Annotated in this window: 44 protein-coding genes and 1 pseudogene (2 of these 45 only partly in view); 14 read left to right on the top strand and 31 right to left on the bottom strand. The window is 70.6% G+C overall.

Annotation, left to right across the window (positions count from 1 at the left end; translation table 11 throughout):
- The 19 genes from AC5DRG_RS43085 to AC5DRG_RS42995 form a co-directional block, all read right to left on the bottom strand.
- Positions 1-336 carry the beginning of an alkaline phosphatase family protein gene (locus tag AC5DRG_RS43085; RefSeq protein ID WP_491805303.1) on the bottom strand. 1,074 nt of this gene lie to the left of the window's left edge, so only the first 336 of its 1,410 coding nucleotides appear in the window; it begins with the start codon at positions 334-336; its stop codon lies beyond the left edge, outside the window.
- Positions 333-1,631 (bottom strand): metabolite traffic protein EboE, encoded by a 1,299-nt coding sequence (gene eboE / locus AC5DRG_RS43080; RefSeq protein WP_491805302.1) that lies wholly within the window; start codon positions 1,629-1,631, stop codon positions 333-335. The genes AC5DRG_RS43085 and eboE overlap by 4 nt, the downstream gene beginning before the upstream one ends.
- Before the next feature lie 3 nt (positions 1,632-1,634).
- The gene (locus AC5DRG_RS43075; RefSeq protein WP_491805301.1) at positions 1,635-2,495 is read right to left on the bottom strand and encodes a TatD family hydrolase; all 861 of its coding nucleotides are present in this window, start codon (positions 2,493-2,495) and stop codon (positions 1,635-1,637) included.
- A complete protein-coding gene (locus AC5DRG_RS43070) occupies positions 2,495-3,193 on the bottom strand; it encodes an EboA domain-containing protein (protein ID WP_491805300.1) in 699 nt (232 codons plus the stop codon). The genes AC5DRG_RS43075 and AC5DRG_RS43070 overlap by 1 nt, the downstream gene beginning before the upstream one ends.
- Complete coding sequence (locus AC5DRG_RS43065; protein ID WP_491805299.1) at positions 3,190-4,164, bottom strand: sugar phosphate isomerase/epimerase family protein; 975 nt, start codon at positions 4,162-4,164, stop codon at positions 3,190-3,192. The genes AC5DRG_RS43070 and AC5DRG_RS43065 overlap by 4 nt, the downstream gene beginning before the upstream one ends.
- On the bottom strand, positions 4,161-5,240 hold the full coding sequence (locus tag AC5DRG_RS43060) for an SCO3242 family prenyltransferase (protein ID WP_491805298.1): 1,080 nt from the start codon (positions 5,238-5,240) through the stop codon (positions 4,161-4,163). Before AC5DRG_RS43060 ends, AC5DRG_RS43065 begins: the two co-directional genes overlap by 4 nt.
- Entirely contained in the window at positions 5,237-6,382 is a 1,146-nt protein-coding gene (locus tag AC5DRG_RS43055) for an inositol-3-phosphate synthase (protein ID WP_491805297.1), read from the bottom strand. Before AC5DRG_RS43055 ends, AC5DRG_RS43060 begins: the two co-directional genes overlap by 4 nt.
- Positions 6,383-6,489: 107 nt before the next feature.
- Positions 6,490-7,824 carry a ThuA domain-containing protein gene (locus AC5DRG_RS43050; protein WP_491805296.1) on the bottom strand — a complete coding sequence of 445 codons (1,335 nt, stop codon included), beginning with the start codon at positions 7,822-7,824 and terminating at the stop codon, positions 6,490-6,492.
- Between the two features lie 15 nt (positions 7,825-7,839).
- A complete protein-coding gene (locus AC5DRG_RS43045; RefSeq protein ID WP_491805295.1) occupies positions 7,840-10,341 on the bottom strand; it encodes a PQQ-dependent sugar dehydrogenase in 2,502 nt (833 codons plus the stop codon).
- Between the two features lie 96 nt (positions 10,342-10,437).
- Positions 10,438-11,436 carry a sugar phosphate isomerase/epimerase family protein gene (locus AC5DRG_RS43040; RefSeq protein WP_491805294.1) on the bottom strand — a complete coding sequence of 333 codons (999 nt, stop codon included), beginning with the start codon at positions 11,434-11,436 and terminating at the stop codon, positions 10,438-10,440.
- Between the two features lie 18 nt (positions 11,437-11,454).
- The gene (locus tag AC5DRG_RS43035) at positions 11,455-12,651 is read right to left on the bottom strand and encodes a Gfo/Idh/MocA family protein (RefSeq protein ID WP_491805293.1); all 1,197 of its coding nucleotides are present in this window, start codon (positions 12,649-12,651) and stop codon (positions 11,455-11,457) included.
- Positions 12,652-12,821: 170 nt separating this feature from the next.
- Positions 12,822-13,868: a substrate-binding domain-containing protein gene (locus tag AC5DRG_RS43030; protein ID WP_491805292.1), complete on the bottom strand. Its 1,047-nt coding sequence runs from the start codon at positions 13,866-13,868 to the stop codon at positions 12,822-12,824.
- A gap of 17 nt (positions 13,869-13,885) precedes the next feature.
- Positions 13,886-14,905 carry an ABC transporter permease gene (locus AC5DRG_RS43025; RefSeq protein WP_491805291.1) on the bottom strand — a complete coding sequence of 340 codons (1,020 nt, stop codon included), beginning with the start codon at positions 14,903-14,905 and terminating at the stop codon, positions 13,886-13,888.
- Entirely contained in the window at positions 14,902-16,473 is a 1,572-nt protein-coding gene (locus AC5DRG_RS43020) for a sugar ABC transporter ATP-binding protein (RefSeq protein ID WP_491805290.1), read from the bottom strand. Before AC5DRG_RS43020 ends, AC5DRG_RS43025 begins: the two co-directional genes overlap by 4 nt.
- Before the next feature lie 140 nt (positions 16,474-16,613).
- Positions 16,614-17,795: an ROK family transcriptional regulator gene (locus AC5DRG_RS43015; RefSeq protein ID WP_491805289.1), complete on the bottom strand. Its 1,182-nt coding sequence runs from the start codon at positions 17,793-17,795 to the stop codon at positions 16,614-16,616.
- Positions 17,796-17,944: 149 nt separating this feature from the next.
- A complete protein-coding gene (locus AC5DRG_RS43010) occupies positions 17,945-18,622 on the bottom strand; it encodes a GntR family transcriptional regulator (protein WP_491805288.1) in 678 nt (225 codons plus the stop codon).
- Between the two features lie 136 nt (positions 18,623-18,758).
- The gene (locus AC5DRG_RS43005) at positions 18,759-19,697 is read right to left on the bottom strand and encodes a beta-ketoacyl-ACP synthase III (protein ID WP_491805287.1); all 939 of its coding nucleotides are present in this window, start codon (positions 19,695-19,697) and stop codon (positions 18,759-18,761) included.
- 159 nt (positions 19,698-19,856) lie between these two features.
- Complete coding sequence (locus AC5DRG_RS43000; protein WP_491805286.1) at positions 19,857-19,991, bottom strand: MFS transporter small subunit; 135 nt, start codon at positions 19,989-19,991, stop codon at positions 19,857-19,859.
- Entirely contained in the window at positions 19,960-21,294 is a 1,335-nt protein-coding gene (locus tag AC5DRG_RS42995) for an OFA family MFS transporter (protein WP_491805285.1), read from the bottom strand. The genes AC5DRG_RS43000 and AC5DRG_RS42995 overlap by 32 nt, the downstream gene beginning before the upstream one ends.
- Before the next feature lie 264 nt (positions 21,295-21,558).
- On the opposite strand from AC5DRG_RS42995, the gene fdhD reads away from it, so the two are divergent.
- The 4 genes from fdhD to AC5DRG_RS42975 all read left to right on the top strand — a co-directional run bounded on the left by fdhD (position 21,559) and on the right by AC5DRG_RS42975 (position 24,940).
- Positions 21,559-22,407, top strand: coding sequence for a formate dehydrogenase accessory sulfurtransferase FdhD (fdhD, locus tag AC5DRG_RS42990; protein WP_491805284.1), 849 nt, complete (start codon positions 21,559-21,561; stop codon positions 22,405-22,407).
- 167 nt (positions 22,408-22,574) lie between these two features.
- Complete coding sequence (locus tag AC5DRG_RS42985) at positions 22,575-22,847, top strand: hypothetical protein (protein WP_491805283.1); 273 nt, start codon at positions 22,575-22,577, stop codon at positions 22,845-22,847.
- Complete coding sequence (locus tag AC5DRG_RS42980) at positions 22,844-23,632, top strand: collagen-like triple helix repeat-containing protein (protein WP_491805282.1); 789 nt, start codon at positions 22,844-22,846, stop codon at positions 23,630-23,632. The genes AC5DRG_RS42985 and AC5DRG_RS42980 overlap by 4 nt, the downstream gene beginning before the upstream one ends.
- Positions 23,633-23,710: 78 nt before the next feature.
- The gene (locus tag AC5DRG_RS42975) at positions 23,711-24,940 is read left to right on the top strand and encodes a DUF5005 domain-containing protein (RefSeq protein WP_491805281.1); all 1,230 of its coding nucleotides are present in this window, start codon (positions 23,711-23,713) and stop codon (positions 24,938-24,940) included.
- Here the strand turns inward: AC5DRG_RS42975 and AC5DRG_RS42970 are convergent.
- The gene (locus AC5DRG_RS42970; RefSeq protein ID WP_491813313.1) at positions 24,876-25,898 is read right to left on the bottom strand and encodes a bile acid:sodium symporter family protein; all 1,023 of its coding nucleotides are present in this window, start codon (positions 25,896-25,898) and stop codon (positions 24,876-24,878) included. The two genes, AC5DRG_RS42975 and AC5DRG_RS42970, sit on opposite strands and share 65 nt — an antisense overlap.
- 192 nt (positions 25,899-26,090) lie before the next feature.
- Between AC5DRG_RS42970 and AC5DRG_RS42965 the strand changes: the two genes are divergently transcribed.
- Positions 26,091-26,954, top strand: a complete 864-nt coding sequence (locus tag AC5DRG_RS42965; RefSeq protein ID WP_491805280.1) for a LysR substrate-binding domain-containing protein — start codon at positions 26,091-26,093, stop codon at positions 26,952-26,954.
- Here AC5DRG_RS42965 and AC5DRG_RS42960 read toward each other — a convergent pair.
- Complete coding sequence (locus AC5DRG_RS42960; protein ID WP_491805279.1) at positions 26,951-27,931, bottom strand: Lrp/AsnC family transcriptional regulator; 981 nt, start codon at positions 27,929-27,931, stop codon at positions 26,951-26,953. The genes AC5DRG_RS42965 and AC5DRG_RS42960 overlap by 4 nt on opposite strands.
- Here AC5DRG_RS42960 and AC5DRG_RS42955 point away from each other — a divergent pair.
- The 3 genes from AC5DRG_RS42955 to AC5DRG_RS42945 all read left to right on the top strand — a co-directional run bounded on the left by AC5DRG_RS42955 (position 27,930) and on the right by AC5DRG_RS42945 (position 32,597).
- Positions 27,930-29,570 (top strand): MFS transporter, encoded by a 1,641-nt coding sequence (locus tag AC5DRG_RS42955; protein WP_491813312.1) that lies wholly within the window; start codon positions 27,930-27,932, stop codon positions 29,568-29,570. The genes AC5DRG_RS42960 and AC5DRG_RS42955 overlap by 2 nt on opposite strands.
- 243 nt (positions 29,571-29,813) lie before the next feature.
- The gene (locus AC5DRG_RS42950) at positions 29,814-31,640 is read left to right on the top strand and encodes an AMP-dependent synthetase/ligase (protein WP_491805278.1); all 1,827 of its coding nucleotides are present in this window, start codon (positions 29,814-29,816) and stop codon (positions 31,638-31,640) included.
- A gap of 120 nt (positions 31,641-31,760) precedes the next feature.
- Positions 31,761-32,597, top strand: coding sequence for an aldo/keto reductase (locus tag AC5DRG_RS42945; RefSeq protein ID WP_491805277.1), 837 nt, complete (start codon positions 31,761-31,763; stop codon positions 32,595-32,597).
- Between the two features lie 4 nt (positions 32,598-32,601).
- On the opposite strand, the gene AC5DRG_RS42940 is transcribed toward AC5DRG_RS42945, so the two are convergent.
- The 3 genes from AC5DRG_RS42940 to AC5DRG_RS42930 all read right to left on the bottom strand — a co-directional run bounded on the left by AC5DRG_RS42940 (position 32,602) and on the right by AC5DRG_RS42930 (position 39,406).
- The gene (locus tag AC5DRG_RS42940) at positions 32,602-35,058 is read right to left on the bottom strand and encodes a hypothetical protein (protein ID WP_491805276.1); all 2,457 of its coding nucleotides are present in this window, start codon (positions 35,056-35,058) and stop codon (positions 32,602-32,604) included.
- A gap of 113 nt (positions 35,059-35,171) precedes the next feature.
- Positions 35,172-35,873 (bottom strand): SDR family oxidoreductase, encoded by a 702-nt coding sequence (locus tag AC5DRG_RS42935; protein ID WP_491813311.1) that lies wholly within the window; start codon positions 35,871-35,873, stop codon positions 35,172-35,174.
- A 101-nt stretch (positions 35,874-35,974) separates the two neighbouring features.
- The gene (locus tag AC5DRG_RS42930) at positions 35,975-39,406 is read right to left on the bottom strand and encodes an nSTAND1 domain-containing NTPase (protein ID WP_491805275.1); all 3,432 of its coding nucleotides are present in this window, start codon (positions 39,404-39,406) and stop codon (positions 35,975-35,977) included.
- Between the two features lie 234 nt (positions 39,407-39,640).
- On the opposite strand from AC5DRG_RS42930, the gene AC5DRG_RS42925 reads away from it, so the two are divergent.
- A complete protein-coding gene (locus tag AC5DRG_RS42925; RefSeq protein ID WP_491805274.1) occupies positions 39,641-41,017 on the top strand; it encodes a glycosyltransferase family 39 protein in 1,377 nt (458 codons plus the stop codon).
- Here AC5DRG_RS42925 and AC5DRG_RS42920 read toward each other — a convergent pair.
- Positions 41,008-41,871 carry a class I SAM-dependent methyltransferase gene (locus tag AC5DRG_RS42920; RefSeq protein WP_491805273.1) on the bottom strand — a complete coding sequence of 288 codons (864 nt, stop codon included), beginning with the start codon at positions 41,869-41,871 and terminating at the stop codon, positions 41,008-41,010. The two genes, AC5DRG_RS42925 and AC5DRG_RS42920, sit on opposite strands and share 10 nt — an antisense overlap.
- Before the next feature lie 88 nt (positions 41,872-41,959).
- Here AC5DRG_RS42920 and AC5DRG_RS42915 point away from each other — a divergent pair, with 88 nt between their 5' ends.
- The gene (locus AC5DRG_RS42915; RefSeq protein ID WP_491805272.1) at positions 41,960-42,766 is read left to right on the top strand and encodes a phytanoyl-CoA dioxygenase family protein; all 807 of its coding nucleotides are present in this window, start codon (positions 41,960-41,962) and stop codon (positions 42,764-42,766) included.
- 110 nt (positions 42,767-42,876) lie between these two features.
- On the opposite strand, the gene AC5DRG_RS42910 is transcribed toward AC5DRG_RS42915, so the two are convergent.
- Positions 42,877-44,583: a glycoside hydrolase family 6 protein gene (locus AC5DRG_RS42910; RefSeq protein WP_491805271.1), complete on the bottom strand. Its 1,707-nt coding sequence runs from the start codon at positions 44,581-44,583 to the stop codon at positions 42,877-42,879.
- Between the two features lie 62 nt (positions 44,584-44,645).
- Positions 44,646-46,157 (bottom strand): cellulase family glycosylhydrolase, encoded by a 1,512-nt coding sequence (locus AC5DRG_RS42905; protein ID WP_491805270.1) that lies wholly within the window; start codon positions 46,155-46,157, stop codon positions 44,646-44,648.
- Between the two features lie 266 nt (positions 46,158-46,423).
- Between AC5DRG_RS42905 and AC5DRG_RS42900 the strand changes: the two genes are divergently transcribed.
- Complete coding sequence (locus tag AC5DRG_RS42900; protein ID WP_491805269.1) at positions 46,424-49,339, top strand: glycoside hydrolase family 48 protein; 2,916 nt, start codon at positions 46,424-46,426, stop codon at positions 49,337-49,339.
- 284 nt (positions 49,340-49,623) lie between these two features.
- Positions 49,624-52,281, top strand: a complete 2,658-nt coding sequence (locus AC5DRG_RS42895) for a cellulose binding domain-containing protein (protein WP_491805268.1) — start codon at positions 49,624-49,626, stop codon at positions 52,279-52,281.
- 59 nt (positions 52,282-52,340) lie between these two features.
- On the opposite strand, the gene AC5DRG_RS42890 is transcribed toward AC5DRG_RS42895, so the two are convergent.
- Both AC5DRG_RS42890 and AC5DRG_RS42885 read right to left on the bottom strand, forming a co-directional pair.
- Complete coding sequence (locus tag AC5DRG_RS42890) at positions 52,341-54,224, bottom strand: rhamnogalacturonan lyase (protein ID WP_491805267.1); 1,884 nt, start codon at positions 54,222-54,224, stop codon at positions 52,341-52,343.
- Positions 54,225-54,263: 39 nt separating this feature from the next.
- Entirely contained in the window at positions 54,264-55,232 is a 969-nt protein-coding gene (locus AC5DRG_RS42885; RefSeq protein WP_491805266.1) for a helix-turn-helix transcriptional regulator, read from the bottom strand.
- A 62-nt stretch (positions 55,233-55,294) separates the two neighbouring features.
- Here AC5DRG_RS42885 and AC5DRG_RS42880 point away from each other — a divergent pair, with 62 nt between their 5' ends.
- A complete protein-coding gene (locus AC5DRG_RS42880) occupies positions 55,295-55,771 on the top strand; it encodes a hypothetical protein (protein WP_491805265.1) in 477 nt (158 codons plus the stop codon).
- Positions 55,772-55,945: 174 nt separating this feature from the next.
- Here the strand turns inward: AC5DRG_RS42880 and AC5DRG_RS42875 are convergent, their stop codons facing one another.
- Positions 55,946-56,692, bottom strand: coding sequence for a class I SAM-dependent methyltransferase (locus tag AC5DRG_RS42875; RefSeq protein ID WP_491805264.1), 747 nt, complete (start codon positions 56,690-56,692; stop codon positions 55,946-55,948).
- A 54-nt stretch (positions 56,693-56,746) separates the two neighbouring features.
- A complete protein-coding gene (locus tag AC5DRG_RS42870) occupies positions 56,747-57,052 on the bottom strand; it encodes a 4a-hydroxytetrahydrobiopterin dehydratase (protein WP_491805263.1) in 306 nt (101 codons plus the stop codon).
- Positions 57,053-57,184: 132 nt separating this feature from the next.
- Here AC5DRG_RS42870 and AC5DRG_RS42865 point away from each other — a divergent pair.
- A pseudogene (locus AC5DRG_RS42865) lies at positions 57,185-57,671 on the top strand (helix-turn-helix domain-containing protein) (it continues 44 nt past the right edge of the window).

Here is a 57,671-nt window from a genome sequence, read left to right as displayed (position 1 = left end):
GCCGGGGTGTGCTCGACGGGCGGCGTCCCACAGCTTGTCTCCGGCGACGAGACCGTTGTGCTGCCGCCACAGGAGTACGTCGCCGAGCTCGCGGAAGTACCAGCCGTTGCCGACGATGCCGTGCTCCGACGGGTAGGTGCCGGTGAGGAAGGTCGACTGGGCGGCGCAGGTGACGGCGGGCAGGACGGTGCCGAGTGGTGCGCGGGAGCCGGAGTGGCCGAGGGCCTTGAGGTGGGGCATGTGGTCGAGGAGACGGGGGGTGAGGCCGACGACGTCCAGGACGAGGAGTGGGGTGGGACGGTCCCGCTGGGCCTGCGGTGCCGGGTGCTGGGTCATGGCAGCTCCTTGAGGCCGAGGTCCGTCAACAGGTCGCGGGCGAGGGTGAGTTCGGCGGCGATGCCGTCGGCGAGCTGAGCGCGGGCGCGGGGTCGCAGCTCGGGTGGGAGTGCCTGCCAGGTGTAGGTCTCGACTTCGAGGTGGCGGGTGAGCGGGTGCGGGCCGCCGACCAGCCGGGTCAGCGCGGCCTTCAGTACGGGGAGCGTGGAGGTGAGGGGTGCGGTCGGGGCCGCGTGGAGCGGGACGTGGAAGTGGGCTCGCCAGGGGGCGCCGTCGGGCAGGGTGTCGCCCTTGAGCGCCTCGCCGAGATCGTCGGTGCCGCGCAGGCCGGCGGCGGTCGCCGTGCGGGTCTGGTGCAGGAAGCGGGGTTCGTCGAAGGCGGCGAGGGCCGCGCGGACTTCGGGGAGATGGGGGTGTTCGGCGTGCAGGGCGGCTGAGAGCTGCGATTTGACGATGGGGACGCCGGCTTGGGCGAGCGCGTCCAGGGCGGTGTGCGGGTCTTCGAAGGAGGTGGCGAGGTGGCAGGTGTCCACGCAGATGCCGATGCGGTCCGGGCGGGTCCGCTGCGGGTCGTGGGCGTCGACGAGGACGTGGGCGGTCGAGCGCGGGGCGTCTTCCTGTCCGGCTTCGACGCGGTGGTCGGCGAGCGCGCCGCGATGGCGGGCGGTCGTGGCGCGGCGGTGGGCGATCTCGGTCAGCGGGGCGATGGTGTCGGCGGTGGTTTCGACCGTGCAGCCGGGTTCCGGTTCCAGGCCGACGTGGATGGAGCGGCCGGTCAACTCCTCCAGTGCGTCGAGGCGTTCGGCGAGGGTGAGCAGGGCGGTGAGGGCGGCCTCCGCGCGCTCCTTGTCGTGGGCGGTGCGCCAGGCGAGCGGGAGGGTGGAGATGCTGCCCTCGGTGACGTCGTCGGGGAGGAGGCCGGCGAGGACACGGGCCAGGGCGGTGGTGTGGGCGAGGCGCTCGGGGTCGGCCCAGTCCGGCTTGTAGACACGGTGTTTGACCTGCTCGGCGCCGAAGCCCTCGTACGGGAAGCCGTTCAGGGTGACGACTTCGAGGCCGCGGCGGTCGAGTTCGGTACGCAGACCGCGCAGGGCGGACGGGTCGGTGACCAGGGCGTGGGCGGCGTCCTTCGCGAGCCACAGGCCGATGCCCAGTCGGTCCCGGCCGAGGCGCCGGCGCACCGGTTCGCAGTGGTCACGGAGTTGGGCGAGGACGCCGTCGAGGGTTTCGGCGGGGTGGACGTTGGTGCAGTAGGCGAGGTGGACGGTGGAGCCGTCGGGGTGGCGGAAGCGCATCGCTCATGCCTCCGGGACGGGGGCGCCGCGCAGGACGGAGTTGCCCTCGTGGGTGGCGTCGGTTGCCGCGATGTCAAGGTTCAGGCGGCCGCTGAGCCCGTAGAAGGCGACGGGGTTGCGCCACAGCACCCGGTCGACCTCGTCCTCGGTGAAGCCCTCCGTCAGCATCAGGTCGCCGACCTTGCGGGTCTTGAGGGGGTCGCTGCGGCCCCAGTCGGCGGCCGAGTTCACCAGGACCTGCTCGGGGCCGTACTCGCGCAGGATCGCGACCATCCGCTCCTCGTCCATCTTGGTGTCCGGATAGACGGAGAAGCCCAGCCAGCAACCGCTGTCCCTGGCCTCCTTGACGGTGATCTCGTTGAGATGGTCGACCAGGACGTGTTCCGGGGGCAGTGCGGACTCCCGGACGACGTCGAGAGTGCGGCGCAGGCCGGCGAGCTTGTCGCGGTGGGGGGTGTGGACGAGTGCGGGCAGTGCGTGGTCGGCGGCCAGTTGGAGCTGGGTGGCGAGGGCGGTGTCCTCGGCGGGGGTCATCGAGTCGTAGCCGATCTCGCCGACGGCCACGACCTGGTCCTTGACGAGATAGCGGGGCAGTTCGTCGAGGACGGGGGCACAGCGCGGGTCGCCCGCCTCCTTGGGGTTGAGGGCGAGCGTGCAGTGGTGGGCGATGCCGTACTGGGCGGCGCGGAAGGGCTCCCAGCCCAGGAGGGAGTCGAAGTAGTCGAGGAAGGAGGCAGGAGAGGTGCGGGGCTGGCCGAGCCAGAAGGAGGGCTCGACGACGGCGCGGACGCCGGCGGCGTGCATGGCCTCGTAGTCGTCGGTGGTCCGTGACGTCATGTGGATGTGGGGGTCGAAGATGCGCATCAGGACTCCTTGCCGTGGGGGTCGACCGTTCCGTTCGGCGGGGGTGCGGACTCGGTCAGGGCCAGGACGCGGTGCAGGTCCTCCGGTACGGGACGGCCCGCTGCGGTGCGTTCGGCGGCGTAGTCGCCGAGCATGCGGGCGAGTTCCGCATCGGCGCGGGCACGCTCGGGCAGGCCGGCCACGTTGTCGACCGGGACGCCCGTGAACAGGCACTTCAGGACGGCGTGCCGCCAGTGGTGGGCGGCGAGGTGGTCGGCGGCGTAGGGGCCGACGGCAGCTGCGAGGAGCCGGGTGTCGTTGGTGCGCAGGGCGTCCTCGACGAGCGGGAGGGCTTCGGGGCCCGGTACGAGGTGCGGCAGGGCGTGCAGGACGGCGCGGCGTTCGGCGGCGGTGCCCTGACAGTAGACGCGGGTGAGGGCGTCCGTGTCGGCGTGGGCCGCGTGGAGGATGAGGACGCGGGCGGCGTCGGCGTGTTCGGGGCCGCAGCGGCGGCCGGCCTCGGCGAGGCGCAACTCCCAGACGGAGATGGGGCCGTGGAGTCCGGGCTGGGCGGCGGCATCGGAGAGGGCGTGGCCGAGCCAGGCACGGGCGGCCGGTCCGAGCCGGGAGTTGAGACGGGCGCGCAGGTCGTCCGGCGGGGTGCGGGCGAGGGTGGTGCCCACCGCCGGAGTGCCCGGGTCGGCCTGGAGGTGGGTCATGGGGTGCTGCTCCCTTCCGGGGTGGCGGAGGGATCGCCGTGGGGTGGGACCGGAGCGGACGGTGTCGTGGTCGTCGCCGCGGCCTCGCGGAGGAACGGGAGGGAGGTTTCGGCGTAGTGGGGTCCCGCGTGGGAGTGGCGGGGCAGCTCGACGACGGTCAGTCCGCGGTAGCCCGTGGCCGACAGGGCCGCGAGTACTGGAGGGAAGTCGATGTCGCCGTCTCCGAAAGGGAGGTGTTCGTGGATGCCGCGGCGCATGTCCTCGATCTGGACGTGGCGCAGCCAGGGGGCGGCGGCGCGGACACAGTCGGCGGGAGGAAGGGGTTCGAGGCACTGGCAGTGGCCGATGTCGAGGGTGAGGCCGAGTGGCTCCGGGTCGCCGAGGGTGCGGCGGAGCCGGCGGAAGTCGGCGAGGGTGGCGAGGAGGTGGCCGGGTTCGGGTTCGACGGCGAGCGGGATGCCGGCCGTGGTCGCGGCGTCCAGGACCGGGGTGAGTGTCTCGGCCAGGCGCTTCCACGCCGTGTCCTCGTCCGTGCCCGCCGGGGTGATCCCGCTGAAGCAGTGCACTGCGTGGGCGCCGAGGTCGGCGGCGACCTGGACGGCGCGGGTGAGCAGGCGGACGCGGAGGGCGCGGCCGTCCGGGTCCGGGTCGAGAAGAGAGGGGCCGTGTTTGCGGCGGGCGTCGAGTACATAGCGGGCGCCCGTCTCCACGGTGACGCCGAGACCGAGGGCGTCCAGCCGGTCGGCGACCCTGCGGGTGCGGGTGGCGAGGTCCGGGGCGAGCGGGTCGAGGTGCATGTGGTCGAGGGTCAGCCCGACACCGTCGTAGCCGAGGTCGGCGAGCAGGGCGAGGGCGTCGTCGAGGCGGAGGTCGGTGAGGCCGTTGGTGCCGTAGCCGAAGCGGAGGGGGCTGTCGCCGCCGGCCGGGTCGGGGGCGGGAGTGGCCTTCAGGAGAAGGGCCTCGGGGCTCATGTGACGCTCACCTTCCTCGCGAGGGTCCGCGCGATCGGGGCCAGGGCCGCGGTCAGCAGTGCGGTGACTCCGGCGCCGGATCGGGCTGCGAGCGCGGCCTGGAGCGGGATGGTGGCCCGGATGCCACCTCCGACGGCTCGTTGGGTGAGAGGGGGTGACGGGTTGAGCGCGGCATGGAAGTAGGGGCGGGCCGCGGTTGCGGAGTAGGCGGCGGCGAGGGCCGTGCGGAGGGCGTCCGTCGCGGTGAGGCGCGCGGGGGCGACGTGGGCTGGAGGGGCGACCAGCGGGCCCGGCCACCGCGGGGTTCCGAGCACCGTGGCTGTCTCTGCTCCGCCCGCCGGAACCTGGGAGGCAGCGTGGCTCGCCCCGGCAGCCGATTCGGCCGGGGTGTGCGCCGACACCCCCATGGAGGTGCGCGCAGTGCGCTCGACCGTCAGTAGTCGCGTCAGCGCGGCAGTCGTGGCCAGGGCTGCCAAGGGGCCCAGGGGTGAGCCGCCGCTCGTTTCGTGGCGGGAGACGGTGGTGACGGCCAGCGTGTGGGTGCTGAGGAGGGCTGCGGACGGGAGGGCTTCGCGGGTGTGGCCGGCGGTGGCCGCGGCACCCAGGAGCAGGTCGAGGCCGCGAGCCGCTGCCATGGCGGCGGGGCCTGCCGGGGTGTGCTTGAGGGTGAGGTCGTAGGCCCAGATCGTGGCGGCGAGGGGGGCCGCGACGGTGAGGGCGGGGCGGCCTGCGCGGGCGGCCAGGGCCAGGCCGCCGGCCGTGAACACGCAGGCAGCTGTGAGGGCGGTCGCCGGGTGGATGCGGCCGGAGGGGAGGGGGCGGTGGGGGCGTTCCAGGGCGTCCTCGTCGCGGTCCGCCCAGTCGTTGAGGGCCATGCCGGCCTCGTAGAGACAGAGGGAGGAGCCGATGGCGAGCAAGGTGCGGGCGTTGGGGCGTACGGCGGTGGCTGCCGCGCCCGCCAGGGCGTCGCCGGGGACTGTGAACAGGGCCGGGAGGCGGAGCAGTTCGGCCCAGGCACGTGCACGGGCAGAGGTGCGGTGCGAGATCGCCGGGCGGCCGGTTCCACCCGCGCTCATCGCCCCTCCCCCGGACACCCCGCCACCTCCCTCAACCGCTCCCCGAAGCCCACCAGTGCCGCGTACTGCTCGCCCAGAGCCGACGGGCCCTCCCCCACCGGGTCCTTGAAGTAGAAGGCGAGTTCAGTGAGTGGGCCGGAGAGGCCGGTTTCGTGGGCGCGGAGGAGGAGGCGGGCCAGGTCGAGGACGAGGGGGGCGGCCAGAGCGGAGTCACAGCCCTGCCAGATGGTCTGGAGGATCATGCGGGTGCCGAGGAAGCCGTCGAAGGCGATGTGGTCCCAGGCGGTCTTCCAGTCGCCGAGGGCGGGGACGTCGTCGATGTGGGTCTCGCCCTCGGGGGTGGTGCCGAGGGTGTCGGTGAGGACCCGCTCCTTGCCGGCGTTCTTCGCGGCTGCGGCGGCCGGGTCGGAGAGGGCGGCTCCGTCGCCGCCGCCGAGCAGGTTGGTGCCGGACCAGGCCCGGACCGCGAGGGCACGTTGGGTGAACATCGGGCCCAGGACGGAGCGGAGCAGGGTCTGGCCGGTCTTGCCGTCGCGGCCCGCGTAGGGCAGGCCGGACGCCGACGCCCGGGCGGCCAGCGCCGGGTGGTGCAGGCCCGCGGAGGGGGTGAAGTTGACGTAGGGGCAGCCGGCGCGCAGGGCCGCCGCCGCGTAGAGGGAGCTGGCGGGGAGGGCCTTGCCGGTGGGGGTGGGTTCGGTGGAGGCGACGTTCACCACGACCGCCCGCGCCAGCTCTCGGCGTCGTACGAAGTCCTGTATGTCCGCGGTGAAGGCGGCGATCAGCTGCTCCTCGTCGCGGGTGTCGCCGGGGGCGGGGCGGCCGGGCCTGATCTCCCTGTCCGCGGCGACGAGTTCGGCGGCGATCGCCGTGGGGAGGTCGGGTGGGAGCACGCCTCCTGCCGCAAGTGCCTCGGCCCGTTTGGGCAGGGGGCAGTCCACCGTGTCGTGACCGCCGAAGACGAGGGAGGAGAGGGGTGGCAGGCCGCTGTCCGTGAAGTCGGGGGTTTCGGTGACCATGCCCATGGGTGGGTGCAGTCCCGCGGTCACGGCTGCGCAGCCCGCGACGGTGGTCGTGGCGACGGAGCCGCGTGCTCCGATCAGCCACACCCCTGCGCGGGAAGGTCGGGAAGAGGACGCGGGCATGGACAGCCTCCTTGCTGTACGTGGGCCCCGGCCCAGGTCCTGTCGTGACGACAGGGCCTGGGCGGGAGACGGCGGGCGGGAGTCCGGCGTCCCCCGCCCGCCGCCGCTCAGTCGCCCTTGACGGGCAGTTCCTTGAGCCGGATGTCGCGGAAGGACACCTGGTCGTCGGCTCCGTGGTTCTGGATGCCGACATGTCCGTCGCTCAGGCTCCGGGCCGGATCGGTGTTGGTGAAATCGTTGATCTTCACGCCGTTGAGCCAGACGCGGAGGCGTTCGCCCTCCACGCGGATCTCGTACGTGTTCCACTCCCCCGGCGGGTTCAGCGCACGGTCGCGCCGGTCGAGGTCGGCGGACTGGAAGCCGTAGACCGAACCCGTGGTCTTCTCGGGTACGTCCGTGGCGTCGATCTGGATCTCATAGCCGTTGTTGACAGCCGACCACGGATCGCCCGAGGGCGGAAATCCCACGAATACACCGGAATTGTCGTCTCCGTCCACCCTCCAGTCGAGCTTCAGCGAGTACGCGCCGAAGCCCTGGTCGGCGTACCAGAGCAGACCCAGGCCGCCCGACGACGTCAGCGTGCCGTCGTCGCTCAGTGCGAACGAGCCGGGGCCCGCTTGCCGCCAGCCGTCGAGGGAGGCGGGGGTGCCGTCGAAGAGCGGGCGGTAGCCGTTCTCCGGGCGGCAGTCCGCCTGTGCTTCGCCCGTCGCCCAGCGGATTCCGCCCAACAGGTGCTGCCGGAAGGCGGGTTCGGCGTAGGACTCCTTGGTGTGGCCTGCGCCGGTGTAGAAGGCGCGTCCGCCCTGGTAGGTCTGGCACCAGGCGATCGGATGGTCGCCCGCCATGGTGCCGCCGGTGTACGACGACTCGTCGAGGGCGGCGAGGACGTGCACCCTCTCCCGGGGGTTGGAGCGGTAGTTGTACCACTCGTCCGTGCGGTCCCAGGTGGCGTTCAGACCCGAGGTCGCCGGGTGGGCACGGTCCTCGGCGTGCACCGTCGCGCGCTGGATCGCCGGGTGCGACTCGAAATACGCGCCGACGAGCCCGCCGTAGAACGCCCAGTCGTACTCGGTGTCGGCCGCGGCGTGGACGCCGATATAGCCGCCACCGTGCCGGATGTAGCCCTCGAAGGCGCGCTGTTGGGCGTCGTCGAGCACATCACCCGTCGTCGACAGGAAGACAACCGCGTCGTAGCGACGCAGGTTGCGGGCGGTGAACGCGCCCGCGTCCTCGGTGGCGTCGACCGTGAAGCCGCCCGTCTCGCCGAGTTGCTTCACCGCCGCGACGCCGTCGGGGATGGAGTCGTGCCGAAAGCCGGCCGTCTTGGAGAAGACCAGCACTCGGCCGGCGTCCGCCGGGTGCGAGGCGGCCGGCTCGGAAACGCAGCCGATGAGCAGAGCAGCACCCGCAACGACCGTACTGAGTCGCCCTGTTGAGCGCATCGTGACCACCGCCTCTCAGCCGGTCGTGAAGGTGAAGTCGTCCACGTCGTACAGGGCTCCGGAGCCGCTCCCCTTGAAGACGAGGTAGAGCGTGGTCGTGCCCCTCGGTGCGCGGGACAGGTCGGCGCTGACGTCCTGGAAGGTTTCCCAGCCGCCGGTCACCGGCACGGTCGCCTTGCCGAGCAGGGTGCCGGTCGAGGACCCCGCACGGACCTCGAGCGTGCCGCCCGCGCCGCCGGAGGAGATGCGCGCGGTGATCGACTTGGCATTGCTCAGGACGTACGGCGTGAACGAGATCCAGTCGCCGTTGTCGATGTCGCCGACCGTGTTGCCGCCGTGCGCGGTGTCCTTGGCGATGACCGAGACGCCGGAACTGTTGCCGAAGTGCTCGGCCTGGCGGTGCCGGGGCTGGAGGACGCTCTGGTCGTGGGTGGTCAGTGCGGCCTGGCCGCCGCCTCCGTTGTCGGTGTACTCGGCGTCCATGACGCCGAAGATGTTGGCGTCCTCGTCGTGGCCGCCGTCGGCGCTGGTCTGGATGGTGCCGGTGCAGCCGTTCGCGGAGGTCACGGGGTGGCCGTGGCTGTCGTGGCCGAGGACGAAGGTGACCGTGACCTTCGAGCAGTCGATGGTCCCGTCCTCGGGGTCGGTGACCTTGACCTTGAAGGGGATCGCGTCGCCGAAGCTGAACAGCTGGCCGTCGCGCGGGAGTTCAAGGGTCACCTTGGGCGCGGTGTTGCCGACCACGATCTGCACGCTCGCACTGCCCGTGCGGCCCGAGGCGTCCTTCGCGGTCAGGGTGGCGGTGTACGTGCCGTTCTTCTTGTACTTGTGCGTCGGGTTCGCCGCGGTGGACGTGCCGCCGTCGCCGAAGTCCCAGCTGTAGGTGAGGGCGTCGCCGTCCTGGTCACTGGTGCCCTCGGAGGAGAACTGCACCTTCAGCGGTGCCTGTCCGGACGTACGACTGGCCGCTGCCTGCGCGACGGGTGAGTGGCCGTCGGTGGCGTTCTCGATGCGGTACAGGGCCGAGTTCTCGTCGCCGCCGAACCAGGAGACGCCGTAGTCGAGGACGTACAGCGCGCCGTCCGGGCCGAAGGCCATGTCCATCACCTGGGTGCCGGTCCACGGAATGTCGTTGATCGACTGGACGGTGCCGTTGTCGTCGCTGGTGATGCGCTTGATCCAGCGGCGGCCGAACTCCCCGGCGAAGAAGTCGCCGTCGTAGGCCTCGGGGAACTTCACCGGCGAGTCGAGCGAGGCGTCGTAGTGGTAGACCGGGCCGCCCATCGGGGACTCGGAGCCGGTGCCGAACTCCGGGACGGACGGGCCGTCGTACGGAATCCAGGCGGCCTGCGCCGGGGGCAGGTCGGTGAGGCCGGTGTTGTGCGGCGAGGTGTTCTTCGGCGCGTCGCAGTCGAAGGACGCGCCCGAGGTGCCGGTGGCGAAGTCGTAGTCCACGTAGGCGTCGTTGGCGCCCGTGCAGTACGGCCATCCGAAGTTGCCGGGGGCGGTCAATCGCGCGAACTCGACCTGGCCGGCCGGTCCGCGCGCCGGGTCGGCGGCGCCCGCGTCGGGGCCGTAGTCGCCGACGTAGAGGATGCCGGTGGCCTTGTCGACGCTGAAGCGGAAGGGGTTGCGGAAGCCCATGGCGTAGATCTCGGGCCGCGTCTTGTCGGTGCCGGGGGCGAAGAGGTTGCCGTCGGGGATCGCGTACGAGCCGTCGGCGTTCACCTTGATGCGCAGGATCTTGCCGCGCAGGTCGTTGGTGTTGGCGGACGAACGCTGGGCGTCGAAGGCCGGGTTGCGGTCGGACCGTTCGTCGATGGGAGTGAAGCCGTCCGACTGGAACGGGTTGGAGTCGTCGCCCGTCGACAGGTACAGGTTGCCCGCCACGTCGAAGTCGATGTCGCCGCCGACGTGGCAGCAGATGCCGCGGGAGGCCGGGATGTCGAGGATCTTCGTCTCGCTGGCGTTGTCGAGGGTGCCGTCCGTGTTGAGCACGAACCTCGACAGCCGGTTGACGCCGTCGAAGGGTGCGAAGTCGGCCGCCGTACCGGTCTCCGGGGCATCGCCGGCCGGGGTGTTCAACGGGGGTGCGTAGTAGAGGTAGATGAAGCGGTTGGCGGCGAAGTCCGGGTCCACGCCGATGCCTTGGAGGCCTTCTTCGTCGTGGGAGTAGACGTCGAGCTTGCCGGAGAGCCGGGTGTTGCCCGCCGCGTCGGTGATGCGGAGTTCGCCGTCGCGCGAGGTGTGCAGGACCGAGCGGTCCGGGAGGACGGCGAGCGACATGGGTTCGCCGACCTCCGGCTCGCCCTTGGCCAGGGTGACCTGCTGGAAGTCCTCGGCCGCGGTCACCTGGACCGGGTCGGCGACGGCTGCGCCGGCCTGGGGAGCGGCGAGGGTGAGCGATGCGCCTGCCAGGAGTGCCCCGCTGAGCAGGGCGACTGCCTTACGGAAGGACGGGCGTCGTCTGTGGGTCTCGTTTCTGTCGGTGCTGGTGGTGCGGTCGTTCGCGTGCACGGATGCCTCCAGAATGGGGCTGGTTGTACATGCGGGTGCGTTGCGCCGGGGTGCGCCGTCACCCCGGAGAGTTCGGGAAAGTCCCTCGCGGGAACGTCAGTTGCCGAACGCCGCGTCGAACGAGGCCGACGGGGGCTCGAAGTCGTACGCCTTGAGGTGGGTCAGGGCCTCGGGTGCGCCCTGGAGCCGGTCCATGCCGGCGTCCTCCCACTCGACGGAGATGGGGCCCTGGTAGTCGATGGAGCGGAGCATGCGGAAGACGTCCTCCCAGGGGACGTCGCCGTGGCCGGCCGACACGAAGTCCCAGCCGCGGCGCGGGTCGCCCCAGGGCAGGTGGGAGCCGAGGCGGCCGTTGCGTCCGTCGAGCCGCTTGCGGGCCTCTTTGCAGTCGACGTGGTAGATGCGGTCGCGGAAGTCCCACAGGAAGCCGACCGGGTCGAGGTCCTGCCACACGAAGTGAGAGGGGTCGAAGTTCAGACCGAAGGCCGGCCGGTGGTCAACTGCCTCCAGTGCGCGGTGAGTTGTCCAGTAGTCGTAGGCGATCTCGCTCGGGTGGACCTCGTGCGCGAACCGCACGCCCTGCGCGTCGAAGACGTCGAGGATCGGGTTCCAACGCTCGGCGAAGTCCTCGTAGCCGCGGTCGATCATCGCCTCGGAGGCGGGCGGGAACATGGCGACCAGGTGCCAGATGGCGGAGCCGGTGAAGCCGATGACGGTGTCGACGCCGAAGGCGGCCGCGGCGCGTGCGGTGTCGGCGATCTCGGCGGCGGCCCGCCGCCGTACGCCCTCCGCGTCGCCGTCGCCCCAGATCCGGTCGGGCAGGATCGCCCGGTGGCGCTCGTCGATGATGGCGTCGCAGACCGCCTGGCCCACCAAGTGGTTGGAGATCGCCCAGCACTTGAGGCCGTACTTGTCGAGGAGCGCGTGCCGGGAGTCGATGTACGAGGGGTCCCTGAGCGCCTTGTCGACCTCGAAGTGGTCTCCCCAGCAGGCGAGTTCGAGGCCGTCGTAGCCGAAGTCGCGGGCCAGGGCGCAGACCTCTTCGAGGGGGAGGTCGGCCCACTGGCCGGTGAAGAGCGTGAAGGTGCGGGGCATGTCCGGGGCTCCTCGGGATCAGAGGGCGATCGGGGTGTAGACGGAGTTCTTCTCGGCGCTCTCCTCGACGGCCGCGAGGACGCGCTGCACCTGGAGGCCGTCCGCGAAGGAGGGGCGCGGCTGGCGGCCCTCGGCGATCGCGAGGACGAGGTCGCGGGCCTGGTGGACGAAGGTGTGCTCGTAGCCGAGACCGTGGCCGGGCGGCCACCAGGCGTCCAGGTAGGGGTGGTCGGGTTCGGTGACGAGGATGCGGCGGAAGCCGGCGTGGGCACCGGGCTCCGTACCGTCGTGGTAGGAGAGTTCGTTGAGGCGCTCCAGGTCGAAGGCCAACGAGCCGCGCTCGCCGTTGAGTTCGATGTGCAGGGCGTTCTTGCGGCCGGTCGCGTAGCGGGTGGCCTCGAAGGAGGCGAGGGCGCCCGAGGCGAAGCGGCCGGTGAACAGGGCGGCGTCGTCGACGGTGACCTGTCCGGTGCCGGCGGACGCGACGGCGCTGAGCCCGCCGGTCGCCGCGCCGGGCAGCGGGCGCTGTCGTACGAAGGTCTCGGTGAGCGCCGACACCCCGCTCAGCGGCTCGCCCGCCAGGTATTGGGCGAGGTCGACGATGTGCGCGCCCAGGTCGCCGAGGGAGCCCGAGCCGGCCAACTCCTTGCGCAGCCGCCAGGTCAGCGGGAACTCCGGGTCCACCAGCCAGTCCTGAAGGTACGTCACCCGCACGTGCCGCAGGGTGCCGAGCCGGCCGTCCGCCACCATGCCACGGGCCAGCGCCGTGGCGGGCACCCGGCGGTAGTTGAAGCCGACCATCGCCAACTGGCCGCGTTCCAAGGCCTGTTCGGCGGCGGCCGTCATGGCTTCCGCCTCTTCGACGGTGTTGGCGAGGGGCTTCTCGCACAGGACGTGCTTGCCGGCGGCGAGCGCCGCGACGGCGATCTCGGCGTGGCTGTCGCCGGGGGTGCAGATATCGACGAGGTCGACGTCGTCCCGTTCGATCAGGGCCCGCCAGTCGGTCTCGGCCGCCGCCCAGCCGTGCCTGTTCGCTGCCGCTCGGACGGCACCGGGGTCTCGGCCGCAGATCGCGGCGAGCACCGGGCGCCGGGGCAGGTCGAAGACGCGGCCCACTGTGCGCCAGCCCTGGGAGTGGGCGGCGCCCATGAACGCGTATCCGACCATGCCGACGCCCAGTGCCGGCTTGTCGGCGTCTGCCTGCGGCTGTGCCATGCGGAAGTCCTCCTCGTGGTGGGGGGGGTGATCCAGTGGGTCGGCTGCGGGTGCGTTGTGGCTGGTCGCGCCCACGCGGCGGAGCCGCATATAGACACAGCCCCGCGCCCCTGAAGGGCGCGGCAGAACCGCACGCCTGAGAACTCGCCCCAGCCTCCGGCCCGGTCCCTCTACTTGAAGCCGGTCGGCATGTACTGGTCGACGTTGTCCTTGTCGACGACGGCCGAGTAGAGCGTCAGCGAGGCCGGGATCTCGAACTCGGCGAGGCCGCCGACGCCCTTGCCCTGGCCGAGGGCGCGGGCGAGGTCGATCGCGGAGGCGGCCATGGTCGGCGGGTAGAGGACGGTCGCCTTCAGGACACCGTTGTCCTGCTTGATGGCCTGGAAGGCGGAGAGCGCGCCCGCCCCGCCGACCATCAGGAAGTCCTCGCGCCCGGCCTGTTCGATGGCCCGCAGCGCGCCCACACCCTGGTCGTCGTCGTGGTTCCACAGTGCGTCGAACTTCGGCTGGGCCTGGAGAAGTTGGGCCATCTTGGCCTGTCCGGTCTCCACGGTGAACTCGGCGGCCTGGCGTGCCACCTTCTTGATGTTGGGGTAGTTCTTCAGCGCGTCGTCGAAGCCCTGGGTGCGCTGCTTGGTCAACTCCAGGTTGTCGAGACCGGCGAGTTCGATGACCTTGGCGTCGTCGACGTCCTTGAGCTGCTCGCCGATGTAGTGACCGGCGTTGAGGCCCATGCCGTAGTTGTCGCCGCCTATCCAACAGCGGTACGCCTGCGGGGTGTTGAAGATCCGGTCCAGGTTGACGACCGGGATTCCGGCCCGCATCGCCTTCAGGCCGACCTGGGTGAGCGCCTTGCCGTCGGCGGGCAGTACCACCAGCACGTCGACCTTTTTGTTGATCAGCGTCTCGATCTGGCCGATCTGCGCGGCGGTGTCGTTGGAGCCCTCGGTGATCTCCAGCGTCACGTCCGAATACTTCTTGGCACGGCTCTTGGCGTTGTCGTTGATCGCGTTGAGCCAGCCGTGGTCGGCCTGCGGTCCGGCGAAGCCGATGGTGACGGCCTTGCCGGGGGTGTCGGCGGCGGCCGGCTGGTCGTTCGCCGCGGGCTCGTCGCTGGACTCGTTGCTGGTGCAACCGGCGAGGAGTACGCCGGCCCCCACGGCGGCGGTCCCGAAGAGCAGCCCTCGGCGGCTCGTGAAAGGCGTCGGCTCTGGCATGGCGGTGAACCCTTCCCTCAGGTCGTGCTTGCGGTACGGCGCTGGACGAGCACGGCGGCGACGATGATCGCGCCCTTGGCGATCTGCTGGACGTCGCTCTGCAGGTTGTTCAGGGCGAAGATATTGGTGATCGTGGTGAAGATCAGGACGCCCAGGACCGAGCCGACGATGGTGCCGCGACCCCCGCTGAGCAGGGTGCCGCCGATGATCGCGGCGGCGATCGCGTCCAGCTCGTACAGGTTGCCGTTGGTGTTCTGGCCCGAGCCGGACAGGATGATCAGCAGGAAGGCGGCTATCCCGCAGCACAGTCCGGAGAGCAGGTACAGATAGAGGCGCTGGCGGCGTACGTCGATGCCGGCCAGGCGGGCCGCCTCCGCGTTGCCTCCGACGGCGACCGTGCGGCGCCCGAAGGTGGTGCGGTTCAGGATCAGCCAACCGATGATCGTCACTACCGCGAAGACCATGACCAGGGGCGGTACGCCGAGGACGTACGCGTCGCGCTCGCCGAGGTCGAGGACGCTGTTGATCGTGACGATCTGCGTCTTGCCGTCGGTGATCTGGAGGGCGAGTCCGCGGGCCGAGGCGAGCATGGCGAGCGTCGCGATGAAGGGGACCATCCCGCCGTACGCGATGAGCAGTCCGTTGACCAGGCCGCAGCCCACTCCGACGAGTACCGCGGTGAAGAGGATGCCGGCGAAGCCGTACTCCTGGGTGGCGACGGTGGTCGCCCATACCGAGGCGAGGGCGACGATCGCGCCGACGGACAGGTCGATGCCGCCCGACATGATGACGAAGGTCATGCCGACCGTGACGACGCCGATCACCGAGGCCTGGGTGAGGACGAGTTGGAGGTTGCGGGTGTCGAGGAACTCGTCGGGTTTGGTGATGCCGCCGATCACGATCAGTGCGGCGAGCACGCCGAGGAGCGAGAGGGTGCGGACGTCGGCGCGGGCCACGAGGACGCGCCAGGTGGGGGGTTGGCTCACCGATGCCACCTTGTCGGTGCCGTTCCGGGGCGGGGACGCGTGCTGCGTCATGACGCCGGGCTCCCTTCGCCGGCCCCGGCCGAACCGGCCGCTGGGCTTCCACTGGCCACAGGGCTTCCTTCCATGACGAGGTCGAGTACGCGGTGTTCGTCGAGTTCGGGGGCGGGTGCCGTGTGGACGACGCGGCCCTCGCGCAGCACCAGGACGCGGTCGGCGAGGCCGAGCACCTCGGGGACCTCGCTGGAGACCAGCAGTACGGCGAGGCCCTCGTCGGCGAGCCTGCGGACCACCGCGTAGAGCTCGGCGCGGGCGCCGACGTCGACGCCGCGGGTCGGCTCGTCGAGCAGCAGGACCCGGCAGCCGCGCAGCAGCCAGCGGGCCAGTACGGCTTTCTGCTGGTTGCCGCCGGAGAGGGTACGGATCGGCGCGGAGGGGTTGTCGGGGCGCAGCGACAGCTCGCGGGTCGCGGCCCGGGCCGCGCCCGTTTCCGCGCCCCTGTCGATCCAACCCCCGTGTGCGAAGCGGGACATGGAGGAGACCGACACGTTGCGGGTGACGGACTCCAGCATCAGCAGGGCCTGCGCCTTGCGTTCCTCGGGGGCGAGGCCGAGCCCGGCGCGGACGGCGGCACGGACACTGCCGCCTCTCAACTGCCGTCCGTCGACAAGGACTTGACCGGCGGTGGGCCTGCGGGCTCCGTAGATCGTCTCCAGGATCTCGGAGCGTCCGGATCCGACGAGCCCGGCAAGCCCGACGATCTCGCCCGGGCGGACCTCCAGGTCGAAGGGCTCGAACTCGCCCTCCCGGGCCAGCCCTCGCACCTCAAGCACCGGCGTTCCGCCCGCCCTCGACGTGGGCCGCTCGGGGAAGACGTACTCGACGTTCCGCCCCGTCATCAGCGCGACGACCTCGCGGGTCGGCGTCGACTTCGCCGGGAGTCCGCCCGCCACCGCCCGCCCGTCCTTGAGCACGGTCACCCGGTCGCCGATGCGGCGGATCTCCTCCAGCCGGTGGGAGATGTAGACGACGGCGACGCCGTCGGCGGTCAGATCCCCCACGATCCGGAAGAGGTTGTCGACCTCGTCGGGGTCGAGCGCGGCGGACGGCTCGTCCATCACGATGAGCCGCACGTCGTGGGAGAGCGCCCGCGCCATGGACACGATCTGCTGCTGCGCCGCCGACAACTCCCCCACCAGGCGCGCCGGGTCGATCTCTGGATGCCCAAGTCGCTTCAACAGCTTGGCTGTTGACACTCGCGCCGCCTTACCCCGTACGACGAAGCCGACGGCCGTGGGTTCATGGCCGAGGTGGACGTTCTCGGCGACCGACAGGCCCTCCACCAGGTCGAGTTCCTGGTAGATGGTGGCGATGCCGAGGCGCATGGCGGCGATGGGCGAGCGGAGGGTGACCGGCTCGCCGCGCCAGTCGATCGTGCCGTCGTCGGGCTGGTGGGCGCCGGCCAGGACCTTGATGAGGGTGGACTTCCCGGCCCCGTTCTGGCCGAGCAGACAGTGCACTTCACCCGCTTGGACGTCGAGGTCGACGCCGTCGAGGGCCCGGACTCCGGGGAACGACTTGGTGATGCCGGACATGGTGAGCAGCGGTGGTTCGGGTGCCATGACGGTTCCCCTTGGCAGGCGTGCGGGCCGGTTTCAGGGCAGGGCAGAGCAGGGCGCTGTGCGGAGGAGGTGAGTAAGCGGCTCTGAAGGTGTCGTCGCGCGAGGTGTTGCTGTGCGAGGTGTTGCTGTGCGAGGTGTCGTTACGCGGGTGAGAACAGGTGGTCGCTGATGAGCCGGGCCGCGCCGGTGACGCCGGCGTTCTGGCCCAACTCGCCCAGGACGATGGGCAGGTTGCCGGTGGCGAGCGGCAGGGACTGGCGGTAGACCTGGGTGCGGATCGCGGCGAGCAGGGTGTGGCCGAGGCCGGTCACCCCGCCGCCGATCACCACCAGGCCGGGGTTGAAGAAGGAGACGAGTCCGGCGATGACCTGGCCGACACGGTCGCCGCCCTCGCGGATCAGGTCGAGAGAGGTGGCGTCGCCCGCGGCGGCCGCGGCGGCGACGTCGACGGCGCTGAGCGTGCCGTTCGCCTCCAGCCGGGTCGCGAGTTCCACCGAGAGACCCTGTCGGGCCGCGTCCAGCGCGTCGCGGGCGAGGGCCGCGCCGCTGAAGTGGGCTTCCAGGCAGCCCCGGTTGCCGCAGGCGCACGGGCGTCCGTCGGGTACGGCCTGGATGTGCCCGATGTCGCCCGCGCTGCCCGTCGTACCGCGGTAGACCTCACCGCCGACGACGATGCCGCAGCCGATACCGGTGCCGATCTTGACACAGAGGAAGTCGCCCACGGAGCGGGCGACGCCCGCGTGCTGCTCCCCCATCGCCATCAGGTTCACGTCGTTGTCGACCATGACCGGGCACCCGAGTTCCTGGCTGAGCGCCTCCCTGACCGGGAAGCCGTCCCAGCCCGGCATGATCGGGGGTGCGACCGGGACGCCCTCGGGGAAGCGGACCGGACCCGGGACGCCGATGCCGGCGCCGTCGAATCCCTCCGCGAGCCCGCCGGCTCTCAACTTCGCCGCCATGGACAGGACTTGCTCGAAGACCGCGACCGGGCCCTCGCGTACGTCCATGGGCTGGTTGAGGTGCCCCAATACCTCCAGCTCCGGGTTGGTGACGGCGACGTCGATCGAGGTCGCGCCGATGTCGACGCCGAGGAAGCGCAGGCCGGGCGCGAGCCGGATGTTGTGGGAGCGTCGGCCGCCGCGCGAGGCGGCGAGTCCGTCGGCCACGACGAGGCCCGTGTCCAGGAGCCGGTCCACCTCCACGGCCAGCTTGGAGCGGGAGAGGTCGATCTGATCGCCCAGCTGCGCCCGGGAGTTGGGACCCCCGTCGCGCAACAGCCTGAGCAGCCGGGCCTGGTGGGCGTTCGCGGGTCGTGCCGTCATACGTCTCACGAGCCCCTCCCCGCCTCAATCGGCCACCGGTTGCCGGTCTTTCGAGGGGAACGTAGCAGCGGGCGCCGAACCTGGGAAGAAGCTGTGCGCGAATTGCCGCGAACTTTCTCCACTCTCAGGACAAAGAAGGAACCCGACGCTCAGGAGGTCACCCGCTCGTGGTACGACCGCCGCGTGTGCTCGGTGTGCTCGCGCATCAGCCGCGTGGCCAGCGTCTCGTCCCGGTCCGCGATCGCCGCGATCAGACCGCGGTGTTCGATCCAGGACTGCTCTCCGCGCTGCCGGGCTATCGGGGTGTAGTACCAGCGCACCCGCCGGTCGACCTGCGCCGCGAGCTCGGCGAGCACGGCGTTGCCCGCGAGCTCCATGACCGTCGCGTGGAAGCGGGCGTTCATGGCGACGGCCCGGTCCACGTCGTCGGCGGCGACGGCCCGCTCCCCCTCCCCGCACAGCTCCTCCAGCGCGGCGATGCCGGCGCTGCCCGCGTTGGCGGCGGCGAGCCGGGCCGCCTCGGCCTCCAACAGCGTGCGTACGGTGAGGAGTTGGTCGGCCTCCGCCACGGTCGGCTCGTGCACGAACGCGCCCTGGGCGGGCCGCAGATCGACCCAGCCCTCGGTGTTGAGCCGCTGCAGCGCTTCGCGCACCGGCTGGCGCGACACACCGAGATGGCCGGCGAGTTCGCTCTCGACCAGGTGCTGGCCGGGCTGCAGCGCGCGCGTGGTGATGAGTTCGAGCAGCGCCTCGTAGACGCGGTCGCGCAGCGGGCCCGGGCGTTCCAGCCTGGGCACCGCCCCCTGCGGCAGTCCCGTCGACAACATCGCGGTCACCCTCCTCGGCAGGGCCGTGCACAGCAGCCGTAGAGCCAGTATCAATTGTCTTTCGTCTACAGTCTACGGCGCAACAGGGCCAGGGGGACGGGGAGTTGACCTCGTCACACCCACACCGCGTCGCAGCTCACGGGCACCGGACGACCTGACCCGCGTAGGAGAGGTTTCCGCCGAAGCCGAACAGCAGGACCGGGTCCCCGGTGGAGATCTCGCCCTGTTCGACGAGCTTGGAGAAGGCGAGCGGGATGCTGGCGGCGGAGGTGTTGCCGGATTCGGATACGTCCCGGGCCACGACCGCGTTCACCGCGCCGATCTTCTCGGCGAGGGGCTCGATGATGCGCAGGTTGGCCTGGTGGAGCACGACCGCGGCGAGGTCCGCGGGCGCGAGCCCGGCCTTCTCGCACGCCTTGCGGGCGATGGGCGGAAGCTGCGTGGTGGCCCAGCGGTAGACGCTCTGCCCTTCCTGCGCGAAGCGCGCGGGCTGGCCCTCGATGCGCACCGCGTTCCCCATCTCGGGCACCGAACCCCACAGCACGGGCGAGATCCCGGGCTCGTCCGAGGCCTCCACCACGGCGGCTCCGGCCCCGTCGCCGACGAGGACACAGGTGGTGCGGTCGGTCCAGTCCGCCACGTCGGACATCTTGTCGGCTCCGATGACCAGGGCCCGTACCGCCGCACCCGCCCGCACCGCGTGGTCGGCCGTGGCCAGCGCGTGGGTGAATCCGGCGCACACCACGTTGACGTCCATGGCGGCGGGCGAGGGGATGCCGAGCCTGGCCGCGACCCGCGCGGCCATGTTCGGTGAGCGGTCGACGGCGGTGGACGTGGCGACCAGCACCAGGTCGATGTCGCCAGGGCTCAGGCCGGCCGCCGCGAGCGCCTTGGCGGCGGCGTGCGCGGCGAGCTCGTCGACCGGCTCGTCGGGCCCTGCGATGTGGCGCGTCCGGATGCCCACCCGGGAGGTGATCCACTCGTCGCTGGTGTCGACCATGCCCGCCAGGTCCTCGTTGGTGAGTACCTTGGCGGGCTGGTAGTGGCCGACGGCGGCGATGCGCGAGCCGTTCATGGGTGGTCCCCTCGGTGCCTTGGGTAGCGGGATCCACCAGTCTCATCAGTGACTCGCGAGTACGACGGCAAGTGATGCCACAGGATTCGGCCGTCCGGGTTGTCGGCTTCTATCAGGAGCTCGGACGCCCGAACAGTCACTCCGTGAACACGCGAGCAGTCACCCTGTGAACAGCTGTGTCGCCTTCCGTACGAGCTCGTACAGCCCGTACGCGAGCGGCACCCCCACCCACAGCCAGGCGAAGGCGATCAACGGGCGCCGGTCAGGCGGACTCTGACTGCTGTCGTTCGACATCGACGGTCTCCTCCCTGGGGGCGGGGATGTGGTGGCGGGCGTCCACGGGCCGTACGAGTTCGTTGGCGACGAAGCCGACGACGAGGAGCCCGATCATGATGACGAAGGACATGACGTACAGGGAAGAGCCGTGCTTGCCGGCCTCCTCCTGCCGGTCGGCGATCCAGTTCACGATCAGCGGTCCGAGGACGCCGGCCGTGGACCAGGCGGTGAGCAGCCGCCCGTGGATCGCGCCGACCTGGTAGGTCCCGAAGAGGTCCTTCAGGTAGGCCGGGATCGTCGCGAAGCCGCCGCCGTAGAAGGACAGGATCACCAGCGCGCACAGGATGAACAGGGGTTTCGACGTGTCACCGAACATCGCGAGCGAGGCGTACATCAGTGCGCCGACGCCCAGGTAGACGCGGTAGATGTTCTTGCGGCCGATCAGGTCGGAGGTCGACGACCAGCCGATACGGCCCGCCATGTTGGCCGCGGAGAGCAGGGCGACGAATCCCGCCGCCGCCGTCACCGAGACGGTCGCGGAGGTCTCCGCGAAGAAGTCCGTGATCATCGGAGCGGCCTTCTCCAGGATGCCGATGCCGGCGGTCACGTTCATGCAGAGCACGACCCACAGGCACCAGAACTGCGGGGTCCGCACGGCGTTCCGCGCGGACACCTGCACGCCCTCGAAGGCGCTCGGCGCGCTCGCGACCGGCTTCTCGCTCCTCGGCACCCGCACCAGCAGCACACCGAGCGACATGAATACCGCATACGACAACCCGTGCACGAGGAAGGCGAGCGCGATCCCGGAGCTGTCGGAGCCGAACGACTCCAGCATCTGCGCCGACCACGGCGAGGCGATCAGCGCGCCGCCGCCGAAGCCCATGATCGCGATGCCGGTGGCCATGCCGGGCCTGTCCGGGAACCACTTGATCAGCGTCGACACGGGCGAGATGTAGCCGATGCCGAGTCCGATGCCGCCGACGAAGCCGTAGCCGAGGACGATCAGCCAGTACTGCTCGGTCGCGGCACCGAGCGCCGAGATCAGGAAGCCGGACGAGAAGCAGATCAGCGACACGGTCATCGCCCAGCGCGGACCGTTGCGCTCGACGAGGGTGCCACCGAACGCGGCGGACAGACCGAGCATGACGATCGCGAGCTGGAAGGGCAGCGCGCTCTGCGTGCCGCTGAGCCCGAGCGAGGCTTCAAGCGGCGGCTTGAACACGGACCAGGCGTAGGCCTGACCGATGGAGAGGTGGACCGAGAGAGCGGCCGGGGGCACGAGCCAGCGGCTCCACCCCGGGGGTGCGACAGGGGGACTCATGATCCCGAACGGTAGGAAGAACCGGGGCAGTTGAGAAGGCGGCGCGTCGACCGTATGCGATGAACGGTATGTGGGACGCGACGAACGGTCGTAATGGCCGATGCCTCCATGTCCTGCCGGCGCCTTGCCGAATCGACCCCACACTGTAGACAATATTTCGTCGACAGCATTTCGTGGAGAGCTGGCTGCAACCTCACTCTCCGCGTACAGGACAATGAAATCGTTAAGGTCACCAGCACGTACAGAACCGGGGCTGATCAGGACATGGGACGAGTCACGGAACGACGCAAGGTGCTCCGCATCCGGGACGGGGCCATCTCCACCCGCCCCGACACACTCGTCGCCGAGGAACCCCTGGAAATCCGCCTCAACGGCAAACCACTCGCCATCACCATGCGCACACCCGGCGACGACTTCGCACTCGCCGCCGGGTTCCTGGTCAGCGAGGGCGTGCTCGCCCAGCAGCAGGACCTGCAGAACATCGTGTACTGCGCGGGCGCCACCGCCGACGGCTCCAACACCTACAACATCGTCGACGTGAAAACGACGCCCGGGATCGTGATCCCCGACATCACCCTGGAGCGCAACGTCTACACCACCTCCTCCTGCGGCCTGTGCGGCAAAGCAAGCCTCGACGCCGTCCGCACCACCACCCACTGGCCCATCTCCGACACTCCCCCGGTCCACATCAACCCCGAACTCCTCGCCGACCTCCCCGACCGGCTACGCGCAGCACAACGGGTCTTCGACCGGACCGGAGGCCTCCACGCCGCCGCCCTCTTCACCGAAGACGGGGAGTTGCTCGACATACGCGAGGACGTCGGCCGCCACAACGCCGTCGACAAACTCGTCGGCCGCGCACTCCAAAACGGCAACCTGCCCCTCTCCCGCGCCATCCTCCTCGTCTCCGGCCGCGCCTCCTTCGAGCTGGCACAGAAAGCAGTCATGGCAGGCATCCCCGTCCTCGCAGCGGTATCGGCCCCCTCCTCGCTCGCGGTCGACCTCGCCACCGAAACCGGACTCACCCTCATCGGCTTCCTACGAGGCACCTCCATGAACGTGTACGCGGGACAAGACCGCATCGCCCTGCAGGCCACAGCCACACAGGGCTGACCTTCAATACCCATCCGCCGTACGACGGTTGGTCCCGGCATTCGCGGTAAAACCACGTCACCTCCACAACTCCCTGACCCCCCATCAGGTGTAGTCAGCGGTCCCGGCACACCCCGTTGGCACGTGGCTCGTTGCTCCAAACGAGTTCAACGGTAGGAGGCAGTCACTTGGATGCCGGGACCACGCTGCTCGGCTCGTTACTCGCGTGTGCGGGCGTGCTGGGTGCGGCAGCCGTGGCGTACTTGGGCAAGCGCGGGGAGAACGCGTTGAGCGGCTACTCCAGTCTGACCGAGAAGCTCCAGGCCGAACGCGATCGCTTGGAGCGCCAGGTCGCCGAACGCGACACGCGTATCACCGAGTTGTCCACGCTGCACGCGGCCGACCAGTCGGAGATCGCCCGGCTGCGACTCGACATCCACCGGATGGGAGGTGCGTCGTGAGGTCACGTTTCGAGCGGCTGCTGGCACCCCGCTGGCGCAGCGTCTTCCTCGTCTGCGTGCTGGTCGCGCTCGCCGGTGTCGCCGTGATCCTGTGGGCGCGCATCGACGCCGGTGACCGCCGGGCGGAGCAGATGCGTGCCGAGGCCGACCGGCGGGGCAAAGCGCTGTCCACGCTCGCCGAGGACGTACGCGATCTGCGTGCCCAGGTCGAGGCGAGCGGTGGCACCCCTGCCGCCCCCGACCCCTCCGACGCGATCGACGACCTGTTCGACCGGATCCGGGTACCCGCCGCGCTGCCCGGCGAACGAGGCGAGAAGGGTGAGCGCGGGGCCACGGGCACGGGTGGCGCTCCGGGCGAGGAGGGCGCCCCCGGTCAGAGCGGCGGACCCGGGCCCTCGGGACCACCGGGCCCGGAAGGGCCGCAAGGGCCCGAGGGCTCCCCCGGACCGTCCGGGCCCTCCGGTCCCCCCGGCGACACCGGTCCCCCGGGTGTCGACGGCGCCACCGGCCCCGCCGGCTTCAACGGCAGTCAGGGCTACCAGGGCGCGGCAGGCCCGAAGGGCGACAAGGGTGAGAAAGGAGACAAGGGGGATCCCGGCGCCCAAGGCGATCCCGGGCCCGCCTGTCCCGACGGTTACACCCTCCAGGCGCCCGCCTACGATGCCGACGCCCTCGTGTGCCGCAAAGCGGGCGGTGCCGCCCCGGCGCCGAATCCGGGCCCCGCGGCCGTACTTCCGGTCCTGCCCCCGCCTCTGCGGCGACGCCCGCCCGTTCGCCGGACGTGATCCATAGCAGCACCCGTAGAAGTCCCTGTCCGGGTATGGGCGTTGAGCCGGTGACCGTCACCCGCTAACGTCCCCGGCGTGCCCGACGACCTACGTGCACGGCAGCGGACGGGAACCGGGCTCGGACTCCTGCTGGTCCTGGTTCTCGGGGCCGTGCTGCTCACCGCCCTTCCCGGGGACGGCGACCGGGACGGCGACGGTGCCTGTGCGGCCCGTACGGTGAAGTCCTGGGCGGTCGACGGCGAACTCACCGGTGAGTTCGCCCGCTACGGCGACGACGCGACCCGTATCGACGACTGGACCGGCGGTGACGGCACCCACTCGGTGCGGCTGCCGGACGGGCGGGTGCTGTGGCTGTTCTCGGACACCTTCCTGGGCCAGGTGCACGGCCCGCCCAACCCGGTCGGCGAGTCCTACGCCTGGCGCGACACGACGGCACCCATGGTGCGCAACTCGGCCGTGGTCATGGACGGGGGACGCCTGCAGACCACGCTGCCCTCCCCTCTCTTCCCCGACCCGGCCCCGAACCAGTGGCGTTGGCCGGTCGCGGCCCGTGTCGAGCCCCGCTCCCCCGGTTCGTCCGAGCAGGTCGTACGAGTGCTGCTGTGGACGCGTGCGACGGGCGCGTACCCGTGGATCTACGGCGTGCCCACCGCCACCGAGGTCGCCACGCTCACCCTGCCCGACCTGCGCGTCGAGTCCGTCGTCAAGGTCAACGACCAGAGCCTCGTCCAGGATCCCTCCCGGCGGGTCGTGTTCGGGACGACGCTGGTCGAGGAGGGCGGCTGGACGTACGTCTTCGGCGGGGACGACGGTCAGGCGGTCTCCCGGGCGACGTCGTCGGCGTATGTCGCGCGGGTGCCGGAGGGCCGGCTCGGGGAGCCGGCCGCCTGGCAGTACTGGAACGGGTCCGCGTGGGCCGCCGGTGCCAGGCCGCGGGCGGTGCTCGGGGACGAGCGGCGGGTGGGGGTGGGCAGCGCCTTCTCGGTGGTGCGGGACGGGGGGACGTATGTGCTGTTCACCATGGCGGCCGGGGTGAAGGGGCTGGCCGCGGTGACCTCCTACTGGGCCTGCTCGCCCTCCGGTCCCTGGCACGGGCCGACCAGGGACCTCTCCCCGCCACTGCCGCAGGGGCAGGTCGCCGCGTACAACCCGCAGGCGCATCCCGCGCTGAGCGGTGATGGACGGCTGGTGCTGAGCTACGACGTCAACTGGCTGGACACGGCGGGGGTTTCGGCGAACGTCAGCCGGAACGTGTCCCTGTACCGACCGCGGTTCGTGAATCTGCGGCTGGCGTCGCCGAGTTGAGCGCCTCGTGCGCGTCGAGTGGGTCGTTTGCCCGGCGTTTGGCGATCACCGCGCACACCATGAGCTGCATCTGGTGGAAGAGCATCAGCGGCAGCACCGCGAGCGAGGCGTGGGCGCCGAACAGGACGCTGGCCATGGGGAGTCCGGAGGCGAGGGACTTCTTCGAGCCGGCGAACTGGATGGCGATGCGGTCCTCGCGGTTGAAGCGGAGCGCCTTGCCGCCGTACCAGGTGACGGCGAGCATCACGGCGAGCAGTACGGCCTCGACGACGAGGAGGCCGCCCAGCCGGAGCGGGCTCACCTGGTGCCAGATGCCCTGCACCATGCCCTCGCTGAACGCCGTGTAGACGACCAGGAGGATCGAGCCGCGGTCGACGTACCCGAGGACCTTCTTGTGGCGGGCGATGAAGCCGCCGATCCAGCGGCGCAGCAGCTGTCCGGCGACGAACGGCACGAGGAGCTGCAGCACGATCTTGACGAGCGAGTCGGCGGAGAAGCCGCCTCCGGTGGAGCCGAGCAGCGCGGCCGCGAGCAGGGGGGTGAGGACGATGCCGGCCAGGGACGAGAAGGAGCCGGCGCAGATCGCGGCGGGCACGTTGCCGCGGGCGATCGAGGTGAAGGCGATCGACGACTGGATGGTCGACGGGACGAGCGTGAGGAAGAGCAGGCCCTGGTAGAGGGGGTCCGTCAGGAACACCGGAACGAGGCCTCGGGCGGCCATGCCCAGAAGCGGGAAGACCAGGAAGGTGCAGGCCAGGACGGTGACATGGAGGCGCCAGTGCTTGAGGCCGTCCACCGCTTCACGCGTCGACAGCCGGGCGCCGTAGAGGAAGAAGAGGAAGGCGATCGCCGCGGTGGAGGCGCCGGAGGCGACGTCGGCCGCTGTCCCGCTCGCCGGGAACAGGGCCGCGAGGCCCACCGTCCCGAGCAGCAGCAGGATGTAGGGGTCGACCGGCATCCAGCTCGGCCATTGCAGGCGTTTCACGGTGCTCCACTGTTCCGGTCGGGGGTGCGCTGTTGTGTGCGCCGGTCTGTGCGGTTCGGGGCCGGGAGCTCCCCGCTCCATCGTCCTCCTCCGGAGCGTGATCGGGAATCCGTCATACCGCTCTGACTGTCATCACGTTCCGCGATAACGAGGTAGCGTGGCAGTGTGTACGACCCCTCGCATCTGCGTACGTTCCTGGCGGTGTCCCAGACGTTGAGCTTCACGCAGGCCGCCCGGCGGCTCGGGCTGCGCCAGTCGACCGTGAGCCAGCATGTGCGGCGGCTTGAGGACGTGACCGGGCGGCAGCTGTTCACCCGGGACACGCACTCCGTGGAGCTGACGGAGGACGGTGAGGCGATGCTGGGCTTCGCCCGCCGGATCCTGGCGGTGCAGGAGCAGGCGACGGCGTTCTTCACGGGCACGCGGGTGCGCGGGCGGCTGCGCTTCGGCGCGTCGGAGGACTTCGTGCTGACCCGGCTGCCGGAGATCCTGGAGCGCTTCCGCTACGACCATCCCGAGGTCGACCTGGAGTTGACCGTCGAGCTGTCGGGAACGTTGCACGAGCAACTCGCCGCCGGGAAACTGGACTTGGTCCTGGCCAAGCGGCGCCCCGAGGATCCGCGCGGCGAACTCGTGTGGCACGACGAGCTGGTGTGGATCGGAGCGGAGCGGCTCCGCCTGGACCCCGACCGTCCGGTGCCGCTCATCGTCTTCCCACCACCGGGGATCACGCGTGCGCTCGCCCTGGAAGCACTGGAGCGGCAGGGACGGGCATGGCGGATCGCCTGCACCAGCGGCAGCCTCAACGGGCTGATCGCGGCGGCGAGGGCGGGGCTGGGAGTGATGGCGCACTCACACGGCCTGGTACCGCCCGGGCTGGTCCGCATGCCGGAGCGGGCAGGCCTGCCGCAACTGGGCGAGGTCGACTTCGTGCTGGTCCACGGGCGCCGGCGGGCGTCCGCACAGGGCGCGGCCGACGCGCTGGCGGCGGCGATCCTGGCGGGCGGGGACCGGCTGCACCGGCGTTAGCGCGTGACCATCGGATAGGTCAACTGCTTGACCCGGCGCAGGAACGGCGTCGTCTCCACGTACTGGACGCCCTCCAACTGGCCCAAGGGTCCGCTCAAGTAGGCGTACAGGTCCGCCGTGCTCCTGGCGAGCGCGGTCGCGACCATGTTGGAGGGGCCTGCCGCCGCGGAGACGTGGGCGATCTCGGGGTGGGCGGCCAGGGCTTCGCCGACCGAGTTGAGGGCGGCGGGGGCGGCGGTGATCCACAGGACGGCGGCGACGGGGTAGCCGAAGATCTCCGGCCGGTACTCGACGTCGATGTAGAGGGCGCCGGAGGCCAGCAGTGCGGTCAGGCGGCGCTTTACCGCGGACTCGGAGCGGCCGGTGGCGCGCTGCAGTTCGGGGTAGGTGGCGCGGCCGTCCCGTTGCAGCACGGCGAGCAGCGGCTCGTCCTCCGGGTCGATCCGGGCCGGTCCCGGCGCGGGCGGCGCCTCGGGGCTCAGGGCGGCGATCTGGTCGGCCGTGAGCAGGGCGAGCTTGCGGACCCAGCCGTTGACACCGCCGTAGAACCGGTGGAGGAGTTGGTGCGCGCGGATCTCCACCACGTTCGGGGTGCGTGGCAGTTTGCCGAGCAACAGGTCGTCGTAGTCTCCCGGGCTGCGCGGCCGGGTCAGGCACTGGACCTCGGTGCCTCCGGAGGCGAGGCCGACCCAGTACGTGTCGGGGCGCTTCGCGAGCGCTTCGGCGATGGCCAGGGAGCTGTCGGGCGCGCAGCGCACGCGCAGCATCCACTGGTCCTGGCCGAGGCGATGGCCGTCACACATCGCGACGACCCGCAGCCCGCCCTCGGCGCACAGCCGGCGGTAGCGGCGCGCGATCGTCTGGTCGGAGACGCCGAGCACCGCCCCGATACGGCTGAAGGAGGCCCGGCCGTCGACCTCCAGGGCCGACACGAGTCGCAGGTCGAGCTCGTCGAACGTGTCGGATTCCATCTCCATCGGGCCCGCTCCCATCGGATTTCGGCGCTTGGCCGCCGAATACCACTGTGATCGGCCGCGCGCTGCCCATCGTACGGAGACAACGGGGTCAACGGAGACAACGGAGACACCCGAACTCACAGGGAAGTCGAGGACATTCATGCGTACATGGGGGCCGCTCACAGCGGTGTGTCTGGGCACGTTCATGTTGCTGCTGGACGTGACGATCGCGATCGTCGCGCTGCCGGACATGGCGCGGGGACTGCACGCCTCGCTGAGCGATCTGCAGTGGGTGATGGACGGGTACGCGCTGGCGCTGGCCGCGCTGCTGCTCGGGGTGGGGGCGGCGGCCGACGTGTTGGGGCGGCGGCGGGTGCATGTGGTGGGCATCGTGCTGTTCGCGTTGGCGTCGGCGCTGTGCGGGCTCGCGTCGGGGCCGGGGATGCTGGTCGCCGCACGCGGCTTGCAGGGCGTGGGCGCGGCGGCGATGTTCGCGACCACCCTGCCGCTGCTGGGCTCGGTCTACCAGGGACGGCAGCGGTCGGTGGCACTCGGGGTGTGGGGCGCGATCAGCGGGGCGGCGGCCGCGGTCGGGCCGGTGCTTGGCGGGGTGCTCACCGACGGGCCCGGCTGGCGGTGGATCTTCTACGTCAACGTCCCGGTGAGCGTCGTCGCGGTGTGGCTGACCCTGCGGGTGGTACCGGAGTCGCGTGGCCCGCGTGAACGCCGTATCGACTGGGCGGGCACGGTGACGTTCGCGGGCTTCGCCGGGGCGATCACGTACGGGGCGGTGCGGGCCGGGGCGCACGGGTGGGGCGAGACCGGCACGCTGGTCTGCTTCACGGCGGCGGTCGTGGCGCTGGGGTGCTTCGTCGTGGTGGAGCGGCGGAGTTCCGATCCGCTGCTCGACCCGAAGCTGTTCCGCAAGCCTGCGTTCCTGGCCGTCACGGCGGGTGCGCTCGCCTTCAACGCGGCGGCGTTCGGGGTGATGGCGTACACGTCGATCTGGCTGCAGACGGTGCTCGGGATGAGCCCGGTGGAGGGCGGTGTCGTCTTCCTGTGGCTGTCGGTCGCCGCGTTCGTGGTCGCCGCGGCCGGCGGACGGCTGCTGCACGGGGTGCCGGCGCGGATCACGATCGGGGGCGGGCTGCTGCTGATCGGCTCGGGGCAGTTCTGTCTGGCGGTCCTCGACGCGGGCTCGACCGGCGCCACCCTGGTGCCGGGTCTGGTGCTGGTCGGTGTGGGTACGGGCCTGGTGTCGCCCGGTATCGCGGGTGCCGCGCTGGCGGCGGTGGAGCCGGAGCGGGCCGGGATGGCGGGCGGGGCGGTCAACACCTTCCGGCAGTTGGGCTATGCGCTCGGGATCGCCGTGTTCGGCACGGTGCTGACGTCCCGTATGGAAGGCACGCTGCCGCACGACGCGGCCCACACCCTGGCCGGCGGCGGGGCGGCGGCCCTGCGCGGCACCTTCTCCGAGCACACCCTGCGGGCCGCGTTCGCCTCGGGGCTCAACACGGCGGCAGTGACGGCGGGTTTGGTGGCCGTGGTCGGGGGCACACTCGTCCTCGCGCTGGTCAAGGCGGTACGCCCGACGGAGCCGGGTGTGACGGAAACGGCCGCCCGGACGCTGACAGTAGAGACAACAGCGTCACGGGAATGAGGCCTGCGGCGGTGGCGCTCACCCGTGATCGCGTCGTACAGATTCGGTGGAGATTACGGTGGCGAAACTTACGCAGCCGTAAGGCTTTCTGTCCGACCCTTCCCCATGTAAGCGCTTTTTCCTCCGCCGACCAGTGCGAATTGTGAGCAGTGCTCGGTTTCGCACCCCCTCCCGCCCGACCTTCCAGTGGGGTAGCTTTCACGGCGCTGTACGCGGAGCGTCACCAGGAGCGGGGAGCGGGGTTTGCGCGAGTTCACCAACCCTCCGTTGGCGTTGGCACCGCCGGTGGGCGGTCTGGCCGATGTCGTCTTCCAGCATGCCCACGAGGACCCCCTGTACATCGCGCTCGGCCGCAAGGACGAGGCGGGTGAGTGGCGGGATGTGACCGCCGCCGAGTTCCGGGACGAGGTGCTGGCCCTCGCCAAGGGTCTGCTGGCCCGGGGAATCCGCTTCGGGGACCGGGTCGCCATCATGTCCCGGACCCGCTATGAGTGGACGCTCTTCGACTTCGCGCTGTGGACGATCGGCGCCCAGGTGGTGCCGATCTACCCCACCTCCTCGGCCGAGCAGTGCTTCTGGATGCTGCACGACGCACAGGTGTCGGCGGCGATGGTGGAGCACGAGGACCACGCGATGACGATCGCCACCGTCATCGACCGCCTCCCCCAGCTCCACGAACTGTGGCAGCTCGACACGGGCGCGGTGCAGGAGCTGTACGAGGCGGGCGCGCACCTCGACGACGAGGTCGTGCACCGGCACCGGCGCGCGGTCACCCCGGAGTCGGTCGCCACGATCATCTACACCTCGGGCACCACAGGCCGCCCGAAGGGCTGTGTCATCACGCACGCCAACTTCATGTACGAGGCGGACACGGTCATCGAGCGCTGGGAGCCGGTGTTCCACTCCAAGAAGGGCGACGAGGCGGCGACCCTGCTGTTCCTGCCGCTCGCGCACGTCTTCGGGCGGATGGTGCAGGTCGCCGCGATCCGCGGCAGGGTGCGCTTCGGCCACCAGCCGCAGCTGCACGCGGCGGCCCTGCTGCCCGACCTGGCCGCGTTCAAGCCGACGTTCTTCCTCGCGGTGCCGTACATCTTCGAGAAGGTCTTCAACTCGGCCCGCCGCAAGGCGGAGCGTGAGGGCAAGGCCGGGCCCTTCGAGAAGGCCGTCGACATCGCGGTGAAGTACGCGGACGCGATGGAGGCGAAGGCCTGGGGCCTCGGCCCCGGCCCGTCGGCCGGCCTGCGCATGCAGCACCAGCTCTTCGAGAAGCTCGTCTACTCCAAGGTGCGGGCCGCGATGGGCGGCCGCGTCCGGCACGCCATGTCGGGCGGCTCGGCGATGGACCGGCGGCTCGGCCTGTTCTTCGCGGGCGCGGGCGTGCACATCTACGAGGGTTACGGCCTCACCGAGTCCACGGCGGCCGCGACCGCCAACCCGCCCGAGCGCACCCGCTACGGCACCGTCGGCCTGCCCATCCCGGGCATGACCGTGCACATCGCGGACGACGGCGAGATCTGGCTGCACGGCCCCAACGTCTTCCAGGCCTACCTCAACAACCAGAAGGCCACCGACGCGACACTGCACGACGGCTGGCTGGCCACCGGCGACCTCGGCTCCCTCGACGAGGACGGCTACCTCACCATCACCGGCCGCAAGAAGGAGATCCTGGTTACCTCGGGCGGCAAGAGCGTCTCGCCCGGCGTGCTCGAAGAGCGGGTGCGGGACCATCCGCTGATCTCCCAGTGCATCGCCGTCGGCAACGACCGCCCGTACATCGCGGCCCTCGTCACCCTCGACCAGGAGGCCGTCGAGCACTGGCTCCAGATGCGCGGCAAGCCGCAGCTGACCGCGGCCGAGCTGGTGCGCGACGCGGACCTGGAGACGGAGGTGCGGCGCGCGGTCGTGGCCGCCAACACCCTTGTCTCACAAGCCGAATCGATCCGTACGTTCCGGATCCTGGCCCAGCCGTTCACCGAGGAGCACGGCCTGCTGACCCCGTCGCTGAAGCTGAAGCGCAAGGCGATCGAGAACGCGTACGCGGGCGAGGTCGAGGCGCTCTACCGGGCCTAGGCCTGCTGGGCCTAGCACACGACAACCGGTTTCCGGTCGATTCTGCCGTCAGGAATGCATCGCGGCTGGTGATCGTTGACGATGGGGAGTACCACCCGACGACTGAAGGATCGAGAGCTCGTGAGTAGCAAGGTCCCCCCGATCATCCTCAACAACGGCGTCGAGATGCCCCAGCTGGGCTTCGGCGTGTGGCAGGTGCCGGACGACGAGGCCGAGAGGGCCGTCGCCAGCGCGCTGGAGGCCGGGTACCGCAGCATCGACACAGCGGCGATCTACGGCAACGAAGAGGGCACCGGCAAGGCGGTCGCCGCATCCGGCGTCCCCCGCAAGGACCTCTTCATCACCACCAAGCTCTGGAACAGCGACCAGGGGTACGACTCCACCCTGCGCGCTTTCGACGCGTCCATGGAGAAGCTCGGTCTGGAGTATCTGGACCTGTATCTGATCCACTGGCCGAGGCCGGCCACGGGCAACTTCGTCGACACGTACAAGGCGTTCGAGAAGCTCCACGCCGACGGCCGGATCCGTGCCATCGGTGTCTCCAACTTCTACCCGGAGCACCTGGAGCGGCTGATCGCGGAGACGTCGGTCATCCCGGCGGTCAACCAGATCGAGCTGCACCCGCACCTCCAGCAGCACGCGGCCCGCGAGTACCACGCGGAGCAGGGCATCGCCACCGAGGCCTGGTCGCCGCTCGGCTCCGGCAAGGGCCTCCTGGAGGTCCCGGCGATCGTGGCCATCGCCCAGAAGCACGGCCGCACCCCGGCCCAGGTCGTACTGCGCTGGCACCTCCAGCTCGGCAACGTCGTGATCCCGAAGTCCGTGACGCCGTCGCGGATCAAGGAGAACATCGAGGTCTTCGACTTCAGCCTGGACGTCGAGGACCTCGCGGCGATCAGCGCGCTGAACGAGGACCGGCGGCTCGGTCCCGACCCGGCGACGTTCGAGATGGGCTGACGGGTTACCTGGCGTGGTCGTCCGGCCGGGCGACCACGTCTGCCGGGGCGACCACGTCTGCCGTCCGCTGCGGAATGACCGGCGCGCAGGCGTTGCCCACCCAGGCGTCCACACAGCGGTCGAAGGCACAGTCCGCGAAGTAGTTCGAGTGGCCCATCGGGGCCTGGTAGCAGGTGTCGCCGTCCTGCTTCCCGAAGAACTCGGGGTCGAGCAACAGCTCGTCGACGACGGCGAGTTGCGAGTGCGGCGGTTGTACGTCTACTTCGTCCAGGGCCCAGCCGCCGATCGGGTCGCTGAGGCGGTACAGGTTGTGCCAGCGGACCGTCGGCTTCTTTTCGCTCCCGTCCACGAGGATCTCCCCGAGCCGGTCCAGCGCGCGTGCGTTGAAGTACGCCGGGAAGAACCGCAGATACAGCCGCGTCACCGGATTCCCGTACGTGAGGAAATTGGTCCGCTCGCTCGCCGTCGTCCTGGCCTGCATCAGGACCGCGGTGCCGATGACTGAGCCCTGCGAGTGGCAGGACAGGATGACGTGGCCTCGGTCCACGGGCAGCGTCGGGGACGCTGAGCCGGTCAGGTACTCCAGGCGAACCAACAGGTCGGGGATGGTGCGCTCGGCATAGCACGGCGGGGCGAAGGGGTGCGTGGCGCGCGGCCAGAAGGTGCCGATGTCCCAGAGGATGCCGACCGTGCGACGGAAGGCCTCCTGCCGGTAGGCCTGGCGTCCCGCCCACAGCAGGGCCGCGACCAGGCCGGTGAGGACGAGGTTGGCGACAGTGGTCAGCCAGCCCGGTCCCTCCTCGACGAGCCGGGTACCGAAGACGAGGTGCAGGGTCACGCACAGCGCCGCGATCACCGCGGCCGCCACGAGCAGAGCGCCGAGCGCGCCGCGGGCGGCCCGGTCGATGCCCTGGGCCTGCGCCCAGGCGCCCGCGATGCGCCTGCTCCGCTCCTTCGGCGTGTCCGGACCGACCGCGCCCTGATGGTAGTGCCGCCCGACGAGTTCCTCGAAGTGACCGCGGGTCCGGCGGATCCCCCACCAGGCGACCACCACGACGACGAGCGCCACCGCGACGAACGCGAGTGCGCCCGTGGCCGCCCAGAAGTACTCGGTCGGTACCACCAGCGGCCGTTGGTCACCCGTCGCGCGCCCCGGCACGGTCGGCGCGCCCAGCATCTCGGCCACCCTGAGCGTCACTCCCGCCGCGAGGGCCGTCGCCAGCACGGTACCGAGCAGCGCGACACCAGCCGCCGCCACCCCGCCAAAGGCCGGGTGGGGCAAGGGAGCACGGGTGTCCAACTGCCGCAGAGCGGCCTTCCGTCCTACGAGGAGGGAGGCGGCCAGGAGCACCAGAAGTGCACCCTGTCCGATGAGCAGCCACCTCGTCAGCCCGACCTGCCAGGGCAGTTCGCCGGGGACGGGCGTGCCGTGGTCGTTCGCCGCTCCCCAGCAGGCCACCGCCGCCGCGCCCGCGACGAGCAGCGCGCCGCCCCACGGCAGCAACCAGTAGCCGTCGCGGTAACGGGGAAGCGGTTCGTCACTGGTCTTGGGGCGTTCGCGCTTCGCCACCCCGGGGAAACCCACGCACACCACGACCGCCACGAGCACCAGAAGCAGGACGATCAGCAGCGCATCGCGCACGTAGGCGGCCAGAGCGTCACCGCTCATCAGCTCGGTGACATCCCCGTCAGGCAGCAGTGGCACGAGCAGCAGCACCCCCACGAGTGCGAGGGCAGCCGTCACATGAAGGGCACGCAGCTCGCGCACCGAGCCTCGCCCGTTCCACAACTGCCGGTCCTCAAGAAGGGTCCGGACGTCTCCGCCACCCTCGACCTGCTCCACCTTCTGGGCCTCGAACCTCGACCAGGTCTTGTTGCCCAGCCACCACAGCAGACCGATCAGCGCGAGCGGGACGAGCGCCGCCACGGCGAGATGACGTCCCGTCGAGTCGAGCCAGCTGTAGTCCAGCCAGTTCAGCCAGATCACTCCGTCGCGGCAGGCGAACTCATCGTCCCGGCCACACTGCCAGCCCACCAGGTCCATCGACACCGAAGTCGCGGCCAGGACGTAGGTCCCCGTGAGGGAGAGTGCCAGCAGCCGCTGGATCGCGGTCCTGGAGCGCACGGTGTCGCTGTGGCCGTCCTTGTCGAGTTTGTGTCCCGGATCCATGTAGAACGCCATGTTCAGGAACATGAAGGGCAGCAGAAGCAGCCACAGCGCACGCGAGTTGTCCCCCGAGGTGAGCCTGCCCCACGCGTAGCCCTCGCGGCGGAACCCCGGCCGGTCATCCACCTTGTACCCGGATTGCCAGACCCGGCGGTAGAAACCCGCCAGCCCGTCCCCCGCCACCCGCTCCACCAAGGGATGCCCGAGCTCGGACTCCGGTGATGTGCCCGACACCCCGTGAACCCGCAACTCGGTCCAGCCGTCGGCGCTTCTGTTGACATAACGGCCACCCATGACCGCCCCCGTTCCCCCGAACGAAACAGCTCCAGGATGACGGAAGTTGGCGGAATTGCGCCTGCGCCGTCCGGCGTAATTCCGCGAGGGCCGAACCGGGGTGGCGCGGTCGGTCAGACGGGCTGCCCGATCGGTCGTATGACCACCGTGTTGATGTCTACGCCCTCCGGTTGCCGGATGGCCCAGACGATCGAGTCGGCGATCTGGTCGGCGGTGAGGAGACGGCCGGGCGGCAGGCTACCGTTGCCGTCCCAGAACGGGGTCTCGACGCGGCCGGGTGCGATCAGGGTGACGCCGATGCCGTACTCCGTCACCTGGCGGCGGGTGTTCTCGGCGAGGCCGGTCACCGCCCACTTGGTCGCCCCGTAGATGTTGCCGGGGCCGTGCACGAACCCGGCGACGCTGCCGACCAGGACGATCCGGCCCCGGGTCTCCTTGAGGGCGTCGACGGAGGCGCGGATGAGGAGGGCCGGGCCGAGGACGTTGGTCAGCACCATCTCGGTCCAGCCGGCGGGATCGCCGTCGGCCACCGTGTCGTGGGTCGCGAAACCGGCGTTGGCGACGACCGTGTCCAGCCGGCCGAACTCCTTCAGCGTGGCCTCGACGGCGGACCGCACCTGGTCGTAGTCGGCCGCGTTGCCGGCGACCGTCAACAGGCCCTCGGGGTCGCCGAGTTCGTCGGCGAAGCCGCGCAGCCGACTCTCGCTGCGGCCGGTGACGGCCACCCGGTGCCCGGCGTCGAGCAGTTGCCGCGCGACGGCGGCGCCGATCCCGCTGCCGCCGCCGGTGATCAGCGCGACCGGCGAGTCGGTCATGGTTGCCATGTCTACCCCCTGTGTTTCGCCCCTGTGTTTCGGGGTCGGACGTCAGGGAGTGAATCAGTTGGAGCACTCTCGAAGTCAAGGCCGGTCAAGGCTCAGGAGCCGCAGGTGCCGCGGTAGGGCACCGCGGGGAGGTACTGCTTCCATTCCGCCTCCGTGGCGCCGCCCTCCGCTCGCGCACACACCTCGGCGGCGGCCTCGCTCGGCGTCAACGGGCTTGTCCGGTCCGGCAGATGGGGCGTGGCGATGTGCAACTCCCCTGCGTCGGCGGCGAATCCCACGGCGAGGACGGGGCCGTCACCGGCGGGTACGGTCGCCGCGGGCAGCCGCGCCCGTGCCGTCTCCCACACCTGCACGGTTCCGTCGGCGGCGCTCGCCGCGAGCAGGGACCCGTCGGCGGAGAAGGCCAGCGCCGAGTCCACCGTGGTGGCGCCGGTGGGCCTGAGGACCGCGATCCTGCGCCAGGTATGCGCATCCCACAGAGTGAGGCGGCCTCCGGTGTCCTCCACGGCGAGGTAGCGCCGGTCGGGGCTGAAGACGACCGTGCGCAGGAAGTCCTCCCCCTCGACTCCCCCGGTGCGCCGCCTGCCCGTCGCGACGTCCACGAGCGTGCCCTCGTAGGTCACGGCGGTACGGCCCGTGGGGTCGACCCCGATGGTTGTCACCCTGTTGACCACCGGAGGCTCGTGGGCCGCGACGGATCGGCCTCGCGTGTCGAACGCGGCGTGGGCGGCCGGATTCTCGCGCCATGCCGGGCCGGCCAGTCCCCGCAGGGACAGGGTGTGCACGATGCTGGTCCGCCCGCCCTCGCGGTAGCTCAGCACGCCCGCCTTCGGGTCAAGGCGGAAATCGCCGACCGTCAGGGCCGACGCCGGATAGGTGAGCAGCGGCGCACGCTCACTGTCGTCCGCGGGTTTCGGGAGGTCCGTGCGCCACAGGGAGAGGGCGCCGGGGGTCCAGGCCAGGGCGTAGGCGCCGTGGAACACGACGGCGTTCGCGCCGCCCGCGATCGGCAGCCGGGGGCGTTCCCTGCCGGCCGTGAAGTCCCAGGTCACGATCCCTTGAGAGGTGGCGGCCGCGACGGCACCACCGTCCGGGGTGAAGACGAACTCCTCTCCCTCGCACAGCAGTTGCTCCGTCGACCGGGGCGGGCGGGTGGCCACCAGCCGCCCCTCCGCGAAGTCGAGGACCCGCAGTCGGGTGTCGTCGTCCCCGCACCAGGCGAGATGGCGTTCGTCGGGGCTCGGCATGGGCAACGGGCCGTCGTCCTCCGCGTGTTCGTAGCGGTACCGCACGCGCTGCCGGTCCAGGTCCCACAGCTCCAGGACCATCCGGTCGCTCCCGGGGTCGTGGGCGAGACGACTGGCGAGGAAGGTGTGCCCGCTCGGCCCGAACCGGCCGCCCGCGTCCGCCCACTCGCCGGTCGCCAGCCGCCGGGTGCTTCCATCGGCGAGCCCACGGATGAGCGTGCCCTTGCCGCCGGGTGCGTGCTGGGCGATCAGCCGGCCGTCGCCGCTGACGTCGATCACGCCGTCTGACAGGCCGGGGAGTTTCACGGAGCGGATGCGGCGGTGCGTGCGCACGTCCCACTGCATGGCCCGGTCGTGCGCCACCGACGTCAGGACCCGACCGTCGTCGCTGAGCCAGGCGGGGGCGTTGAGCGCGCGGCCGCCCTCCTCGGGCTGGGTGAACACGTCCTGCTCGCTCTGCGCGGCGGCCGTGCGCAGGGCCGCGCGGGTCTCCGGCAGGTCGGCGGTCCGCCAGGCGGCGAGGGCCAGGCGCATCGCGGTGCGCGGCTCGGACTCGCGCAACGTGTCCACCAGCGCGGCGACCCTGCGCGCCTCGGCCTCGTCCCGCTGCCGCGCACTGATGCCGCCCTGCCGCCAGGCGGCCACCCCCGCGACGACGGCCAGACAAAGAAGCACGGCGAGCGCACCGGCCAGTACCCGCAGCCGACGCGCCGCCCGGGCCTGGGCACGACGGCCGTGCTCGTACGCGGCCACGCTCGCGGCGAGGAAGTCGCGTTCGAGTCGGTTCAACTCCCCTTCGCTCCCAGCCCCATTGCCCCTCTCGCCGCCATCGCCGCCATCGCCGCCATCGCCGCCATCGCCGAAGGCTTCTCTCGCCTCCGTCAGCCGTATCCCCCGGTACAGCGCGCCCGTGTCCCGGCCCAACTCCGCCCAGGTGAGGGCCGCTTCGGTGAGGCGGCGGTGCAGGCGCAGCCGCTCGCGGTTCTCGTCGATCCAGGTGCGCAGTCGAGGCCAGGCGCCGATCAGCGCTTCGTGGGCGAGGTCGACCGTGTCGCCGTCGACCGTCAACAGGCGGGCGCGGACCAGTCGTTCGAGGACGCCTGCGGTCCTCCCGTCGGCGTCGAGTTCCGCCCGGTCGACGGGGCGCCGGGTGTCTTCGGTGCCGTCGCCCGGGGTCACCAGCCGAAGCAACAGCGCCCGGACCGCGGCGGCCTCGGCGGGAGTGCAACGGGCGTATTCCGCCTCCGCGGTGTGGGTGACGGCACCGTGGATGCCGCCGACGGCCTCGTACGCGGCCAGGGTCAGGTTTCTGCCGGTGCGGCGCCGCCAGACCTCGCGCAGGGCGTGGGCCATCAGCGGCAGGCCGCCGGGTTCGCCCGCGACGTCCGCAACGACGCGGGCGGTCAGGGCGCGTTCGACGACGAGCCGGTGCGTGGCGGCGGGCCGGACCACGGCCTCCCGCAACTGCTGCGGCGGCATCGGTCCGACAAGCAGCGTGGCATCGCGCAGGGCGTCGGCGAGCGGGCCATGGTCGGCGCAGCGGCCGTAGAAGTCGGCGCGCACGGCGAGGACGACCCGAAGCCGGGCCGCCGGATCCAGGGCGGTGAGCAACTCCCGTACGAACAGGTCGCGTTCGGCATGGTCGGAGCAGAGCGCGAAGACCTCCTCGAACTGGTCGACCACGAGCAGTGTGTCGCCGGCGGCGTCATGGGGGACGAACAGGGCCTTGTGCGTGCGGGCCGGGTGGGCGCCCGGGGTGAGGACGCGGATGGCGGCGAGGGGCGGCCCGGGGTCGTTTCTCTTGCGCAGCGCCGGGATCAGACCGGCCCGCAGCAGCGAGGACTTCCCGCTCCCCGAGGCGCCCGCCACCACCGAGATCCTTCTGCGGCCCACGAGTTCGGCGAGCTCGGCGATGAGGTCGTCGCGGCCGTGGAAGTCGTCGTGGTCGTCGGTCTCGAACCGGGTGAGTCCCGGGTAGGGGCTGTCGGCGCAGTCGGACGGTTCCGCGTCGAGTGCCTCGGCGACGGCCGCCCGCCAGCGCCGCGCCCACTCCTCGGTGTCGCCGCCGCACGCGGTGACGTACGCCGTGAGCACGGGCAGGGTCGGCAGGCGTTCCCCGGCCGCCGCGGCGGACAGGGTGGGCGCCGAGTAGCCGGTGCCGAGCGCCATCGCACGGTAGGTCGGGGTGTCCGCCTCGTCCCGCAGCTTGCGCAGTTCATAGGCGAACCGCTGCACGGCCCCCGCCCCGGGATCCAGCGGTTTCTCACGACGCCCCATGCACGACTCCCCCTCCGTCACAGCCGGCCCACACGCCAACAGCCCACCCTCGCCGATTGATTGGCGCGGAGAACCAGGGCTGCCCATCAATCAATCCGCGCCTGGACTCGTCGGTGCACTCGCTCTTCCCACCACGCACCGGAGTCCGCCATCGCCACCACACACTCACCCAGACCACTTCTGGCCCCCGCCCGGTTGCCGAGCGCGCCCAAAGGTCACCGCGTCCCGCTGCCGATGCTCGTCCCGGTCGCCCTCTCCCTCGCCCTCGGGCTGTGGGGCGTACGGCGGGAGGGCACCATGTGGCGGGACGAGGCGGTGACGTACGACATGGCGCGGCGTTCCCTGCCCGACCTGTGGGCGACGCTGGAGCGGATCGACGCCGTGCACGGCCTGTACTACCTGCTGATGCACGGCCTGTTCGGGATCTTCGCCGGAGTGGACCCGCTGCTGGTCATGCGCCTCCCCTCGGTGCTGGCGACGGGCGCGGCGAGCGGGGCCGTGGCCCTGCTCGGACACCGGCTCGCGGGACCACGGGCGGGACTGCTCGCCGGTGTCGTCTTCGCGCTGCTGCCGCCGGTGCAGCGCTATGCGCAGGAGGGGCGTTCGTACGCGCTCGTGTGCGCGCTGGTCGTCTGGGCGACGTATCTGCTCGTGCGGGCGGTGGCCTCCCGGAGCGGCGGGGCCTGGGCCGGTTACGGCACGGTCATGCTGGCGGCCTGCCTCCTGCACGAGTTCGCGGTACTGGCCCTCGCGGCGCACCTGATGACCGTACCCCGCTTCGCACGCCGCGCCTGGGCGTGGACGGCGGTCGCGGTCTGCGCCGGACTGGCCCCGCTCGCCACCGTGAGCATGCGCCAGTCGGACCAGGTGGCGTGGATCAGCGGCATCGGAATCGGGGCGCTCGCGGGATTCGCGGGTGCCACGGCGGTGGGCGTGGCCTGCGCCAGACTGCTGCCCGGACGCCCACGCCCGGCGCTGTCCGCCCTGGCCCTGCCCCTCCTCATCCTGCCCGCGCTGCTGCTGATACTGATCTCGCTGGTCAAGCCGCTCTACGTGGACCGCTACGTCCTCTACGGCCACGCCGGCACCGCCCTCCTGATCGGCGCCGCCCTGGACCGACTGGCCCGCGCGGGCGGCCGGAGCCGAAGGGTCGCCGCCCTCGCGGCAGGGGTCGCCGGCCTCGTACTGCTCCCCTTCACCCTGGACCTGCGCACCCCGGACAGCCGCCTCGACGACGTCACCGCCATCGCCGCGGCCGTCCGCGCGGAGGGCAACGGCGGGGACGGGATCCTCTATCTGCTGGCCCGCCGCCGGGTCTGGTCACTGCCGGACCCGGGCTCCGTCCACGGGCTGCGCGACCTCGCCCTGGACCGGAGCCCGGTCGCCTCACACACGTTGTACGGCACGGAGGTGGCCGCCGACGTCATCCGCGCCCGCATGCTGGCGACACCACGCATCGTCGCGCTGAGCGACCCGGCGGGGCAGCCCTTGGACGAGGTCCCGCGGGAGGAGGTGAAGCGGCGGGTGCTCGCCACCTACTTCGAGGAGTGCGGGACCCGGCAGCTCCAGGGGGCACGTCTGACCGTCTACGCGAGGCCAGGTCACTGCTGACGTACGGCGGTGTGCACGGTATGCACCGCCAGCACGAACACATCCGGCCTCCGATACACGCTCGCCTCGTCCTCCGCGTCGAGAAGCCGGTCGAGCGTGGCGAGGTCCTCGGGGTCCAGGGCCTCGCCGAAGACCTCGCGGAACCGGGACAGCGAGTCCGCCGCATAGGCACGGGCCCCTTCCGTGACCGGTGCCGGCAGGTCCAGCAGGAAGCTGCGCGTGCCCGTGTGCTTGAGCCCGGCGGCGGTCAGCAGCGCCGGCCAGTCCTCCGTCTCGTCGACGGCGTCGGGCAGCTCGGCCCGCATCTGCGTGAACCACTCCTGCTCCACCGCGTCCAGGCGTGACTGGAGGCCGGGACGCCCGATGCCGATGTTCCGGGGCAGGAACCGCGTGGGCAGTCCGCCCTCAAGGAGCGCGAGGGTGCCGCCGACCGCGAGCCGCTCGCCGAAAGCGGCGAGGGCGGCCCGCTGGTCGCCGAGGTGATGCAGGCTCCGGCTCGCCCACAGCAGGTCGGCCGGGTACTCCAAGTCGTCCAGTGCGCCCGGGAGTTCGCCCGCGACGGTGCCGAATCGGTCGGCGACCTGAAGCCGCCCGGCCCGCTCCCGGGCCCGCTCAAGGAGCGGCCCGGAACCGTCCACGGCGACGACCCGGGCCCCCGGAAACGCCTCCGCGAACAGACAGGCCACGACCCCGGGACCGCTGCCCACGTCGACGACCAGGCCCGGCGCCGGCTGCTCCTGCGCCAGCCAGGCGATGGCCCGGCGGTACAGGGGCGCGTACAGCTCCGCCTGCGATTCGAGGTGCTGGGCCATCTCCGCCCAGTCGATGTCGGTGTGATCGTGTCGGTGCGCCATGGTGGTCAGCCTCTCGTTCGCGATGCGACCAGCGTGCTCTGACGCACCGCACGCAGACCACTCTCCTTGCCGAAGCGGCAACAATGAGATGCGCCCCGGCAAGCCCGTCCCCGACCATGACCGGGTGGACGACGACATGGTGGAACGCTTCCTCGAAGACGGCTTCGTGAAGATCGAGGGCGCCTTCCCGCCCCGCGTCGCCGAAAGCTGCACGCGGCTGCTGTGGCGGGAGACCGGCTACGACCCGGCCGACCCCGACACCTGGAAGGCCCCGGTCGTGTGGGTCTCCGGCATGGCGCAGGGCCCCTTCGCGGCCGCCGCCAACTCCCCGGTCCTGCATGAGGCGTTCGACCTGCTGGTCGGCGAACGCCGCTGGGAACCGCGCTACTCCCTGGGCAGCTTCCCACTCCGTTTCCCGCACGAGGAGGAGCCGGACGACGCTGGCTGGCACATCGAAGGGAGCTACCTCCCGGAGGGCGCCACCCTCTGGCACACGAACCTGCACTCCAGGGACCGCGCCCTCCTGATGCTGTTCCTGTTCAGCGAGGTGACCGAGGAGGACGCCCCGACCCGCATCCGGGTCGGCTCTCACCTCGACGTACCACCGGTTCTGGAGCCGTACGGCGAACAGGGCGCCTCCTTCATGGAGCTGGGCCCGAAGGTCGCGGAGGCCTCTTCCCACCGCCCCCTCGCCTACGCCACCGGCCACCCCGGCGACGTCTACCTGTGCCACCCGTTCCTGGTCCACGCGGCCCAGCCTCACCACGGAACACGCCCTCGCTTCATGGCCCAGCCGCCCCTGATCCCGGCAGTCCCCTACAACCTGAACCGCCCCGACGGCGACTACTCGACGGTTGAGTTCGCAATCCGCCGGGGCCTGACCCAAGAGGCCTGACCCCGACGGACCTTTAGGGGCGCGGGGCTGTGACAATTTGCGGCTACCGCCGCGTGGGCGCGACCAGCCACAGCCGGCCCGCAGCCAAAACTCAACCCAACCGCCAAAGCCTAGAGCGGCGGGAACGCGTTCTGCATCAGCTGCTGGAACTGCGCCGAGAACCAGTGCCCGGACAGCGGCGCGTTGGCCAGAGCGCCCGACAGATTGTTGCCGTTACGGGCGTTACCCGTGTACGTCGGGTCGCACATACGGTCGAAGCCCTTGCCCTCGTCGTTCGGGATCGCCGTGCTGGAGCCGTCGGACTCACCCGGCGGCTTCATCCACACATAGGCGTCGATCCCGGTCGCCGGGGATGCCTGCGGACGCTCACCGAGGCCGGCTCCGGACTGGTTGCACCAGTTGCCGACGTGGATCCGGCGGTCGTAACGCCCGCCGTCGACATAGGTGTCGACACTGGTCGTGGCACCGGGACCGGTGGGCCGCGCGGTGCCGCCCCAGCCGTTCCGCGATGTGTCGATCAGCATGCCGATACCGGAGTTGAAGCCGACCGAGACCAACTGGGTGCGGAAGGCCTGGGCGTACGACAGTTCGTCGACGTAGCGGTTCCAGTCGACCCACTTGGACTGGCGCACGGAAGTGCCGTTCACCGTGTCGTTGATGGTGAAGTTGTTCTCCTTCAGGGCGCTGTAGTTGGCCGTGTTGGTGATGAAGCCGTGGACGTCGTCGACGGTCGCGCCCTCGGCGGTGGCGGCCTGGTGGAAGAGGGTGGCGGAGGGCGCGAAGTTGTCGTCCCAGCCGAGCCAGCCGTGGTGGCCGGCGTCGATGTAGTTGTAGACGTTGGGGATCGCGCCGAGCTTGTTCAGGGCGTAGCCGACGCCCTTCACGTAGTTCCCGTTGGCGAGCATCACGTCGCACTGCGGGGTCGCGGTGGCGCGGCTGCCGGTGTTGGTGACGAGGTTGGGCAGCGAGTCGATCTCGATCGTGGTGACGATCCGCAGCGAGCTGTACTTGCTGTCGGCGAGGATCGTCGCGATCGGGTCGATGAACTCCGTCTTGTAGCGGTCGATGTCCGTCGGGCCGAGCTCGCCGTTGGAGGCGAGGGCGGCGCAGTCACGCCCGGGCAGGTCGTAGACGACGAGTTGGACGACCTCTTCGCCGGTGCCCTTCTGGGTCAGGGCCGCGTCGAGGTGGTCGCGCAGCCCCATGCCGCCGTTCACCCCCTCGATGGCGGCGATGCGGTCGAGCCAGACACCGGTGGGCTGGCTGGAGATACGGCTGCCGCCGGTCTCGGCCGCCGCCTTGGCGGACCACTCCGGGTTCACGTACACCTTGGCGCCGGAGTAGGGGTTGTCGACCCGGCCGGACGGATCCGGATCGGGATCGGTGCCGCCGCCGTCGTCGACGTTGCAGGTGACGCCGTCGAGCGTGAACGTCGTCGGGAGCGCGTTGGTCCCGCTGTAGGAGGCGTTGAAGCCGAAACTGACCGAACCGCCGGTCGCCAGCGTCCCGTTGTAGGTCTCGTTGGCGGCGGTGACGGCGGTCCCGCTCTGGCTGATCTTCGCGTTCCAGCCGCTGGTGACCGTCTGGTTTCCGGCGTACGACCACTTCACCGCCCAGGACGATTTGGCGGCGCTGTTGTTGGTGACCGTCACGGCGGTGGTGAAGCCGGTGCCCCAGTCGTTCTGCACCTTGTAGTCGACGGTGCAGGGGATGGCGGCCGTGCCGACGTCGGCCATGGTGGGCGCGGCGAGAGCGGTCCCGGAGGCCCCGGCGACCAGCGCCAGGGCAGCGAGTATCGCTGTTCTTGTACGACTCATGAGTGCGGGTTTCCTTCTCCGTTGCGGGTGTTGACCGGTACGGGAGTTATCTGGTGCGGGAGTTATCCGTTGAGGGCGCGCAGGTGATCGCGCAGCCCGATTCCGTACGACGTCGGTGTGCCGTCGTAGTCGGAGATGAGGGAAGGACCGGAGGAGCAGTCCCAGGTGTTCCAGGTCCAGCCGAGGTAGGACAGGCCGCGGTCGTCGAACCACTTCATGACCTGGTCGACGAAGGAGTGCGCGCAGGTGTTCTCCCCGATCTCCCCCGCGACCAGCGGCACTTGGGCCGCGACCGGGGCGAGCGTGGAGTTCCAGCAGCTCTCGTTGGCGCAGGTGTTGAAGTTGTAGACGTGCCATGCCGCGGCGAGATTGCCCGCCGGATCACTGGGCTTGTACGTCAGCCACTGGCTCAGGTCGTTGGAGTAGGCGAGCCCGCCGGCCAGGATCGGGTTGGTGGCGCCGGTGGCCCGTATGGCGTCGACGAGATCCTGCATACCGGCGACCTCATACCCGATGCCGGAGCAGCTGCCGCCGTCCCGCCAGCACTGCCACGCCTGGGTGGTCGTGGACGTGGCGCGGTCCGGGTAGGGCTCGTTGAACAGGTCGAACACGACGGCCGGGTCGGCCTTGAAGGTGCTGGCCACCGAAGCCCAGAAGGACGGTGTGTACTGCATGTTCGGCATCGGCTTCTGGCAGCTGGCGTGTACGTCGGAGCAGCCCGCCGAGTTGCCGGTGTACTGCCCGTACGACCAGTGGAGTTCGACCATCGGCGTCATGCCGTGTGCCTCGACGCGCGCCACCAGGTCCTTGACGGCGTTGATGTAGTTGGCGCCGGCGTACTCGGGTTTGATGTTGGAAAGGCCCAGCCAGCACTCCTCGTTCAGCGGAATGCGGACGGTGTTGGCGCCCCAGTCGGCGATCGCCTGGACGGCGGCGTCGTCCACCGGGCCGTCCCAGATGCCGTAGCCCTGTACGCACATGAACTCGCCGCCGGACCGGTTGACGCCGAGCAGCCGGCGTGTGCTGCCGTCGGCGTCCACGAGCTGGTTCCCGGAGACGTGCAGGGCGGGCGGCCCGTCACCGGGGTCCGCCGGATCGGTCGGGGTCGGCGTCGGTGTCAGGGTGGGCGAGGGCGACGGATCGGCATCGACGTTGCACACCGCGCCGTTGAGCTTGAACGCCGTCGGTGTGGAGTTGCTCCCCGACCAGGACCCGATGAATCCGGCGCCGATGCTCGCGCCCGTGCCCAGCGAGCCGTTCCAGCTCTCGTTGGCCGCCGTGACCGTCGTACCGGACTGGGACCACTTGGCGTTCCAGCCCTGGCCGACCTGCTGACCGTTCGCGAAGTCGAAGGTGAGGCTCCAACTGCTCACCGGGGCCATGTTGTTGGTGAGGGTGACGGCGCCTTGGAAGCCGGTGTCCCACTGGCTGGTGACGGAGTACTCCACCGTGCACGCGGGGGTGGCTCCCGACGCCGTGACGACCGGCGCGATCGCGGTGCCGATGAGCGCGGTCGCGGCGGCGCCGGCAAGTAAAAGTCCTGAACGCGGGGGGTATCGCGGGGGGTGTCGCATGAGCGAGTCCTTGCAGCTCGGGCGCGTCGTGACGGACGCGTCGACTGATGGATTCGCTCCCACTGGTGCCCATGAAGCTAGCGCCAAGTGACGGTAAAGAACAGGGGAGTCACTGACTTTCCCTCAACCCCGCTCGTCGAATCTTTTCGACTCTTCAAGCACCTTGACCCCTCTCGACCCCATCCCCACTATGGGAGCGCTCCCACTGGTTCAAGGCTTGTTGCTGCTCCACCCCCCTTCTCCGAGCCGCAAGGAGGAACCAGCACATGCACCCCAGAAGGAGACGCCGCAGAGCGCGGCGGCTATGGACCGCTGTCGTGGCGGCCCTCGCGCTGCCCTTCGCGATGCTGACGACGGGTCCAACTCCCGCACAGGCGGCGGCACTTCAGTGCAGCGTCGACTACAAGACGAACGACTGGGGCTCCGGCTTCACCGCGGACGTCACGCTCACCAATCGCGGCACGGACGCCATCAGCGGCTGGACGCTGACGTACGCGTACAGTGGCAACCAGCAGCTGAGCAACGGCTGGAACGGCACCTGGTCCCAGTCGGGCCAGGCCGTCACCGTGCAGAACGCCTCGTACAACGGGACGATCGCCGCGGGCGCGGCCGTCTCCACCGGCGCGCAGTTCTCGTACAGCGGCACCAACGCCGCCCCGACGAGCTTCGCGATCAACGGCACGACCTGCGTCGGCGCGCATCAGCCGCCGATCACGGTGCTGACCAGCCCCGCCGCGGGCGCCGTCTACACCCTGGGTGACGCGGTGCCGCTGGCGGCCACAGCGGCGGCGGCCGACAGCGCGACGATCGGCAAGGTGGAGTTCTACGACGACACCACGCTCCTGGGCACCGACACGACCTCGCCGTACTCGCTCTCGGTCTCCAGCTTGACCGTGGGCAGTCATTCCCTGCTGGCGAAGGCGTACGACAGTCTGGGCGCGTCCGGTGAGTCGACGCCGGTCGGCATCACGGTCGCCTCGGGTCCCGCCGTCGTCGCCTCCCCGGCCCAACTCCCTGTCCAGCAGGGCAAGACGGGCACGTACCAGGTGAAGCTGTCGACGCAGCCGAGCGCGAACGTCACGGTCACCACCGCGCGGGCGAGCGGCAACACAGGCCTGTCGGTCACGGGCGGCGCCTCGCTCACCTTCACCCCGTCGAACTGGAGCACCGCGCAGACGGTGACCATCACGGCGGACGCCTCCGGCACGGGCTCGGCGGTCTTCGAGTCGACGGCGACGGGCCATGCGAAGGCCACGGTCACCGCCACCGAGATCGCGGCGACGAAGGCGTACGACGCCCGCTTCCTGGAGCTCTACGGCAAGATCACCAACCCGGCGAACGGCTACTTCTCCCCCGAGGGCATCCCCTACCACTCGGTGGAGACGCTGATCGTCGAGGCGCCGGACCACGGCCACGAGACGACGTCGGAGGCGTACAGCTATCTCCTGTGGCTCCAGGCCATGTACGGCAAGGTGACGGGCGACTGGACCAAGTTCAACGGCGCCTGGGACATCATGGAGAAGTACATGATCCCCACCCACGCCGACCAGCCCACCAACTCCTTCTACAACGCCTCGAAGCCGGCGACGTACGCGCCCGAGCTGGACACTCCGAACGAGTACCCGGCGAAGCTGGACACCGGGGTGTCGGTGGGATCGGATCCCATCGCCGGTGAACTGAAGACCGCATACGGTACGGACGATGTCTACGGTATGCACTGGCTGCAGGACGTCGACAATGTCTACGGCTACGGCAATTCGCCCGGCAAGTGCGAGGCGGGGCCGACCGACACCGGGCCGTCGTACATCAACACCTTCCAGCGCGGCGCGCAGGAGTCGGTGTGGGAGACGGTGCCGCAGCCGACCTGCGACGCCTTCAAGTACGGTGGTACGAACGGGTACCTGGACCTGTTCACCGGTGACTCCTCCTACGCCAAGCAGTGGAAGTTCACCAACGCCCCGGACGCCGACGCGCGGGCCGTGCAGGCCGCGTACTGGGCGGACATCTGGGCCGAGCAGCAGGGCAAGGGCGCGGACGTCTCCGCGACCGTCGGCAAGGCCGCGAAGATGGGCGACTATCTGCGCTACGCCATGTACGACAAGTACTTCAAGAAGATCGGCAACTGCGTCGGCCCGACCACGTGTGCGGCCGGCACCGGCAAGGACGCCTCGTCCTATCTGCTGTCCTGGTACTACGCGTGGGGCGGCGCCACGGACACGAGTGCGGGCTGGGCCTGGCGCATCGGCTCCAGCCATATGCACGGGGGCTACCAGAACCCCTTGGCGGCGTACGCGCTGAGCTCGTATGCCGACCTGAAGCCCAAGTCGGCGACGGGCGCTGCGGATTGGGGTACCTCACTGACCCGGCAACTGGAGTTCTACCGCTGGCTGCAGTCCAACGAGGGTGCCATCGCGGGCGGTGCGACCAACAGTTGGGCGGGCCGTTACGCGACCCCGCCGGCCGGTACGTCGACCTTCTACGGCATGTACTACGACCAGCAGCCCGTCTACCACGACCCGCCGTCCAACCAGTGGTTCGGCTTCCAGGCGTGGTCGATGGAGCGGGTCGCCGAGTACTACCAGCAGACCGGGAACGCCAGCGCCAAGGCGGTTCTCGACAAGTGGGTCGACTGGGCGCTGTCCAAGACCACGATCAACCCGGACGGCACCTATCTGATCCCCTCCACGCTCCAGTGGTCGGGCCAGCCCGACACCTGGAACGCCTCAAGTCCCGGCGCCAACACGGGACTTCATGTCACCGTCGCCGACTACACCAACGACGTCGGCGTGGCGGCCGCGTACGCCAAGACCCTGACGTACTACGCCGACCGCTCCGGTGACACCGAGGCGGCGACTACCGCGAAGGCGCTCCTCGACGGCATGTGGGGCAACTACCAGGACAGCCTGGGTGTTGCCGTCCCGGAAAGCCGCGCCGACTACAACCGCTTCGACGACAGCGTGTACGTCCCGAGTGGCTGGACCGGCACCATGCCGAACGGCGACGCGATCAACTCGTCGTCGACGTTCGACTCGATCCGGTCGTTCTACGAGGACGATCCGGCCTGGTCGAAGATCGAGGCGTATCTGGCGGGCGGGGCGGTACCTTCGTTCACTTATCACCGGTTCTGGGCTCAGGCGGACATCGCCTTGGCCATGGGGTCGTACGCGGAGCTTCTCGAATAGTCCCCGCCGGGCGCTCCGCGGGTTGGGCCGTGTGTTGACTGCGGGTCCGCTGTGGCTGGTCGCGCTCACGCGGCGGAGCCGCAAATCGATGCAGTCCCGCGCCCCTGAAGGGGCGCTCCACTACACGGCGTTTCTCGGAACCGCCTGAAAGCTTCGCGTGCTCGGTCCCGTCACCTGACGACGGGGCCAACCGGCCGGGCGGCCCTCTCCCGCACTGAGGGCCGCCCGGCAACTCTCGACTCACGGAGAAAGCGCTTTCCCCCACATCCCGGAAAGGATCCCCCGTGCGAAGAACCCGCATCCTCACGGCGGTGCTGGCACTGGCGGCCGGACTGCTCGCGGGCACGCCGCCCGCGCTGGCCGCGCCCGCCTCCGCCAAGGCGGTCATCGCCGCCGACACCTACACCTGGAACAACGCCCGGATCGACGGCGGCGGCTTCGTCCCCGGCATCGTCTTCAACCGGGCCGAGAAGAACCTCGCCTATGCCCGTACCGACATCGGCGGGGCCTACCGCTGGCAGGAGTCGACGAAGACCTGGACGCCGCTGCTCGACTCGGTCGGCTGGGACGACTGGGGGCACACCGGCGTCGTCGGCCTCGCCTCCGACTCGGTCGACCCGAACAAGGTGTACGCGGCTGTCGGCACGTACACCAACAGCTGGGATCCCGGGAACGGTGCCGTGCTGCGGTCCGGCGACCGGGGCGCCAGCTGGCAGAAGACGGACCTGCCGTTCAAGCTGGGCGGCAACATGCCGGGCCGGGGCATGGGCGAGCGGCTCGCGGTCGACCCGAACAAGAACAGCGTGCTGTATCTGGGCGCGCCGAGCGGCAAGGGCCTGTGGCGGTCGACGGACTCCGGTGTCACCTGGTCGCAGGTCGCCAACTTCCCCAACGTCGGTAACTACGCGCAGGATCCGAGCGACACGAGCGGCTACGCCTCCGACAACCAGGGCATCGTCTGGGTCACTTTCGACGAGTCCACGGGTACGTCGGGCAACGCGACGCAGACTGTCTACGTCGGGGTCGCCGACCTGGCCAACTCGGTGTACCGCTCGACGGACGGGGGCGCGACCTGGTCCCGCCTCGCCGGTCAACCGACCGGCTACCTCGCCCACAAGGGCGTCCTCGACGCGACGAACGGCTACCTCTATCTCGCCTACAGCGACAAGGGCGGCCCCTACGACGGCGGCAAGGGCCAGCTGTGGCGGTACGCGACGGCGACCGGCACCTGGACGAACATCAGCCCGGTGGCGGAGGCCGACACGTACTACGGCTTCAGCGGCCTGACCGTCGACCGCCAGCACCCCGGCACTGTGATGGCGACGGCGTACAGCTCCTGGTGGCCGGACACGCAGATCTTCCGCACGACGGACAGCGGCGGCACCTGGACGAGGGCGTGGGACTACACGTCGTACCCCAACCGCTCGAACCGCTTCACGATGGACGCCTCGTCCTCACCGTGGTTGACCTGGGGCGCGAACCCGTCACCACCCGAACAGACCCCGAAACTGGGCTGGATGACGGAGTCGCTGGAGATCGACCCGTTCAACTCGAACCACATGATGTACGGGACGGGCGCGACGATCTACGGCACCGAGACCCTCACCAACTGGGACGGCGGCAGCCAGTTCACCATCAAGCCGATGGTGCAGGGCCTGGAGGAGACGGCGGTCAACGACCTGGCGTCCCCGCCGTCGGGCGCCCCGCTGCTCAGCGCGCTCGGCGACATCGGCGGCTTCCGCCACACGGACCTGACGAAGGTCCCGTCGATGATGTACACGTCGCCGAACTTCACGTCCACGACCAGTCTGGACTTCGCGGAGACGAACCCCAACACAGTGGTCCGCGTAGGGAACTTGGACTCGGGCCCGCACATCGCGTTCTCGACGGACAACGGCGCCAACTGGTTCGCGGGGACGGACCCTTCGGGCGTCAGCGGTGGCGGGACGGTCGCGGCGGCGGCCGACGGAAGCCGGTTCGTGTGGAGCCCTGCGGGCGCGGGAGTCCAGTACGCGACGGGCTTCGGCACGTCCTGGTCGGCATCGACCGGCATCCCGGCGGGCGCGATCGTCGAGTCCGACCGAGTGGACCCGCAGACCTTCTACGGCTTCAAGTCGGGCAAGTTCTACGTCAGTTCGAACGGCGGCGCGACCTTCACGGCGTCGGCGGCGACCGGTCTCCCGAGCGGTGACAGCGTGCGCTTCAAGGCGCTCCCGGGCACGAAGGGCGACGTGTGGCTGGCGGGCGGCGCGAGTGACGGAGCGTACGGCCTGTGGCACTCGACGGACGGGGGCGCGAGCTTCACGAAACTCTCGAACGTCGACCAGGCCGACACGATCGGCTTCGGCAAGGCGGCGACGGGAGCCTCGTACCAGACCCTCTACACCAGCGCGAAGATCGCCGGCGTACGCGGCATCTTCCGCTCGACGGACAAGGGCGCGACCTGGACCCGCATCAACGACGATGCCCACCAGTGGGGTTGGACCGGCGCGGCCATCACGGGTGACCCGCGGATCTACGGCCGGGTCTACGTCTCCACCAACGGCCGCGGCGTGATCTACGGCGACTCCTCCGACAGCAGTGGAGGGGGCGGCGGCACTGATCCGACCCCGACACCGACCGGCGCCTGCACGGTGACGTACACCGTCACCAACCAGTGGTCGGGCGGCTTCCAGGCGGACGTACAACTGACCAACACCGGCTCAACAGCCTGGACAGGCTGGTCACTTGGCTGGTCCTTCCCGAACGGCCAGACCATCTCCCAACTCTGGAACGCCGACTACACCCAGTCGGGCGCGTCTGTGACGGCGAAGAACGTGAGCTGGAACGCCAACGTGGCGGCCGGCTCGTCCGTGAGCTTCGGCTTCACGGGCAGCTGGACGGGGTCCAACACCGAACCGACCGCGTTCAAGCTGGGCGACCAGAACTGCACGGTCACCTAGAAGCAGTTGCCGAAACCGGTGGGTGCGTGCCTCCCAAGGGGGCACGCACCCACCGTCGTTCACGGGGTGTAGACCGTCGGCCTCGGTGCCGTAGCCATCCCGTTGCCGATGAAGAAGCTCGGGTGGGGCGGCTGGTTGTAGGCGGTGTTCTGCCAGGCCAGGCCCGTGCGGTACATCGTGTCGTGCAGGAGGGTCGTGATCTTCGTGGTTGTTTCGAGCGGGGTGGAGTAGATGCGTAGCGCCGTGTTGTCGCTGGTCGGCCAGACGACCTCCTCGCGCCAGTCGCCCAGGATGTCGCCGGAGAGGGTCGGGGTCGCCTTGGTGCTGTTGTTGGAGTGGACCGAGGCGCCGGTCAGGAGGCGGGTGTCGGACGAGGTGCCGTACTTGTCGATGTGGGTGCCGTCGAGGAGTTCGCGGACGGTGTCGCCGTCCCACCAGGACAGGAAGTTGACGGAGGACGGCTCGCGGCCCTTGGTGGCGCCCGCCTCGTCGCGGATGGAGGAGTCGGAGGCGGACCACACCTCGGCGCCGTCGTTCCCGGCGTAGATGTCCCCGGCCACTCCCCGGCCGTTGTCGCAGCAGGCGGCGAGGCTCCAATTGACCGTTCCGTTGGCCGGGTTGATGTACAGCTCGGCCGGCTGGCTCGTCGACTCCGACACCTTGAAGTACTCCAGGCCCGCGTGGGCCGGGTCCAGGTCGCCCAGGTGCTGGGCGTCACCGTGGCCCGTCTTCGTCGTCCACAGCCCGTTGCCGTTGTCGTCGACCGCCATCGCGCCGTAGACGATCTCGTCCTTGCCGTCGCCGTCGACGTCCCCGACGGAGAGGCTGTGCGAACCCTGCCCGTCGTAGCCCTTGCCCGTGTTGGTGGAGGAGTTGGTGTCGAAGGTCCAGCGGCGGGTGAAGGCCCCGTTGCGCCAGTCCCAGGCGGCGATCACCGTGCGCGTGTAGTAGCCGCGGGCCATGATCAGCGAGGGGCGGGCGCCGTCCAGGTAGGCGGTTCCGGCGAGGAAGCGATCGACGCGGTTGCCGTACGAGTCGCCCCACGAGGAGACCGTACCGCGGGCGGGGACGTAGTCGACGGTGCCCATCGCGGCGCCGGTCTGCCCGTTGAACATGGTCATGTACTCGGGCCCGGACAGCACATACCCACTGGAGTTGCGGTAGTCGGCGGAGGAGCTGCCGATCACCGTGCCCTGACCGTCCGTCGTCCCGTCGGCCGTCTTCATGGCGATCTCGGCCTTGCCGTCACCGTCGTAGTCGTACACCTGGAACTGCGTGTAGTGCGCGCCCGAGCGGATGTTGCGCCCCAGGTCGATGCGCCACAGCCGGGTGCCGTCGAGTTTGACCCCGTCGAGGATCGTGTTGCCGGTGTAGCCGGACTGGGAGTTGTCCTTGGCGTTGGTGGGGTTCCACTTGAGGACGAAGTCGAGGGCTCCGTCGCCGTCGAGGTCGCCGACGGAGGCGTCGTTGGCCTCGTAGGTGTAGGCGACACCGTCGGGGGTCGTGCCGCCGGCCGGCGGGGTGATGGGAACGTCCTTGTAGCCGGTGCGGAGTTGGACGGCGTGGACCGAGTCGGTCTGCTCGACTCCGCCCACGACGGCGCGAACCGTGTAGTCGGCCTGGGCGGGTGCGCCGGAGTGAAAGTAGTTCGTGGAGCCGGTGATCGGGGTCGAGTTGACCAGCGTGCCGGCGCGGTAGACGTTGAAGGAGACGTCGTTGGGGTCGGTGCCGAGCCAGCGCCAGCTGACCAGGTTGCCGCTGTCGGTGTGCACGCTCACGACGCCCCGGTCGAGGGCCTCGACCTGCCGGGCGGTGGCGGCCTCGGCCGTGCCCGGGGTGAGCGTGGCGAGTCCGGCGCCGACCAGGGCCGCCGTGGCGACCAGCGCCGCGAGGACGGCCCGGCGTCTGCGCTGCTTGTGCGGATGCGGGTGCGGGTGCTGCACGTGACGTACCTCCTGGGAGGACGGACGGGTTCCGACCTCTCAGTTGCCGCTGCCGGTACTCAAGTTGCCGTATTTTTCGGCCAGTTCGGCGGCGGTGCGGGCGATCCTCTGGCGGAGCTCGGCGGGTTCCAGCACCTCGATGTCCGTGCCCAGGCGCAGGAACTCGCCGTGGGCGTGGTCGACGGACTCGATGGGGACGGTCGCACGCGTCCAACCATCCGCGTCCGTACGGCCGTTGGAGCGCACGGCCGCACCCGCCGGCCCGGTCAAGTGGGCTCCGGGCGCCAGCCGCACCACCGCCTCTCCCCCGTACAGCCGGTCGCGGAAGTCCCGCTGGTAGGCCGTCCAGTAGGCGGCCAGGTCGAAGTCGTCGGGCCGGGTGAACTCCTCGTCGGACGTGGCCAGTTGGAGGATCTGGTCGACGCGGAACGTACGCGGCCTCGGACCGGCGACGACGTACCAGCGCCCCGCCTTGAGGACCAGCCCGTACGGCTCCAGGCGCCGCTCCACGTCGGTGGGTTCGCGCCAGCGGCGGTACCGGACGTGCAGGACGCGGCTGTTCCAGACGGCGTCGGCGACGGCCGGGAGATACGGCGTCTCCTCCGCGTCCGCGTACCAGCGGGGCGCGTCGAGGTGGAAGCGGCCACTGATGCGGTCGGCGTGGGCGCGCAGCTCGGCGGGCAGCGCGGCGCGCACCTTCAGCTGGGCGGCGGCAAGGACCGAGCCGAGGCCCAGTTCGGCGGCCGGGCCGGGGGCGCCCGCGAGGAAGAGGGCCTCGGCCTCGTCGGCGGTGAGGCCGGTCAGCCGGGTGCGGTAGCCGTCCAGGAGGCGGTAGCCGCCGGCGTGGCCCGCGTCGCCGTAGAGGGGGATCCCGGCCGCGCTCAGCGCCTCGACGTCCCGGTAGACCGTGCGGACCGACACCTCCAGCTCCTCGGCGAGCTGGGCGGCGGTCATCCGGCCGCGGGTCTGGAGCAGCAGGAGGACGGAGAGGAGCCGGGACGACTTCACCGGTCCAGAATGTCAGAATCCACTGACAGAAGGTGTCAGTGAAGCGACCCTAGCGTCCTGCCATGACCTTCACGGAGAAACTGCTGACCGTGCCGCCACCCATCGAGATCGCGGGCCGGCGCATCAAGCGCTACCACGTCACCGCCGACCCGGCCGGCATTGCGCCCGACGTCGAAAAGGCGGCGTACGCGATCCTGCCGGAGCTGCTGCCGGAGCCGGACGGCACTCCACCGGCGACGTTCGTCGTCCTGCACCGGGGCGCCGACGACGGCGCGTATCTCAACGCGTACAGCTGGGTGTGGGACAACGTCCTGCACTTCAGGGGCGCTTCGGCCGGCCAGCCGATGCTGGGCTGCCCGGACAACGACCCCACCCACTTCATGAAGCCCGACCTCCCTTGGATCGGCTGCGTCTGGGAGCTGCCCCCGATCCTGCACGAACGGGACGCCTGGGTACGGCACATGCTCGCACGCCAAGTCCCGGACATCGAGGCCTACTTGGCCGACTCCCTGCCCAACGGCACGACGGCGCTGCGCTGACGTGAACCGGGAGGTCGGCATTCTCAGCGCCGGTCAGCAACACTCAGCCCGTCTGGGGGTACCCCCTCTGGGGGAGTTTGAGGACGAGGCCCCTTCAGGGCCGAAGCGGGGGCCTGGGGGCGGCAGCCCCCAGCCACGGTCACGTCGACCAACCCGCACTCGAAAGCGCCGGCGTTACCCGGCCGGCTTCCTGAAGGCCCGCACACTGAACCACGGATCGGCGCGCCGCCGGTCCGGTTCCGGCAGGGCCTCCAGTCGTGCGGCGAACCCCTCCGTGAGCGGCATGCCGGGCGGTAGCTGGGTGAACCAGCCGCGTCGCAGATTGGCGGCCGTTCCGCGTGGGCTGCGGCCCTGTCCGTGTCCGGGAAAGCGGGACTGCCCGGCGGGGAGGAGGCCGTGCTCGGCGGCGCGCGCGGTGACGATCCCGGCGGCGTCCGAGGCGGGCCGGCGCGGGCGCGGGGCGAGCACCGCGTCGATGTCGCTGCCCACGTCGTGCGCGGCGGCCTTGTCGACGGTGGTGACGTACACCCCGCCGGGCCGCAGCACCCGGGCGCACTCGGCGACGACCGCCCGCACGTCGTCGGGTTCGTCGAGGAGGTGCAGCAGCCACACGCTCGCGACCGCGTCGAACGTACGGTCCGCGAACGGCAGCCGCCGACTGTCGGACAGGACGATCGCGCCAGGCAGGCGTACGGCGGCCATCCGGGCCATCCCGTACGTCAGGTCCGCGCCGGTCACCCGCAGCCCGGGCCGTGCCACCGCGAGACGCCGGGTCACGATCCCCGTGCCGCAGGCGACGTCGAGGAGCCGATCGGCACCCTCGGGGATCAGGCCGAGGACAGTGTCCGCGGCCGCGGCGGCCCGGGGTTCACCGCCGCGGGTGGCGTCGTAGTCGACGGCTTCCTTGTCGTAGTCCAGCACGCGGTTCCTTCTCCCAGTCCAGGACTCGGCTTCCTTCGCGTGGGCAGGCCCCGGTCACCGCACCCCGTGTCCGGCGGCCAGCTCCTCCACGCGGCGGGCGAGGCCGAAGTCGAGCTCGGTCACGGCCCCGCCCACGCTGTGCGTGTTCACGGACAGGGAGACGGTGTTGTAGCCGAGGGTGAGGTCCGAGTGATGGTCGAGCTCCTCCTGGACCTGGGCGATGTGGACCACCATCGCCATGGCCGCGAAATGCGAGCGCAACCGGTAGGAGCGGGCGATGCGGTCCCCGTCGAGCGACCAGCCCGGCAGCTCCGCGAGCCGGTCCTCGATCTCCTTCTGCGACAGCGGCTCGACAGCCATGGCCTCGCTCCTTCCCGGGTGCCTGCGGTCATCTTCAGCGTGCCACATCCGAGCCGCTGCGGCCCTGGTCAGGAGGGTGCCCGAGTGGTCGGCCCCGCATGGTACGCCGGGTCGTCGGCTACGGTCGTCCGTATGACCACCACCGCCGCGTCCGGGGCCGCCGTACCCGCCCACGGCAAGGGTGTCGGCCCATTGCTTCGGGCCTGGCGGGACCGGCGGCGGGTCAGTCAGCTGGAGCTGGCACTGCGTGCCGACTCCTCCGCCCGGCACATCGGCTTCATCGAGACGGGCCGTTCCCGGCCGAGCGAGGAGATGGTGCTACGGCTGTGGAATTCGCCCGACCTGCTGAGACGACCCAGCGCTGGACGTCCTGCGGGTGGGCATGGAGCGGCTGATCCAGGGCTACGAGCCCTACCCGGCGTTGTGGTCGACGCCTTGTACGAGGAGGTGGCGACGCATCCGGTACCGGACACCGCTGTTCCTGAGGACCAACCCGCCGAACCCGTCGTGTACTTCGTGCTCCCCATGCAGATCGAGCACGACGGCCGGATGCTGTCCTTCGTCTCGTCGATCTCCACCTTCAACCCGCCCCTGGACGTGACCGTCTCCGAACTGGCCG

Source organism: Streptomyces sp. JLBG701, from assembly GCF_058544905.1.
This window is presented reverse-complemented; position numbering and strand designations above follow the sequence as displayed.

What these genes read in the sequence shown, in the direction of transcription:
- eboE (WP_491805302.1), bottom strand. Translation starts at nt 1,631, where the DNA reads ATGCGCTTCCGCCACCCCGACGGCTCCACCGTCCACCTCGCCTACTGC.
- AC5DRG_RS43075 (WP_491805301.1), bottom strand. Translation starts at nt 2,495, where the DNA reads ATGCGCATCTTCGACCCCCACATCCACATGACGTCACGGACCACCGAC.
- AC5DRG_RS43070 (WP_491805300.1), bottom strand. Translation starts at nt 3,193, where the DNA reads ATGACCCACCTCCAGGCCGACCCGGGCACTCCGGCGGTGGGCACCACC.
- AC5DRG_RS43065 (WP_491805299.1), bottom strand. Translation starts at nt 4,164, where the DNA reads ATGAGCCCCGAGGCCCTTCTCCTGAAGGCCACTCCCGCCCCCGACCCG.
- AC5DRG_RS43060 (WP_491805298.1), bottom strand. Translation starts at nt 5,240, where the DNA reads ATGAGCGCGGGTGGAACCGGCCGCCCGGCGATCTCGCACCGCACCTCT.
- AC5DRG_RS43055 (WP_491805297.1), bottom strand. Translation starts at nt 6,382, where the DNA reads ATGCCCGCGTCCTCTTCCCGACCTTCCCGCGCAGGGGTGTGGCTGATC.
- AC5DRG_RS43050 (WP_491805296.1), bottom strand. Translation starts at nt 7,824, where the DNA reads ATGCGCTCAACAGGGCGACTCAGTACGGTCGTTGCGGGTGCTGCTCTG.
- AC5DRG_RS43040 (WP_491805294.1), bottom strand. Translation starts at nt 11,436, where the DNA reads ATGCCCCGCACCTTCACGCTCTTCACCGGCCAGTGGGCCGACCTCCCC.
- AC5DRG_RS43035 (WP_491805293.1), bottom strand. Translation starts at nt 12,651, where the DNA reads ATGGCACAGCCGCAGGCAGACGCCGACAAGCCGGCACTGGGCGTCGGC.
- AC5DRG_RS43030 (WP_491805292.1), bottom strand. Translation starts at nt 13,868, where the DNA reads ATGCCAGAGCCGACGCCTTTCACGAGCCGCCGAGGGCTGCTCTTCGGG.
- AC5DRG_RS43025 (WP_491805291.1), bottom strand. Translation starts at nt 14,905, where the DNA reads ATGACGCAGCACGCGTCCCCGCCCCGGAACGGCACCGACAAGGTGGCA.
- AC5DRG_RS43020 (WP_491805290.1), bottom strand. Translation starts at nt 16,473, where the DNA reads ATGGCACCCGAACCACCGCTGCTCACCATGTCCGGCATCACCAAGTCG.
- AC5DRG_RS43015 (WP_491805289.1), bottom strand. Translation starts at nt 17,795, where the DNA reads ATGACGGCACGACCCGCGAACGCCCACCAGGCCCGGCTGCTCAGGCTG.
- AC5DRG_RS43010 (WP_491805288.1), bottom strand. Translation starts at nt 18,622, where the DNA reads ATGTTGTCGACGGGACTGCCGCAGGGGGCGGTGCCCAGGCTGGAACGC.
- AC5DRG_RS43005 (WP_491805287.1), bottom strand. Translation starts at nt 19,697, where the DNA reads ATGAACGGCTCGCGCATCGCCGCCGTCGGCCACTACCAGCCCGCCAAG.
- AC5DRG_RS43000 (WP_491805286.1), bottom strand. Translation starts at nt 19,991, where the DNA reads ATGTCGAACGACAGCAGTCAGAGTCCGCCTGACCGGCGCCCGTTGATC.
- AC5DRG_RS42995 (WP_491805285.1), bottom strand. Translation starts at nt 21,294, where the DNA reads ATGAGTCCCCCTGTCGCACCCCCGGGGTGGAGCCGCTGGCTCGTGCCC.
- fdhD (WP_491805284.1), top strand. Translation starts at nt 21,559, where the DNA reads ATGGGACGAGTCACGGAACGACGCAAGGTGCTCCGCATCCGGGACGGG.
- AC5DRG_RS42970 (WP_491813313.1), bottom strand. Translation starts at nt 25,898, where the DNA reads ATGCCGGTCGACCCCTACATCCTGCTGCTGCTCGGGACGGTGGGCCTC.
- AC5DRG_RS42960 (WP_491805279.1), bottom strand. Translation starts at nt 27,931, where the DNA reads ATGGAGATGGAATCCGACACGTTCGACGAGCTCGACCTGCGACTCGTG.
- AC5DRG_RS42940 (WP_491805276.1), bottom strand. Translation starts at nt 35,058, where the DNA reads ATGGGTGGCCGTTATGTCAACAGAAGCGCCGACGGCTGGACCGAGTTG.
- AC5DRG_RS42935 (WP_491813311.1), bottom strand. Translation starts at nt 35,873, where the DNA reads ATGACCGACTCGCCGGTCGCGCTGATCACCGGCGGCGGCAGCGGGATC.
- AC5DRG_RS42930 (WP_491805275.1), bottom strand. Translation starts at nt 39,406, where the DNA reads ATGGGGCGTCGTGAGAAACCGCTGGATCCCGGGGCGGGGGCCGTGCAG.
- AC5DRG_RS42925 (WP_491805274.1), top strand. Translation starts at nt 39,641, where the DNA reads ATGCTCGTCCCGGTCGCCCTCTCCCTCGCCCTCGGGCTGTGGGGCGTA.
- AC5DRG_RS42920 (WP_491805273.1), bottom strand. Translation starts at nt 41,871, where the DNA reads ATGGCGCACCGACACGATCACACCGACATCGACTGGGCGGAGATGGCC.
- AC5DRG_RS42915 (WP_491805272.1), top strand. Translation starts at nt 41,960, where the DNA reads ATGCGCCCCGGCAAGCCCGTCCCCGACCATGACCGGGTGGACGACGAC.
- AC5DRG_RS42910 (WP_491805271.1), bottom strand. Translation starts at nt 44,583, where the DNA reads ATGAGTCGTACAAGAACAGCGATACTCGCTGCCCTGGCGCTGGTCGCC.
- AC5DRG_RS42905 (WP_491805270.1), bottom strand. Translation starts at nt 46,157, where the DNA reads ATGCGACACCCCCCGCGATACCCCCCGCGTTCAGGACTTTTACTTGCC.
- AC5DRG_RS42900 (WP_491805269.1), top strand. Translation starts at nt 46,424, where the DNA reads ATGCACCCCAGAAGGAGACGCCGCAGAGCGCGGCGGCTATGGACCGCT.
- AC5DRG_RS42880 (WP_491805265.1), top strand. Translation starts at nt 55,295, where the DNA reads ATGACCTTCACGGAGAAACTGCTGACCGTGCCGCCACCCATCGAGATC.
- AC5DRG_RS42870 (WP_491805263.1), bottom strand. Translation starts at nt 57,052, where the DNA reads ATGGCTGTCGAGCCGCTGTCGCAGAAGGAGATCGAGGACCGGCTCGCG.